This is a genomic window from Burkholderia ubonensis, from assembly GCF_902833085.1.
GTDB lineage: Bacteria > Pseudomonadota > Gammaproteobacteria > Burkholderiales > Burkholderiaceae > Burkholderia > Burkholderia ubonensis.
Map to the genome: position 1 here is coordinate 231742 of NZ_CADFEB010000001.1, position 57671 is coordinate 289412.

General features: G+C 65.1%; 54 protein-coding genes. 18 read left to right on the forward strand and 36 right to left on the reverse strand.

The features are described 5' to 3' along the window. From HWX31_RS01030 to HWX31_RS01070, 9 genes are all read right to left on the reverse strand, one after another. Positions 1-2479 (reverse strand): ImcF-related family protein (locus HWX31_RS01030; RefSeq protein ID WP_175933858.1); only part of this gene is annotated, 2479 nt, incomplete at its 3' end. Beyond that, a complete protein-coding gene (locus HWX31_RS01035; protein ID WP_174961160.1) occupies positions 2480-3805 on the reverse strand; it encodes a hypothetical protein in 1326 nt (441 codons plus the stop codon). Positions 3806-3947: 142 nt separating this feature from the next. Continuing rightward, on the reverse strand, positions 3948-5909 hold the full coding sequence (locus tag HWX31_RS01040; protein WP_244143608.1) for a T6SS effector phospholipase Tle3 domain-containing protein: 1962 nt from the start codon (positions 5907-5909) through the stop codon (positions 3948-3950). 51 nt (positions 5910-5960) lie between these two features. Next, positions 5961-6650, reverse strand: a complete 690-nt coding sequence (locus HWX31_RS01045; RefSeq protein WP_174961162.1) for a T6SS immunity protein Tli3 family protein — start codon at positions 6648-6650, stop codon at positions 5961-5963. Between the two features lie 104 nt (positions 6651-6754). Continuing rightward, positions 6755-7444, reverse strand: a complete 690-nt coding sequence (locus HWX31_RS01050; RefSeq protein WP_174961164.1) for a T6SS immunity protein Tli3 family protein — start codon at positions 7442-7444, stop codon at positions 6755-6757. 27 nt (positions 7445-7471) lie between these two features. Beyond that, positions 7472-7675, reverse strand: coding sequence for a T6SS effector phospholipase Tle3 domain-containing protein (locus HWX31_RS01055; RefSeq protein WP_244143609.1), 204 nt, complete (start codon positions 7673-7675; stop codon positions 7472-7474). A 166-nt stretch (positions 7676-7841) separates the two neighbouring features. Next, the gene (locus tag HWX31_RS01060) at positions 7842-8516 is read right to left on the reverse strand and encodes a T6SS immunity protein Tli3 family protein (RefSeq protein WP_174961166.1); all 675 of its coding nucleotides are present in this window, start codon (positions 8514-8516) and stop codon (positions 7842-7844) included. Between the two features lie 209 nt (positions 8517-8725). Continuing rightward, complete coding sequence (locus tag HWX31_RS01065; protein WP_174961168.1) at positions 8726-9436, reverse strand: T6SS immunity protein Tli3 family protein; 711 nt, start codon at positions 9434-9436, stop codon at positions 8726-8728. Between the two features lie 198 nt (positions 9437-9634). Then, positions 9635-12118, reverse strand: a complete 2484-nt coding sequence (locus HWX31_RS01070) for a type VI secretion system Vgr family protein (protein ID WP_174961170.1) — start codon at positions 12116-12118, stop codon at positions 9635-9637. Between the two features lie 261 nt (positions 12119-12379). Between HWX31_RS01070 and tssC the strand changes: the two genes are divergently transcribed. The 4 genes from tssC to tssE are packed head-to-tail and all read left to right on the forward strand — an operon-like array spanning position 12380 to position 16275. After that, positions 12380-13768, forward strand: a complete 1389-nt coding sequence (gene tssC / locus HWX31_RS01075) for a type VI secretion system contractile sheath large subunit (RefSeq protein WP_174961172.1) — start codon at positions 12380-12382, stop codon at positions 13766-13768. A 57-nt stretch (positions 13769-13825) separates the two neighbouring features. After that, on the forward strand, positions 13826-15172 hold the full coding sequence (tssK, locus tag HWX31_RS01080; protein WP_174961174.1) for a type VI secretion system baseplate subunit TssK: 1347 nt from the start codon (positions 13826-13828) through the stop codon (positions 15170-15172). Next, positions 15169-15831: a DotU/TssL family secretion system protein gene (locus tag HWX31_RS01085; protein ID WP_174961176.1), complete on the forward strand. Its 663-nt coding sequence runs from the start codon at positions 15169-15171 to the stop codon at positions 15829-15831. Before tssK ends, HWX31_RS01085 begins: the two co-directional genes overlap by 4 nt. A gap of 12 nt (positions 15832-15843) precedes the next feature. Continuing rightward, positions 15844-16275 carry a type VI secretion system baseplate subunit TssE gene (gene tssE, locus HWX31_RS01090; RefSeq protein ID WP_059651407.1) on the forward strand — a complete coding sequence of 144 codons (432 nt, stop codon included), beginning with the start codon at positions 15844-15846 and terminating at the stop codon, positions 16273-16275. Between the two features lie 412 nt (positions 16276-16687). On the opposite strand, the gene HWX31_RS01095 is transcribed toward tssE, so the two are convergent. Further along, positions 16688-16936, reverse strand: a complete 249-nt coding sequence (locus tag HWX31_RS01095; protein ID WP_010098575.1) for a hypothetical protein — start codon at positions 16934-16936, stop codon at positions 16688-16690. Between the two features lie 289 nt (positions 16937-17225). On the opposite strand from HWX31_RS01095, the gene fusA reads away from it, so the two are divergent. Then, a complete protein-coding gene (fusA, locus tag HWX31_RS01100) occupies positions 17226-19277 on the forward strand; it encodes an elongation factor G (protein ID WP_174961178.1) in 2052 nt (683 codons plus the stop codon). A gap of 31 nt (positions 19278-19308) precedes the next feature. Here fusA and HWX31_RS01105 read toward each other — a convergent pair whose 3' ends face one another. Continuing rightward, positions 19309-22782, reverse strand: coding sequence for an adenylate/guanylate cyclase domain-containing protein (locus HWX31_RS01105; protein ID WP_174961180.1), 3474 nt, complete (start codon positions 22780-22782; stop codon positions 19309-19311). A gap of 89 nt (positions 22783-22871) precedes the next feature. Beyond that, the gene (locus HWX31_RS01110) at positions 22872-23990 is read right to left on the reverse strand and encodes a branched-chain amino acid ABC transporter substrate-binding protein (RefSeq protein ID WP_174961328.1); all 1119 of its coding nucleotides are present in this window, start codon (positions 23988-23990) and stop codon (positions 22872-22874) included. 365 nt (positions 23991-24355) lie between these two features. On the opposite strand from HWX31_RS01110, the gene HWX31_RS01115 reads away from it, so the two are divergent. Together HWX31_RS01115 and HWX31_RS01120 are read left to right on the forward strand one after the other, a co-directional pair. Beyond that, positions 24356-25132 (forward strand): crotonase/enoyl-CoA hydratase family protein, encoded by a 777-nt coding sequence (locus HWX31_RS01115; protein ID WP_174961329.1) that lies wholly within the window; start codon positions 24356-24358, stop codon positions 25130-25132. Positions 25133-25215: 83 nt separating this feature from the next. Then, positions 25216-26259 (forward strand): Vgb family protein, encoded by a 1044-nt coding sequence (locus HWX31_RS01120; RefSeq protein WP_174961182.1) that lies wholly within the window; start codon positions 25216-25218, stop codon positions 26257-26259. Positions 26260-26316: 57 nt separating this feature from the next. Here the strand turns inward: HWX31_RS01120 and HWX31_RS01125 are convergent, their stop codons facing one another. Beyond that, positions 26317-26661 (reverse strand): hypothetical protein, encoded by a 345-nt coding sequence (locus HWX31_RS01125; protein WP_174961184.1) that lies wholly within the window; start codon positions 26659-26661, stop codon positions 26317-26319. Positions 26662-26664: 3 nt separating this feature from the next. After that, positions 26665-27462 (reverse strand): alpha/beta hydrolase, encoded by a 798-nt coding sequence (locus HWX31_RS01130; protein ID WP_174961186.1) that lies wholly within the window; start codon positions 27460-27462, stop codon positions 26665-26667. A gap of 180 nt (positions 27463-27642) precedes the next feature. Between HWX31_RS01130 and HWX31_RS01135 the strand changes: the two genes are divergently transcribed. Both HWX31_RS01135 and HWX31_RS01140 read left to right on the forward strand, forming a co-directional pair. Then, on the forward strand, positions 27643-28011 hold the full coding sequence (locus tag HWX31_RS01135) for a DUF2784 domain-containing protein (protein ID WP_174961188.1): 369 nt from the start codon (positions 27643-27645) through the stop codon (positions 28009-28011). A 128-nt stretch (positions 28012-28139) separates the two neighbouring features. Then, positions 28140-28634 (forward strand): hypothetical protein, encoded by a 495-nt coding sequence (locus tag HWX31_RS01140; protein WP_174961190.1) that lies wholly within the window; start codon positions 28140-28142, stop codon positions 28632-28634. Positions 28635-28642: 8 nt separating this feature from the next. Here HWX31_RS01140 and HWX31_RS01145 read toward each other — a convergent pair whose 3' ends face one another. The 7 genes from HWX31_RS01145 to HWX31_RS01175 form a co-directional block, all read right to left on the reverse strand. Further along, the gene (locus tag HWX31_RS01145) at positions 28643-29314 is read right to left on the reverse strand and encodes an OmpA/MotB family protein (RefSeq protein ID WP_174961192.1); all 672 of its coding nucleotides are present in this window, start codon (positions 29312-29314) and stop codon (positions 28643-28645) included. Between the two features lie 19 nt (positions 29315-29333). After that, the gene (locus HWX31_RS01150; RefSeq protein WP_042587227.1) at positions 29334-30098 is read right to left on the reverse strand and encodes a flagellar motor protein; all 765 of its coding nucleotides are present in this window, start codon (positions 30096-30098) and stop codon (positions 29334-29336) included. Positions 30099-30117: 19 nt separating this feature from the next. Further along, entirely contained in the window at positions 30118-31362 is a 1245-nt protein-coding gene (locus HWX31_RS01155) for a cyclic nucleotide-binding domain-containing protein (protein ID WP_174961194.1), read from the reverse strand. Positions 31363-31650: 288 nt separating this feature from the next. Beyond that, positions 31651-32079, reverse strand: coding sequence for a lytic transglycosylase domain-containing protein (locus HWX31_RS01160; RefSeq protein WP_232430706.1), 429 nt, complete (start codon positions 32077-32079; stop codon positions 31651-31653). A gap of 47 nt (positions 32080-32126) precedes the next feature. Next, positions 32127-32510 (reverse strand): hypothetical protein, encoded by a 384-nt coding sequence (locus tag HWX31_RS01165; RefSeq protein WP_174961196.1) that lies wholly within the window; start codon positions 32508-32510, stop codon positions 32127-32129. A gap of 14 nt (positions 32511-32524) precedes the next feature. Then, the gene (locus HWX31_RS01170; protein ID WP_174961198.1) at positions 32525-32911 is read right to left on the reverse strand and encodes a hypothetical protein; all 387 of its coding nucleotides are present in this window, start codon (positions 32909-32911) and stop codon (positions 32525-32527) included. Between the two features lie 210 nt (positions 32912-33121). Continuing rightward, positions 33122-33784, reverse strand: coding sequence for a glutathione S-transferase family protein (locus tag HWX31_RS01175; protein ID WP_174961200.1), 663 nt, complete (start codon positions 33782-33784; stop codon positions 33122-33124). A gap of 289 nt (positions 33785-34073) precedes the next feature. Between HWX31_RS01175 and HWX31_RS01180 the strand changes: the two genes are divergently transcribed. Further along, the gene (locus HWX31_RS01180; RefSeq protein WP_174961202.1) at positions 34074-35423 is read left to right on the forward strand and encodes a polyhydroxyalkanoate depolymerase; all 1350 of its coding nucleotides are present in this window, start codon (positions 34074-34076) and stop codon (positions 35421-35423) included. A gap of 98 nt (positions 35424-35521) precedes the next feature. On the opposite strand, the gene HWX31_RS01185 is transcribed toward HWX31_RS01180, so the two are convergent. Beyond that, complete coding sequence (locus HWX31_RS01185) at positions 35522-35659, reverse strand: HHHH-motif protein (protein ID WP_174961204.1); 138 nt, start codon at positions 35657-35659, stop codon at positions 35522-35524. Positions 35660-36073: 414 nt separating this feature from the next. Between HWX31_RS01185 and HWX31_RS01190 the strand changes: the two genes are divergently transcribed. Further along, a complete protein-coding gene (locus tag HWX31_RS01190; RefSeq protein WP_059634130.1) occupies positions 36074-36391 on the forward strand; it encodes a helix-turn-helix domain-containing protein in 318 nt (105 codons plus the stop codon). Continuing rightward, positions 36384-37643, forward strand: coding sequence for a type II toxin-antitoxin system HipA family toxin (locus HWX31_RS01195; RefSeq protein WP_174961206.1), 1260 nt, complete (start codon positions 36384-36386; stop codon positions 37641-37643). The genes HWX31_RS01190 and HWX31_RS01195 overlap by 8 nt, the downstream gene beginning before the upstream one ends. Positions 37644-37715: 72 nt before the next feature. Here the strand turns inward: HWX31_RS01195 and HWX31_RS01200 are convergent, their stop codons facing one another. From HWX31_RS01200 to kdpF, 10 genes are all read right to left on the reverse strand, one after another. Continuing rightward, a complete protein-coding gene (locus tag HWX31_RS01200; RefSeq protein WP_174961208.1) occupies positions 37716-38483 on the reverse strand; it encodes an ABC transporter ATP-binding protein in 768 nt (255 codons plus the stop codon). 31 nt (positions 38484-38514) lie between these two features. Continuing rightward, a complete protein-coding gene (locus tag HWX31_RS01205; RefSeq protein ID WP_174961210.1) occupies positions 38515-39228 on the reverse strand; it encodes an ABC transporter permease in 714 nt (237 codons plus the stop codon). Next, positions 39225-39914, reverse strand: coding sequence for an ABC transporter permease (locus tag HWX31_RS01210; protein WP_174961212.1), 690 nt, complete (start codon positions 39912-39914; stop codon positions 39225-39227). Before HWX31_RS01210 ends, HWX31_RS01205 begins: the two co-directional genes overlap by 4 nt. Before the next feature lie 57 nt (positions 39915-39971). Next, complete coding sequence (locus HWX31_RS01215) at positions 39972-40745, reverse strand: ABC transporter substrate-binding protein (RefSeq protein WP_059772132.1); 774 nt, start codon at positions 40743-40745, stop codon at positions 39972-39974. A gap of 335 nt (positions 40746-41080) precedes the next feature. Further along, positions 41081-41815, reverse strand: a complete 735-nt coding sequence (locus tag HWX31_RS01220) for a response regulator (RefSeq protein WP_174961214.1) — start codon at positions 41813-41815, stop codon at positions 41081-41083. Next, positions 41812-43515, reverse strand: a complete 1704-nt coding sequence (locus HWX31_RS01225; protein WP_174961216.1) for a DUF4118 domain-containing protein — start codon at positions 43513-43515, stop codon at positions 41812-41814. Before HWX31_RS01225 ends, HWX31_RS01220 begins: the two co-directional genes overlap by 4 nt. An 80-nt stretch (positions 43516-43595) precedes the next feature. Then, positions 43596-45620: a potassium-transporting ATPase subunit KdpB gene (gene kdpB / locus HWX31_RS01230; RefSeq protein WP_174961330.1), complete on the reverse strand. Its 2025-nt coding sequence runs from the start codon at positions 45618-45620 to the stop codon at positions 43596-43598. An 82-nt stretch (positions 45621-45702) separates the two neighbouring features. Next, the gene (kdpC, locus tag HWX31_RS01235; RefSeq protein WP_174961218.1) at positions 45703-46401 is read right to left on the reverse strand and encodes a potassium-transporting ATPase subunit KdpC; all 699 of its coding nucleotides are present in this window, start codon (positions 46399-46401) and stop codon (positions 45703-45705) included. 10 nt (positions 46402-46411) lie between these two features. Beyond that, positions 46412-48115 carry a potassium-transporting ATPase subunit KdpA gene (gene kdpA, locus HWX31_RS01240; protein ID WP_174961220.1) on the reverse strand — a complete coding sequence of 568 codons (1704 nt, stop codon included), beginning with the start codon at positions 48113-48115 and terminating at the stop codon, positions 46412-46414. Between the two features lie 139 nt (positions 48116-48254). Further along, positions 48255-48335 carry a K(+)-transporting ATPase subunit F gene (gene kdpF, locus HWX31_RS35295; RefSeq protein WP_010100205.1) on the reverse strand — a complete coding sequence of 27 codons (81 nt, stop codon included), beginning with the start codon at positions 48333-48335 and terminating at the stop codon, positions 48255-48257. A gap of 370 nt (positions 48336-48705) precedes the next feature. Between kdpF and HWX31_RS01250 the strand changes: the two genes are divergently transcribed. The 3 genes from HWX31_RS01250 to hutC all read left to right on the forward strand — a co-directional run bounded on the left by HWX31_RS01250 (position 48706) and on the right by hutC (position 51161). Next, positions 48706-49056, forward strand: a complete 351-nt coding sequence (locus tag HWX31_RS01250) for a hypothetical protein (RefSeq protein ID WP_232427379.1) — start codon at positions 48706-48708, stop codon at positions 49054-49056. A gap of 112 nt (positions 49057-49168) precedes the next feature. Then, positions 49169-50293: a porin gene (locus tag HWX31_RS01255; protein WP_059658582.1), complete on the forward strand. Its 1125-nt coding sequence runs from the start codon at positions 49169-49171 to the stop codon at positions 50291-50293. A gap of 172 nt (positions 50294-50465) precedes the next feature. Beyond that, a complete protein-coding gene (hutC, locus tag HWX31_RS01260; protein WP_174961222.1) occupies positions 50466-51161 on the forward strand; it encodes a histidine utilization repressor in 696 nt (231 codons plus the stop codon). Here the strand turns inward: hutC and HWX31_RS01265 are convergent. After that, the gene (locus tag HWX31_RS01265; RefSeq protein ID WP_174961224.1) at positions 51145-52410 is read right to left on the reverse strand and encodes a glycosyltransferase; all 1266 of its coding nucleotides are present in this window, start codon (positions 52408-52410) and stop codon (positions 51145-51147) included. The two genes, hutC and HWX31_RS01265, sit on opposite strands and share 17 nt — an antisense overlap. Positions 52411-52506: 96 nt before the next feature. Between HWX31_RS01265 and HWX31_RS01270 the strand changes: the two genes are divergently transcribed. Further along, positions 52507-53109: a TetR/AcrR family transcriptional regulator gene (locus tag HWX31_RS01270; protein ID WP_174961226.1), complete on the forward strand. Its 603-nt coding sequence runs from the start codon at positions 52507-52509 to the stop codon at positions 53107-53109. A 194-nt stretch (positions 53110-53303) separates the two neighbouring features. After that, on the forward strand, positions 53304-53651 hold the full coding sequence (locus HWX31_RS01275; protein WP_059617830.1) for a hypothetical protein: 348 nt from the start codon (positions 53304-53306) through the stop codon (positions 53649-53651). A 108-nt stretch (positions 53652-53759) separates the two neighbouring features. Here HWX31_RS01275 and HWX31_RS01280 read toward each other — a convergent pair whose 3' ends face one another. From HWX31_RS01280 to HWX31_RS01290, 3 genes are all read right to left on the reverse strand, one after another. Next, a complete protein-coding gene (locus HWX31_RS01280; protein ID WP_174961228.1) occupies positions 53760-54575 on the reverse strand; it encodes a hypothetical protein in 816 nt (271 codons plus the stop codon). A 106-nt stretch (positions 54576-54681) separates the two neighbouring features. Further along, complete coding sequence (locus tag HWX31_RS01285; protein ID WP_174961230.1) at positions 54682-55482, reverse strand: alpha/beta fold hydrolase; 801 nt, start codon at positions 55480-55482, stop codon at positions 54682-54684. Positions 55483-55576: 94 nt separating this feature from the next. After that, on the reverse strand, positions 55577-56494 hold the full coding sequence (locus HWX31_RS01290; protein ID WP_059617839.1) for a LysR family transcriptional regulator: 918 nt from the start codon (positions 56492-56494) through the stop codon (positions 55577-55579). Between the two features lie 202 nt (positions 56495-56696). Between HWX31_RS01290 and catA the strand changes: the two genes are divergently transcribed. Further along, positions 56697-57617 carry a catechol 1,2-dioxygenase gene (gene catA, locus HWX31_RS01295; RefSeq protein ID WP_174961232.1) on the forward strand — a complete coding sequence of 307 codons (921 nt, stop codon included), beginning with the start codon at positions 56697-56699 and terminating at the stop codon, positions 57615-57617. Positions 57618-57671: the final 54 nt, after the last annotated feature.

Here is a 57671-nt window from a genome sequence, read left to right on the forward strand (position 1 = left end):
CGAGCGTATCGGCCAGCTCCGAACTCCTGCCCTGAAACAGCGCCTGTGCGACCTGCCGGGCTTCGCTGTCGGCGTCCTGACTGTCGGCGATCTGCTGCAGCTTCAGGCGTAGCATCGTGATGCGCTCGGTGAAGCGCTGCAGGCTCAGATCACTGGCGACGCTGGCCGCGGCAGCATTGCCGGACGCAACCAGGCGCAGCACCGGCCCGAACGATGCCCCCAACGGCCCGGCCGGATCGGGGCTTGCCGCTTGCGGCGCGTCGTCCTTGCTGGCGAGCATGCTCTGCGCTTTGGTCACCAGCGTGTCGGACAGCGAGGTTCGCACTGCGCCGGCCCCGCCCTGGTATTCGACCGATTTCATCAGTGCGATCACGGGCGACTGCCGGGAATCGGCGATCAGCTTCAACTGCGCGATGGCCGCCGGCAGCGTTCGCGCCGGCTCGCACGCGATGCCGTTCATGAAGGTTTGCCAATGTTCCGCGTAATCCGCGAAGTACCGCGCGCGCAGCGCGGTTCGCAACGCGTCCGGCGTCATCGCCGACGCGTTGCGATTGGCGCCGCCCGTTCCGAGCACCCAGTCGGCCGTCACGCCATTGCGTTTGGCCGATGCATCGATTGCGGCCTCGATCGTGCCGTCCCACGCCTGACGCGTAAACGCACCGGGGACGCTCGCCGAGGTCCGCAGCAATCCTCGCGTGTCGGTTCCGGCGGTCAACGACGCGAGCGTCTGGTCGGGGTATTTGTGTCCGACCGAATCGAGAATCCCCTGGTAAATCGTGTCGTCCGAGTTCTTGACGCCGATTACCGCGAGCAGCGTCTGGCGAGCGCCGCCAACGAGCTCGTCACGCGGTGCGAGACGCCAATCGGGATGCGCGCTCAGGTGCCGCGCGTAGAACGACAGCAGCCGTTGGGACAGGTCGAGTTTTTCGCCCGGCGACAGTCCTGCACCACCGCTCCAGTATCGGACGAGCTGCGGCGTCAGGAACGCGGCATCGGCACGCGTCGGCTCGGCCAGCATGAGGTACGTCTTGAGTGCGGCGTGACCGTCGCGTGCGAGACGGCTGAGCTGATCGTCAAGCTCGGTGGTGGGCATCTGGGACAGATCGACCAGCTGAGCTTCGATGTTCTGCTGCACAGGGGCGACGAGCCGAGGACGCGCTTCGCGCGTGTAGTGTGCCCACAGGGCGGTAAGCGCGTCCTGATCATGATTCAGGCCGAAGCGAGAGAAGAGCGTCGGATGCTGTGTGCGCGCCTCGTAAAACTCGATACGTTGCTGGAGCGCGAGCAAGGCTCGCAGACGCGCAGGCGCATCGACGACACGCTTGAAAGTACGGAGCGCATCGTTCGTGAGCGCGAGTTCGCGCGCGTTGGTCAAGCCGGAGGTCAGCAGGCCTGCGCCCCACAAGCCGACGGCCGCCAGCGCAATCACCGATAGCACCGTGATCGGGTGCGCTCCTGTGCGGCGCCCCGGCGAGCGCTTCGCAGCTTCAGCGAGATAACGCCACAGTGGATACTGGGCGCCTTCGGTACCGGCAGCAGGCCACGGCGAGAAGAACGCACCGGCTACCGGTAAAGGTCGACGCTGCCAGTCCGACAGATTTGCGATCCAGCGCGCCAGCGGCCCGCTGCGCGTATCGAGCCGGGTCGACAGGTCTGCGGCGTAGCGGTCGTCGCCGTTGCGCGCCAGTTGTCCGACGCTGGTGTCGGCCAAGCGGTTGCGCAATTCGAGCAGCGCGGCCTCGATCGCCGGTGCATCGGCGGATCGGGAAAATTCGCAGCCGGTGACGGGTGTGGCGGTGTGGTGAAAGGGATCGTCACCGGCGAGATCGAGAACGAAGACCGGCGCGGACCAACACAACAGGTGCGTGATGCGCGCGAGGCGAAGGCCCCACGGACTCGTGCCGCGGACCGTGTCGGGCAGCAGTGCCGAGTCGTCGAGCATCAGCACGATCGCATCGAGCGGGCGCGCGCGGCGAAAGCGACGGATCTGCTTCAACCACGCTTCGTCGAGGCAACCGTCTGGCCCGTTGCGCCCCCATAGCAATACCGCGTCGTCCGTGAGGAGCCAGCCGCGCTCGGCGAGTTCGGGTAGCAGCCGGCCGATGGTCGTGTCATCGCCTGTCAGCAACAGCCACGGTTGGCGATAGCGCCACCGAAGGCCGTGCCTGGCACGGAGTGCCGATGGCAGCCCATCCAGGACGTCGACTCGAGCGCGTTGGTCTGCTCCACCACCCGTGCCGCCGCGATGGTCGTTCAGCCATTGCGACAAGCGCCGCTCCGCGACCCGGAAGCGCGTAACGGCCCTCCAGATCGCCACGATCAGCGCGATCCCGGAGGCCGATGCCAGGACGCGCCACGCGAACGCCTGAACATCGGGCGATGCAAAGACGCCCCATTGCCCGCCAATCCAGATGAGCAGGCCGGCAAGCAGGGCGACCAACCCGATCAGCAGTATGTCGAACCAGAATTTGCGATCCATTTACAGACTTGCCGGAAAAGAAGGACGATTCGTCGCCCGAACCACGCCCAGAATCGACTCGCGACCGCTTTGCCTTGCGACCAGTTGCGGTCCGCCGAACGTCTGCGCGAAGTCGCACGCGCATGCGAGCGCGAGCCAGTCGGCCACGATGCCGCTATCGCCGACGGTCCGGTCGAGATCGTGCTCCCCGGATATCCGCTGCTCTGCCATCAGCGTGATGCCGCTGGCACGCGTTGCACTCAGCAATGCCTGTTGGCCAACGCGGTCGAAACCCGAATGCCACAGATGCTGGATCGCGCCGGCATCCGTTTCCCCCCACTGCAACGCAAATCCCAACGTGTCGCGCAGCGTCGCAATGGCGCCTTGTCGCGGCCGATGAATCTGTGCTACCGGCTCGAGCCGACTGCGCCGGGCAACGTCTTCCGGCGCCATGAGCAGTGCGACACCCGCCTCTGCGCTGCCCTTCGGCGGTCGTCCTGCCATCAGGCTGTGCAATTCGATCACGACGAGCAGCGTCGCATGGTCCCGTGCGTCGCCAGCCGGTGCGTCGAGCCACGCGTCGAGCGACATGAGACCGGGGGCCTCGGGATCGTTGGCGACAGAGACGTCGCGCAGCTCTCGTTGGCGCCATGCCAGCAGAAAGCGCTCTTCGACGCTTTCCGTGAGCGCCGGGGCGGCGACGTGCAATCTCACAACGAGCGGCAATGCGGGAGGAAGCATCGCGATCGGCTCCACGACCGGATCGAGCAGTTTGGCAATCAGGTCGTCCAGCACGGCAAGCTGGCGACCCGCGTCGTAGTCCGCGGGCGTTTCACCCACCGTGTATGGCAACGCACCGAACCACCGCGCTTCGATCGCCGTGGTCTTGTCGGGTGTCGTTTGCGACTTCAGCAGCAGATCGCCGCCTGCAATGGCCGACGCCGTGTTCTCGGCGTCGTCATGCGAAAAACGGTGTGCGCCCGCCAGAAGCACGATCGGACGGCTCTCCACGCGAAAGACATCGGCAACGTGGGCGTCGCGCCTGGCATCCCATGACTTCGCCGCGCGCTCCAGTCCGGCGTAGGCGCGGAAACGGATCACGACAACCGTCGATGCGGCGACAAGCGACACGCCCACCACCGCGATCCAGAACAAGGGCGTTGCCGTCGGAAGATGCCGTGGCCATATCAGCAAGCCGATCGCCATGCCGGTCAACGCGCACGCAAGGAACACCACCGCCCAGCGCAGGCGCGAAGGCGGGGGTGGCAATGGAGCCGCCGGCGGCGGCAACGACGACATCTCGATAGCCATGGTGAACGTGGATAAATTGGATATGGCGCTGAACATCTCCTTGCTTCCTGTTGCGAAGCAACGGGAGAAGCGCGCGTGCAATGGAGCAGTTGTGGGATAGCCGCGACGCGCCTGCGGGCTTTTCGCTGCTATTCCGCCAATCGGCGGCGGTGTCCGGGGCCGTACCGCCGGATTCCGGTCAAGCCTCACGGTCGAATTCCGGCCGGTTCAATCCGTACAGTCTGCGCACGCGTTCGATATCTTCCTGGGCCACTTTTCGCGTTTCGGGATCGACGCCCGGGGGAGGAGGAGACTTGTCCTCGAAGTCGCCGCCCTGCTCGTATGCGGCATCGCTGCCCGGCTCCAGCCAGTCCGCTTGCTTGATCAACTGTTTCCAGAATGTACGGTTACTGAAGCTGTCGGCCCGGCCGATCGGCAGGTCGTAAGCGAGAATCCGCTTGGCCAATTCGCCTCGGCGATACGCAAAGATCGTGCTGTGATTGGTCGGAATTGCGTCCGTCGTATCCAGCTCGTGCTTGATCTCGGCATCGGTCTGGCGACGCCTGCGCGGACGCTTGTCGTATGGATTCGGTTCGTCGTCCACCCACTTGAGCTTCTCGTACAGCAACTCCTTGTAGTACTTAAAGTCCTTGGTCTCGGACAGCTTTTCCCGTTTGTTTGGATCAGGGTCGAGATCATCGTTGAAGTCGTACATCAAGTCGGCGGACATCGGATCAGGTACTCGGGGGCCGTTGACGTAAATCTTCTCGTCCTTGCCGATCGATGCCATCTCGTCAATCAGTCCCGCCACTTTCGGCGACGGAGGTATCCACAACGGTCTGCCATCGGTCGGATGACGCGGCGTTCCGGGGCCGTTTCCCTGATCGGGCGTGCCTCCGACCGGATACGCGCGCATGAATTGACGCTGGAACAGAACGCCTTCGTATTTCTTGAACGGCTCGACCTTCCCTTGCGGAGTGTTCGGATCGGGCAGCCAGTAGTCCACACCTTTCCAGCCGATACTTTTCAGAGGCGTGGAACCCATGACGCGATCATGCGGCGAGCAGTAGACAAACACTCGCCCATGGTTGCGGTGGTCTTCCTGGCCTGGCACCGGTTGCTCCGTGGAGACGGACGGACTCCACTTCATACGCGCTCCGGGCTCGCATTCGGTCGAGGAAGCAGGATCGTTTCCAGGGCCATCCGCTTCACCGGCCGTCGATACGGCCTGCGTCTCGATGTCCAGCCACCCGCCAACCCCTTCAAGCTGCTTCTCAGTCGTCTTCCGCGCGGAATCGCTTTGCGACGCCTTGAAAAGGTCGAGAATGTTGAAAAACGTCCTGACGCGCGAACGCGCCGTCGGTGCCTCGTTCCCCATCGTCACGCCATCGATGACTTTGTCCTCAAAGCAATAAGGCGAATTGCACAGAAACAGCGTATCCGGCACCCGATCGACGTAAAGCATGGCCAGCGCGGCCACCATCGTGCCCTGGCTGTGGCTTACCACCGCGACGGTGTCGTCCGGATACCATTCGTAGATCGTGTCGATCAGCTTTGCGAGCCGCTTCGACGCGTTCACGTAATATGTCCGCTTCGGGGCCTCGTTCAGCGGACGGTCCCGCTCGGGGTTGATATGAGGACTGCCGATATCGACTACGCCCAGGACCTTTGGATCGAACCCTTTGTGCCACGACATGTTCAATGCCGTCGTACCGTTCTGAAACGGTCCACCGCCCCAGTAGTAGGTGCCCTTCACGCACGTTCCGGGGCTCTTGAACGAATACGAAGGATAGGTATAGGACCCGGGAGAGCCTTCGCGCTTCATCAGCGGAATCTTGTATCGAAACGTACCGGTAATCGTCTCGGACTCGGGAGCGCGGTAGCCCCAGTAGAAGTGGATTACAGGGCTGTTTCGTAAAGACTTAATCGTCCGCCCATCACCGCTATATGTATTGGCTTTGAAATCCACCCTGCCGAGACGATCGTTCAGGCCTTCTATCAAGCCGTTTTCAGCATGTTCGTACCATTCGCCCTCGGAATTGACTCCATGCACGAAGATTACTACACATGGCATAGGTCGTTGCATTGGCACCAAGGTTGTGTTGCCGTCGCCCGGCACGCACATTGACTCCGCAATAAATGTCGGATTGACATCACCCATTTCTCCCCCTTAAATTCAATTCATCATGTTTTTACTACACACGTCAAAAATCTACTGCCCGTTTATAGCAGCAGGACACGTCCACGTGGTCAAGCCCGATGGTGACTTGAGTGCAAACGGAACCCGTTGATATTCGATTAACCGCCCATTAGGCGGCAACACATCCCGAAACTCGTCCACTGCAACATCCTGGCTAACGTCATAGAGTCTCGCGGTATAAACGTCGTTCGGCGGCCGACGATCCCTCCGAGTAAGATAAAGTGATTTACCATCCAAAACGACGACATTCTCGATACTGCTGTATTTTCCAGATACGTACATCTCCCACAAAAATGACTTAAATGTACGCCCACCATCATGTGAGTAATATATATATATAAACGACCCGCTCATCTGAGAAAAGACGATCGCCGGTATCACCACATACTCCGAGTTGATCGCGTAGTACCCGCCGAATTCGCCACCTCCCAAAGTCAGTCCTGTTGCCGCAACAGCGGTACGAATACCGAGACGCGTATCGTAGTACCAGATCACCCCATCACAGCTACGGTTGCCTTGAATCGTGATGTAACGGTGATCGTCGATTCGATAGACCAAGCGCTCCGGATAAGCAGACGTCGGCGTCCCGCGGGCAGCGGGATTGGTCATCCCCGACGGAATGCCGGGCGGAATCAACAAGGAACACGCGGTGAGCAACACGAGGCTCAACGCCGAGACAGCAAGCGAGAAATATCGAATCATATAAATACCTTTCCTATCGGCAAGCGCTTGCAAATAAATCAGATCGACCTTCCCTTGCGAGCATTCGGATCGGGTATGGCTTCCTTGGGAAATTTCTCAAAACACTATTTCAAATCCACCGACGCCGCGCAACTCCATGCGACTTTTCCGGATGGGGACTTTATGGTGAGCGGCACCAAATGAGAATCGATCCGATAATTCTTTGGATCGACTGGACTTCGATCATCACTGACGGGAATGTCTCGACTTACGTCATAAAGCGATGACGAATACACGCGGACTGGTTCGTCTCGACTTTTTCGCGCTATATATAGATCCTTCCCATTGAGAATAATCACATTTTCCTCTCGACTGTATCGCCCAGAAAAGTACCCACCCCACAGGAACGACTTAAAATTACGCCCGCCGTCACGTGAGTAATAGATATACATAATCGATCCACTCATCTGGGAAAACTCGATCACTGGTATCACCACATACTCCGAGTTAATCGCGTAGTAACCGCCGAATGCACCAGCGCCCAAAGTCAACCCTGTTGCCGCAACGTCGGCGCGTACACCAAGACGTGTGTCGTAGTACCAGATCATTCCTACACAGTTGCGGTTGCCTTGAATCGTGATGTAACGGTGATCATCGATTCGATAAACCAAGCGTTCCGGATAGGAGGAGATCGGCGTTCCTCTGGCAGCAGGATTGGTCATCCCCGACGGAATGCCGGGCGGAATCAGCAAGGAGCACGCGGTTAGCAACACGAGACTCAGCGCCGAGACAGCAAGCGAGAAATATCGATTCATTTGAATGTCTGTCCTGTTGGTGAGTGTTCACGAAAAAGCGACACGACCTTCCTTGCCGGTGTTCGGATCGGGTAGCCAGTAGTCCACACCTTTCCAGCCGATACTTTTCAGAGGCGTGAAACCCATGACGCGATCATGCGGCGAGCAGTAGACAAACAGCCGCCCGTGGTTGCGGTGGTCCTCCTGGCCCGGCACCGGTTGCTCCGTGGAGACGGACGGACTCCACTTCATACGCGCTCCGGGTTCGCATTCGGCGAAAGGAGCAGGATCGCTCCCGGTGCCACCAATGTGGTGGTGTTGTCACCCGAGGCGCACATTGATTCAGCAAGAAAGATCGCTGGCGATTCAGTCATTTTTCAATCCCGTTGAGTCAATAATTTATCGTTTTCCTGAAAAGTCATCTCGAATCCGTCGATGCCGGGCAGATCCATTTAGTCAACCCGGATGGCGACTTGATTGAGAGCGGAACCAGCCGTGGATCAATTCGCTGACCATCCGACTTAACCGCCCGCCGATCATCTCCGATCGCGATATCGCGACTTACGTCATATAGACGCGCCAGATACGCATTTTTCGGCGGATTTTCATCCATTCGACCAATATAAAGAGATTTCCCATCCAATATAATAAAATCACCGCCTGAAACATTTACACCCCACACGAACGACTTGAATGTACGTCCACCGTCATGTGAGTAATAGATGTAGAGTAGTGGGCCGCTCATCTGGGAAAATACAATCGCCGGAATTACCACGTACTCCGAGTTGATTGCGTAGTATCCATCGAACTCGCCACCGCCCAAGGTCAACCCTGTTGCCGCTACTGCGGTACGAACACCGAGGCGCGTGTCGTAGTACCAGATCACCCCATCACAGCTACGATTACCTTGAATCGTGATGTAACGATGATCATCGATTCGATAGACCAAGCGCTCCGGATAGGCAGAGGTTGGCGTTCCTCTGGCAGCAGGATTGGTCATTCCCGACGGAATGCCGGGCGGAATCAGCAAGGAGCACGCAGTGAGCAACACGAGGCTCAGCGCCGAGACAGCAAGCGAGAAATATCGATTCATCTGAATGCCAGTCCTGTTGGTAAGTGTTCACAAAAAAACGGCTCGACCTTCCCTTGCGGGGTGCTCGGATCAGGTAGCCAGTAGTCCCCCCCTTTCCAGCCGATACGTTGCAGAGGCGTGGAACCCATGACGCGATCATGCGGCGAACACACATTGATTCAGCGAGAAACCTTGGCTGCGCATTGCCCGATCTCATTAACTCAACAATGTTATTTGTTTGGAACACCACCACGAATCGATTGCGAATCCACCGATGCTTCACAAGTCCACTCGGTTACCCCGGAAGGAGATCTAATGGATAGGGGAACTTGACGCGGATCAATCCTCGCCTCTTCGGATTTGACTACAAGCCGATCATCACCAACTGATATATCGCGACTTAGATCGTAGCGGTATGCCAAGTACAGTGCTCCGCGCATTCCTTTAGGTGCACCTGACCTTCGGCCAACATATAGAGCCCTACCATTCAACACGACAACGTTTTTGTCTGCGCTATCTCCGCCCCACAGGAACGACTTGAATTTACGTCCACCATCACGTGAATAATAGATGTAGAGCAACGGACCGCTCATCTGGGAAAAGACGATCGCCGGTATTACCACGTATTCCGAGTTGATCGCGTAGTACCCGTGAAATGCACCGCTGCCCAAGGTCAACCCCGTTGCCGCAACGTCGGTGCGTACACCGAGACGCGTGTCGTAGTACCAGATCATCCCTACACAGCTACGGTTGCCTTGAATCGTGATGTAACGGTGATCATCGATTCGATAAACCAAGCGCTCCGGATAGTTGGAGATCGGCGTTCCTCTGGCAGCTGGATTGGTCATCCCCGACGGAATACCGGGCGGAATCAACAACGAGCACGCGGTGAGCAACCCGAGGCTCAGCGCCGAGACAACCCACAACAGATATCGATTCATTCGATCCTCCCGCCCTGTCGATGCCACGAATGAATAGCCGAGCCGCACGCGAACGCTACGACAGATTCTTGTAAACCCACTCTCTCTCGCGTACCGATGGCACACGCGGGGCCGAACGTCGCGCATAAGACAAACGCGGCGAGACAGTGCCACGCCTTCCTCAAGGCGACGATGCATCTCCATGTCTTGTCGAAGTATTTACGCATCGCCCTTACCCAGAATTTCGATCCGTACAAGCTCGGCGATTTCACTTTGCGCCATGCTCGTCTCGCCCTTGTCATTGGTTATGCCTTCGATCACGCTACCGTTCTCCTTGTGGAGCCGATACCGATAGCCGGACAGGCGATCATCCGGATGGCCGTCGTAATGCAGCGCGAACTTGCGCGTGTTCGGTCCCGCGTTGCTGAGCGGCGGATAGGCTTCGTGCAAACTTGCAGGCCCCTCCGCGAACGTACCGGCACGCTTGAAAATGATCGACCCCGGGCACCCCAGTTCGATATTCCCGCCTGAAAGCTTGATATAGGCGCCACCGGACGAGATGACGACCGCGTTGCGCGAGAACGCATGAAGTTCTCCATTGACGCTGGTCAACTTCATGTCCTTGGCGGACGTCATCAGCACCTGGCCTGAATGTGCGATGGTGTGAATATCGCTTTTCGCGGCAACAACCTTGACGCCTTCGTTTTGCGCGAAAATCGATGCCCCGTTGGCGGCCGACAGCGAAAGATTCCTCCCCGCGCCGATATCGACACTATCGAGCGCGGTTGCCGTGAGATTCGTCTTCGCGGACAACTGCAGGTGATCGCCGCTGGTGACGGCCACGCCGGCGGGCGCGGTCGCCAACAGAACGGCGCGCTGGAGGCGATCCAGTTTTTGGGAAAGCAACTGTCGCTGTTGCTCGACTGCATTGACCTGTGCCTGGGCGGCTTGCGCGGCTTTCTCGAGGCCCTGCATCAGTTGCAACGCCTCCTTCAACTGAGCCGAAGCCGCCTGCATATCGAGTTGCTTGCCTTCCGCATTGGGCTGATCATCCGCGGAAATCAGCAACCCCTTGCCCCCGCGGATCGCACCATAACCGGAACTACGGAGTTCGAAGCCTTCGCCTCGATATTCCAGCTTCCGATCGACCAGATAGCCAAGATTCAACTGCGACTTGCCCGAGTGCTCGGTGCTGAGCTTGATGCCCTCCTGCCCGACCCAGTCCTCCATCCGCAGCTTGTTGTTCGACTGTGTGCGGATCACGTTGCGCGACAGCCAGCGGCGATCGTTCGTCACCAGATCCCGCGCTTGACTGTGGTGATGGAAGCCGATGATCTCGGGCTTGTCCGGGTCCGCATCCCGGAACGAAACGACCGCTTCGTCGTGGTCCAGCGCCGGGAAGTGGAAGCCCGTCTGCAGCTTGCCCGCGAACGGCTTGGCCAGCCGCAGCGGCACGCTCTCCCCGCCCGACGGCCAGTCCGCAAAGTCGACGTCGAACCGCACCGTGTAGTATCCCGCCGCGGTCAGGTACGCGTATTTGTACTTGTCGGGACTCGTCACCCGCGCGCTCAACGTGCCGGCGATTTTCGGCCATTTCTCCGGTTCGAGCCGGAGCCGGAAGCGCCGGTTGGCGGGGATGGCCTTGTAACTGTTCGTGTAGGCCCGATCGCGTGCGCCGCTGTGCGTCACTTCGATCACGACTTGCCCGTCGGGCGCGTCGGGCAGCACGGTGTCCAGGTCCAGCACGCGGCCGGCCTGCAGCGCGAGCACGTTGCTCTCGCCGTCGTAAACGACCTGCCAGGCGATCGCCGCTTCGTGGCGCAACTGCGCTTCCCACTTCGCGCCGGCCTGGTCCAGATGGTGCGTGCCGTACACATATGGCTGGCCGTAGGTGGTCGGGTCCTGCGGCGCGACGTTGGCCTCGTCCTTGAAGCGCTCCCACGCCTGCTCGGGGTTGTAGTCGGCCACTCGGAACGCCTGCGGCACCGTCACCGTGTGCGTCTTGAGCGCCATCACCGCCTCGGCACCGGCCGCCTCGAGCCCTGCCACCTCGCGATAAGGAACCGTCAGATGCGGATCCCACAGATAGTGGTCGACGTCGTCGGCAAACACGACCTGGTCGCCGTGCTCGGTCTCGACGATATAGCTGTAGATGCCGGCCTTCTGCATCAGCATCTGCACGTACGACAGATCGTCGGTCTTGTACTGGAAACGGAACAGGTGCTGCGGATACTCGCGGCGCAGGCGAAACGCGAACTGGTGGCCTTCAAGGCCGTGACTGCGCAGCACCGCTTCGATGATCTGCGGCGTGCTCTGGTGCTGGTAGATCCGGCTGGTGGTGACGGCCTCGAGACGCGCGAAGTGCGACTTCAGGACGATCTCGTACTTGGTGAAATCGTGCGTGGTCTGCAGCGTCGAGAAGCGGGCGATGAAGCCGGAGAACCGGCGAGGCGCACCGTCGTCGGGGACGATCATGCAGGCCGCGTCGCGGTTCAGGTACTCGGTGCGTGCGAGCGGCAGCGGATGCGTGAGCACGACACGCACCTCGGTAGGCGCGCCCATCCGCTCGGTCGCGAAAACCGACACGACCGACAGCGCGGCCGCGGAGTCGGTGCCGGGCACGTCGAGGAAATACGTCTGACGCCCCGATACATCTCTCAGGTTCGACGCGAACTGCTTCGCATCGTCAAACAGGCTGGCCATTGTTGTTCACCCCGTGTCCAGATAGCACTGCTACGCACTGCCGTCATGGGCAGAATCGTTGCTTGCGTGCGATGCATGGATTGAGCGACAAACGATAGCCGCACGCACCCTGACTCGGGAAGCGCGGGCTCCTATTATTCGAGCGGATTGTTGTATTTGATCGAAACGTAACAGTTGTTCACGTATGCCCTGTTTTTGAGATGATTGCCGTGCTATACGTCGCTCTCCGCTGATGTCCGGCCATACCCAATACGACGTCCAATGAGTGCAGGATTTCAGAGCGATCAGACCATCAAAACCGCCGTAGATTCCGACACGCATGCAAGAACACGTTCGAATGCGATGAATTGCGCGGACCCGGATTTGCTTGATTGGTGTCTGGCAGACCTGGACGAGCGACTCGGCCGGCAGCTCGATGCCATCCTGCACCACCCCGCATTTCAGGCACTCGAATCGACTTGGCGCGGCCTGCAGTTCCTGGTCGATCGCACCGATTTCCGTCAAAACGTCAAGATCGAAGTGCTCGACGTTTCGAAGGAAGCACTCCATCAAGACTTCGAAGATACGCCCGATATCATCCAGAGCGGCTTGTTCAGACTGACCTACGTTGGCGAATACGACATGCCGGGCGGACAGCCCATCGCCGCGATTATTTCGGCATTCGAATTCGACCATCGCGCGCAGGACATCGCTCTGTTGCGCAATATCTCGAAAGTCGCGGCGGCCGCTCACATGCCATTCATCGGCGCGGCCTCATCGGCCTTCTTCGACAAGCCTTCGATGGAGGCGGTCGTGGGTATCCGCGACCTGCCGAGCTGGTTCGAGCGGGCCGAATACCTGAAATGGAAAGGCTTCCGTGAAACCGGGGATGCACGCTACGTCGCGCTGACGATGCCGCGCTTCCTCGCCCGATTGCCCTACGGACCCGATACGCTTTCCGTTCGCACGTTCAATTACACCGAGAATGTGCGGGATTCCGGGCGAAGCGCCTATCTGTGGACGAGCGCGGCATTCGCCTTCGCGGTCAACATCGTACGCAGCTTTTTACGCAACGGCTGGTGCGTGCAGATTCGCGGTCCACATGCAGGCGGTCTGATCGAGGATATCCCCGTGCATCAGTACGACCTTGGTGCAAGACAACTCGGCAAGATTTGCACCGAAGCCCTGATCTCCGAAACACGCGAGAACGAGTTTGCCGATATTGGCCTGATTCCCCTTTCGTACACCAGCAATCACGACCAGACTTGTTTTTTCTCCGCGCACTCGACACAGCGGCCGCGAACGTACGATGCGCGCGACGCATCGGCCAATAGCCGAATCAATGCGCGTCTGCCGTACATTTTCCTGCTGTCGCGCATCGCGCATTATCTGAAGCTGATCCAGCGCGAAAACATCGGCACGACGCGGGACCGCCGATTGCTCGAACTCGAGCTGAACACCTGGATCAAGTCGCTCGTCACGGAAATGACCGATCCGGGCGATGATCTTCAGGCCGCACATCCGCTGCGCGAGGCAAGAGTCACGGTCGAGGATATCGAGGACAACCCAGGCTTCTTCCGCATCAAGCTGTTCATCGTCCCGCATTTTCAGATCGAAGGCGTCGACATCAACCTTTCCCTGGTTTCGCAGATGCCGAAGGCGAAACAGTGACATGCGCACCAAATCACACTTTCGCACTGCTACTTTTATTCCAGACCAATCAATAAAATGAAGATAACCAGACCGCTGTGGGCCAAGGGGATTTTCATGACGCCGCAGCACTTCCAGCAGCAGGCGATATGGGAACAGTACGTCCACGACCGAGTTGCACGCATCGCGAGCCCCGACGCCTGGGGCGCGGTACATGTGGCACTCGACGACCAGGCGCTGAGCGTCAATCGCCTGCAATGCACGGCGCTCGCGCTGCGCCTGCCGGACGGTACGCTGATCGACAGCGAAACCGCCGACTGGCTTCCTGCGGCGCGCAGTCTTGACGACGTCCCTGCAACGATTGACACCGTGACCGTGCTGGCCGGCGTGGCCCTGATGGACGCTCAGGGCGGCAACTGCGTCGAACCGGGTGAAAAGCCGGCCCGCCCTCGCCGCGTGACCCGCGAATACAAGCATGTTGCCGATCTGAACGGCGACGGGCAGGAAGAAATCAGTGTCGAACGTAACGTGGTGGCGTTGCTGTTCGACTTCGAGCAGGACGGCGACTACGTGACGTGTCCGATCGCGCGACTCGTGCGCACTCCGCAAGGACGGTTCGAGCCTGACACGGCGTTTGTCCCGCCATGCCTGTTTCTGTCCGCGAGCGATCGCCTCATGCATCGCGCGCAGCGCCTGTCGGAGATTCTGTCCGCCAAGAGCGCCAGCCTTGCGGTGCGCCGCAAAGAGCGCTCGGACCAGATCGCCGATTTCGCCGTGTCCGACGTGACGCTGTTCTGGCTGCTCCACAGCGTCAACAGCACCTGGCCCGAGCTCGCACGCCTTGTACAGGCGCCGGATCAACATCCCGAGCGACTGTACGCGGTGCTCGCCCGGCTGGCGGGCTCGTTGCTGACGTTCTCCACGACCGAATCGCTTCAGGCGATTCCGCTGTACGATCACCACGCACCCGAGCCGATGTTTGCCGAGCTCGAATCGCTGATTCGCACGCTGCTCGATGCGGTCATTCCGTCCCGCGTCGTACCGATTGCACTGGAGCGCGTGCGCGCGACGACGTGGCTCGGCCGGATCAACGACGAACGGCTGGCCGAGGGCGCGGAGTACTATCTTTCGGTACAAGCGGCTATGCCGGCACACGCCCTCATCGACCATCTGCCGCGTCTGTGCAAAGTGGGCGCACCGGACGAGGTCGAGCAAATCGTCAATTCCGCGCTGCCGGGCATCGCGTTGCGGCCGATGTCGCGGCTGCCGGCCGCGATTCCCGTGCGAATCGAAAACCAGTACTTCGCGCTGGACAGCAATGACGCCGCGTTCAAGCGGATGATCGATGCGCACGCCTGCCAGATCTATGTGCCGGCATCGATTCCTGAAGCATCGCTCGAACTGTATGCGGTGCTGCCGTCATGAGCACGATGACCGTCGCAGACTCCCCTCTGCTCCCCGTCGCGCTACGTGACACGGCGCGCACGGTCACTGCATTGGAAAAGGAACCACTGTCGTATCAGACGCTGCGCGATCATTGCAACGCGCAGATCGCGCAGTTGCGCTCGGAGTTGAATTCGCGCGGCCTCCCGGATGACGCGATCAGCGATGCGATCTATGCGCAGTGCGCGCTGCTTGACGAGGCCGCGCTGAAGCACCTGACGGGGGAGGTACGCGACGACTGGGAGCACGAACCGCTACAGGTGGTACATTTTTCGAGCAACGATGCCGGCGAGGAACTGGTGCGGCGCATCGAGAAGCGCTTGCGTGAACCTCAACCGGTGCGGTTGCTGCTCGCGATATTCGCAGCGGTGCTGTCGCTCGGGTTCGTCGGCCGGTTCGCGGTCAACGGCGGGACGGCACGCGAAGCGCTCGTCCGCGCGATCGACGAGCGCCTGGGACGCACGAGCGCGGACGAAGGCAACCGCGCTTCTCTCGCTCCGATCGTGGTAAATCATGCCAACGCGCGTCCGCTCCGCATTTCGCCCCTGACCTGGGTGGCGATCTCGTGCTTCGCGGTCGGGCTCACCTGGTTTGCAGTCGATCGGTGGTTCATCGCCTCGATTGCCCAACTCGCGCGATAAAGGAGAAGGACGATGTGGGTGGGGCCTGGGTTATTCGAGCGGATCACCGGACACTTCGCGGACGGTTCGGCGGTGCACGATTTTGCCGCGGAGGTACAGGTTTTCCTCTCGGTCCGCGACAACATCGAGCGCATCCTGAACAGCCGGCGTGGATCACTCGCCCATCTCCCGGGCTATGGGCTCGACGACCTGTCGGAGATCTATCGACATCTGCCATCCTCGTCACACAAGCTGCAACGCGCCATCGAAGCGACCTTGCTCACCTACGAGCCGCGGCTGAAGAAGGTGGAAATCGAGATCCATCCGCCTGAACCGGGCATGCTGATCAGCTTCACGATGGCCTGCCATTTGCACCGGGAAGGGCTCGTGCGCTTCGGCACGAATTTCATGCCGGACGGCAAGACACGGCTACGGATGCTGCAGGCTGCGCATGATCGGTACTAGATGCGTTATCGAGGAACGGAGGATGCACGAATGCCGAAAATGATGGCACTGAAAGGAAATCTCACGACGACTGGCGGTCAGGTGCTGGATGGCGATCATTCGGATCTGGACAATGGGCAACCGTACACGTACCACATGGGATTGGCCTCCTGTGGGCATTGCGGTCAGACCGGGCCGATCTTTGGTACAGCCAATACGTGGAGCATAGGCAGTACGCACGGTGTACTCGACGGCGATGTCGTCATGTGCGCATGTCCCCATGGAAATAATCGTGTTATCGCGCGTTCCACGACGTACTACTGCGAATAGTCGAACGCCGCCCCAACGGACTGCCGCCCCGACAGTCCGTCAGCGGTTCCTCCCGACGTGAAGCGGTCGTGAGCGCGCCGGATCGCACCCCGCCAGCATCCCCTCACCCAAACGCCCCCCGCGTCAGATCCCTGTCGAATTCCGCGGTCCACGCCGTGCCGTGCCCGACCGTGTATCCCTTCTCCTTGTGCGTCGAGCAGCAAACGACGGTAACGTAACCCTGCAACGGATAGACCTCGTCCACGATCTCGGGCGCACCGGCCTCCTGAATCGTGAAATCGGACTCGACGAGGTGATGGCGCTGCAAGACGGCGACGAAAGCGGCCCTTTCGTCTGGAGCAATGACTGACATTTCGCGTCCCTCCTTGCGGAACGATCGATGCACGATCGACGCTTTCAAGCTAGCACACGTCGATCGGCGCTGCGGTGCGACAACGCGTGCGATCCGGGGCGGCGCACAACGGCATGGCCTCCGGAAGACTGATCCGTGGTCCGAATCATGTTCTGAATTCATCGGAATATTGCGCCGCAACGAACGCCAACCCGACATCGCGCCGCCCGCCTGCTCGCTTGCCGCAACTGGCAGACCACCTGATTTTCGCGAATAATGGCCGCACATCCACTACTGGACGATTGCGGTCATGGACTACTCTCCCGAAGCCATCCGCACCGTCGCTCTGGTCGGGCATGCCGGATGCGGAAAGACATCGCTTGCCGAGGCGCTGCTGCACCAGGGCGGCGCGCTTCATGCGCCCGGCAACGTGAACAACGGCACCGCCCTGTGCGATTTCGACCCGCTCGAACGCAAGTACCACCACTCGCTCAGTTCCGCCGTCGCCCAGCTCCACTATCAGGACACCCGCATCTACCTGCTCGATACGCCGGGCTATCCCGACTTCGCCGGCCAGGCGATCAGCGCGCTGCCGGCCGTCGAGACGGCGGCGATCGTGATCAACGCGCGCACCGGCATCGAAATGACCACCCGCCGGATGATGGCCTACGCGCAGCAGCGCAAGCTCTGCCGGATGATCGTCGTAAACGGCATCGATGGAGAGAAGGTCGACCTGCCGGCGCTGCTGGCGGAGATCCAGGAGCTGTTCGGCAAGACCTGCCTGCCCATCAACCTGCCCGCGCAGGGCGGCAGCGAAGTGGTGGACTGCTTCTTCAACCCGGCGGGCGAAGCCGACTTTCATTCGGTGGAAGCGGCGCACGACGCGCTCGTCGATCAGGTGATCGAACTGGATCCCGCGTTGATGGAACTGTATCTGGAACAGGGCGAAGCGATCCGCCCGGAACAGCTGCACGAGCCGTTCGAGCGCGCGTTGCGCGAAGGCCATCTGGTGCCGGTCTGCTTCACGTCGGCAGCCACCGGCGCGGGCATCGCGCAATTGCTCGACGTGTTCGTGCGCCTGCTGCCCAACGTCACCGAAGGCAATCCGCCGCTGTTCTATCGCGAAGTCGACGGACAGATGAAAACCGTGCATGCGGAGCCCGTCGCCGACAAGCACGTGCTCGCGCACGTATTCAAGATCGTGATGGATCCCTACATCGGCAAAATGGCCGTGTTCCGCATCCACCAGGGCACGGTCGCGCGCGACAGCCAGCTCTACATCGGCAACGGGCGCCAGCCGTTCAAGGTCGCGCGGCTGCTGATGCTGCACGGCAAAGAGCACACCGACGTGCTGCGGGCGGGCCCCGGCAATATCTGCGCGGTAACGAAAGCCGACGACATCGGCTTCGACGACGTGCTGCACGACGCCCCCGAAGACGGCAACGTGCACCTCACGCCGCTCGATTTCCCCACGCCGATCTACGGCCTCGCGATCGAGCCGGCGCGCCGCGGCAACGAACAGCGTCTGTGGGAGGTGCTGCAGAAGCTCGCGGCCGAAGACCCTTGCCTGCTGATCGGGCACCCGGTCGGCGCCAACGAGACCGTCGTGCGCGGGCTCGGCGAGCTGCACCTGCGCTTCATGCTGGAGCGCCTCACCGAGCAGTACAAGCTGGATGTCGTGACGCGGCCGCCGACCATCGCGTGGCGGGAAACCATCGGCAGCAAGGCGGAAGGCCACTACCGGCACAAGAAGCAGACCGGCGGCGCCGGCCAGTTCGGCGAAGTCATGCTGCGCGTGGAGCCGTTGCCGCGCGGCGCCGGGTTCGAGTTCGTCGACGTCGTCAAGGGCGGCGCCATTCCTTCGCAGTTCATTCCGGCGGTGGAGAAAGGCATCCTGCAGGTGATCGACAGCGGGCCGCTGGCCGGCTTCCCGATGCAGGATGTGCGCGTCACCGTGTTCGACGGCAAGAGCCATCCGGTCGACTCGAAGGAAGTGGCGTTCGTCACGGCCGGTCGCAAGGCCTTCATCGATGCGGTGCTGAAAGCGCAGCCGATGGTGCTGGAGCCGATCGTCGACATCGAGGTGATGACGCCGGAAGCGGCGATGGGCGACATCATCGGCGACCTGTCCGCGCGGCGCGGACAGGTGCACGGCACGCGCACGGCCGGCGGCCACGCGATGGTCGTCGCGGGGAAGGTGCCGCTTGCCGAACTCAACGAGTACCAGTCGCGGCTGAATGCGCTGGCGGGCGGGCATGGCAGCTACAGCATCGAACTGAGCCACTACGATCCCGTGCCGTCCGCCCAGCAGGAGCGGCTGGCGGCGCAGCACCGGAACCGGGGGGACAGCAGCGCCGAGTGAAGCCCGCAACGGGAGAAGCCGGCGCGCGGCGTCACCGGTTCGCCTGAGCGGGCGCGAGCGCCTCCAGCAATGCCTTGGCCTCTCGCAAGTCGGCGGTGTCGAATCCCTCCGTGAACTCGCCGTAGACTTCGGACAGCACTTGCCGGGCCTCGTCGATCCGGCCCTCGCTCTGCCACAGACGGGCCAGGCTCGACGCGGCGCGCAACGCCAGCGAGCGGGCGCCCTGCTCGCGCGCCACGGCGATTGCGTGATGGAAACAGGCTTCGGCTGCGCCGTTGGTCGCCGCGGCGCCGTCGTCGCCGCTCGGCTCGCCGAGCAGCATGATCCCCTTGAGCCGATGCAGCTCCGCCTCGAAGCAGCGCTCGCCGGCACGCTCCATGATCGCCAGCGCGTCGTCGATCATCCGCAGGCCGGTTTGGCGGTCGCCGGCGCGCCGGTGGCTGTCGGCAAGCAGGGCCAGAAAGTACGAGCGCTGATCCTCGCCGCCCGCGGCGCGGTCGGCGGCGAGACCCTCGCTCATCTGCGCGATCCCCGCCTGCAGGCTGTCCTGCTCGGTCAGCGACCAGCCCCGGAAAATCGTTCCCCATGCGAGCCAGTACGGCAAGCCGTGCTCGGTCGCGAGCGCGATGAGCGCGTCCGCATGCTCGCGGGCCAGCGACGACTCGCGCCGCAACTGATGCAATTCGGCCGCGTAAGCGAGCGTAAACGCGAGGGTCGGGCCGTATGCGAGCTTCTGCGCGAGGGCGAGCGCCTCGAGGCTGCGCTTGAGCGCCTTGTCCGGATAGCCCTGCAGCCACAAGGTCAGCGTCAGGAAGTTCAGCGCGCGGATGCCGGGGTCCACGCCGTGCGCAAAAACGTGGGCCTGATGCTGCTCGGGATCGTAGATCCCCAGCGCCTGTTCCTGATGGTGGCGAGCGGTGTCCAGATTCCCCTGCAGGAACAGGCACGCGCCCAGCGCGCCATGCGCCTCCATCAGCAGGCCCGGGTCCGCTGCCTGCCGCGCCACGTCGAGCATCTGCTTGCCCAGCTCGCGCGCGGTCGCGTACTCCGCGCGCGTCAGGTGGTGAATCCTCAGCCCGAGCTGCGCCGCGAAGCGCTGCGACGTGTCGCCGGTCTGCTCGCACAACGCCAGTGCGCGCGTATAGGTCGCGGCCACCTCCGGCGCGCCGTAGCCGCGCACGTCCATCAGGGCCGGCCCCAGCGCGAGCAGCAAGGTCAGCTCCCGACGCGCACGCGCCGGCGTGTCGGGCAGGCGCTCGAGCAGCTCCAGCGCCATGCCGAGGTGATGCATCGCATCCGGATGGGCAGCATGGCGCAGCGCCTGTTGCGCGGCCTGGTGCAGATACTCGACGGCCTTCGGGATATTGCCGCTCAGGCTGTAGTGATGCGCGAGCTCGCTGCAGTAGTCCGCGATGCGGGTCGGGAACAGCGCCTCGATCGCCTGCGCGGTGCGCTCGTGCAGCGCGCTGCGCCGCTGCGTGAGCAGCGAATGGCCGGCGACTTCCTGCGTCAGCGCGTGCTTGAACGAATATTCGACCTCCGGAAACGCCGGCCGCTCGTAGATGAATTCCGCCGCTGCGAGATGGGCGAGCAGTTCGCGCAGCGCGTCATCGGCATAGGCGACCCGGCCGTCGCAAATGCGCCGGATCAGGCTGTACGGAAACTCCTTGCCGATCACCGCGAGCATCTGCAGCAACTCCTTCTCCGCGACCGGGAGCCGGTCGATACGGGCGGCCAGCACGCCCTGCACGGTGGTCGGAATGTGCAGCGCGGCCGGGGTCCGTCCGAGCCGGTAGCGGCCCGGGTCGCCGAGCAGCGATTGCTCCTCGGCGAGCGTCTGCACGACCTCTTCCATGAAGAACGGATTACCCTCCGTCTTCTCCAGGATCAGCTGCTCCAGCGGCGCGAGGGTGGGATCGTCGCCGAGCAGCGCCGCGAGCAGCCCGCGGGCCTCGGTCGAGCCCAGCGGCTCCAGCCGCAGCTGGCTGCCGTGGGCCGCGTGCGTCCAGGCCGGCTGGTACTCCGGCCGGTAGTTCACGAGCAGCAGGATGCGGGTCGCCGGCACGCGTTCGCTCAGGTGCGCGAGGAACGCTTCGGTCTCGCGGTCCAGCCATTGCAGGTCCTCGAACAACAGTTCCACCGGCTGGTCGCGGCTCTCGCGCGCCAGCAGCTGCGTGATCGCGTCGAAGGTGCGCTCGCGGCGGATGCGCGGGTCCATCTCCGCGAGCGCCGCGCCGGGCTCGCCGATGCCGAGCAGGTAGAGCAGATAGGGCACGAGATCCTCGAAGCCGCGTTCGAGCGTCAGCACCTTGCCCATCACCTTTTCGCGGCAGCGGCGCTCATCGTCCTGCGCGGTGATCTGGAAATAGTTCTTCAGCAGCTCGATCAGCGGCAGATACGCGAAGGCCTTGCCGTGCGACACCGAGAAAGTCTCGAGCAGCAGGCAGCCGCGCCGCGTGCGTTCCTTGAATTCGTGGAACAGCCGCGATTTGCCGACGCCGGCCTCGCCGCGCACGCCGACGATCTGCCCGCGGCCCGCCCTGACCTCGTCCAGCGACCTGTTCAGGAGCGCCAGTTCGGCGTCGCGGCCGACGAAGCGCGCGAGGCCGCGATGCGCGGCCAGCTGCAGCCGCGTGCGCAGCGCGCCGAGCCCCAGCACCTCGTACACCGGCAGCGGCTCCGGAACACCCTTGACCCGGGTGGCGCCGAGCGCCTTGAACTCGAAATAGCCTTCGGCCAGCCGATGGGTCGACTCGCTGACGAGGATCGACGACGGCGTCGCGATGCCCTCCATCCGCGACGCGATGTGGATCGTGTGCCCGACCGGATCGTAGTCGGCGTGCAGGTCGTCGGTGCGGATCGAGCGCACGACGACTTCGCCGGTATGCACGCCGACGCGAATCTGCAGCGGAATGCCACTCTCCAGACGAATCCGGTCGCCATGGCTGCGCATCGCCTGCTGCATGCGCAGCGCCGCGAACAGCGCGCGCTGCGGATGATCCTCGTGGGCAATCGGTGCGCCGAACAGCGCGAGGATGCCGTCGCCGAGCGATTTCGCGACGTAGCCTTCGTAGTAGTGGACGGCTTCCATCATCAGCGCAACGACCGGCTCGATCAGCCGATGCGCTTCTTCCGGATCGAGGTCGTGGATCAATGCGGTGGAGCCGGCCATGTCCGCGAACAGCGCGGTGATGGTCTTGCGCTCGCCGGCGGTTTCGCCGCGCGCTTCCATTGCCGCCTGTTCGGCGCGGATGCGCTCGGCAAGATGGTGCGGCGTGTAATGGACCGGCGCCGGAGACGGCACGGCTTCCGGTCCGGGGCGCGGCAGCGGCGCTGCACGCACGTCGGGCGCATCGTCCAGCGACGCGCCGCACGCATTGCAGAAGCGGGCGGAAGGGCTCGCGTCGTGGCCGCAGCGCGGGCACGCGCGCGACAGCCCCGCGCCGCACGCTTCGCAGAATCTGGCCCCGGCGAGGTTCTCGAATCCGCAGTTTGCGCAGTGCATGCCACCCTTCTCCTGCCGAGCGCCGGCATGGGGTGATTATGCGCCTGCTCGCTGCTCACATAAAAACCCGAGGATGGCGTCACTCGGCATCACTCGGCGCCGATCGTCGTCACCGGCACCCAGCGTCCGCCCTTCACCTGATAGAGCGTCGACGTCGGATGCTCGAGATCGCCGTTGGCGTCGAATGCGATCTTCCCCGTGATGCCTTCGTAGCGCGTCGCGCGCAGCGCCGGCAGGTATTCGGCCGGCGTCGCCGAATTCGCCTGCCGCATCGCATGGACGATCACCCCTACGCAGTCGTACGCGAACGGAGAGTACGTAAGCATGTCGACGCCGAAGCGATTCTTGAACTTGCGCGCGAACGCCTTGCCTTGCGGCAGCGAGTCGATCGGCCGCCCGTATTCCCACGCCATCGCGCCTTCGGCCGCCGAGCCGGCCACGTTGATGAAGATGCTGTCCGCGATGCCGCCGCTGCCGACGAACTGGACGCGCATCCCGAGCTGCCGCATCCGCTTGGTGATGAGCGCCGCCTGGTTGTCCAGGCCGCCGAAGTACAGCAGGTCCGCGTTCGCCGCCTTGATGTTGGTGAGCTGCGCATTGAACTCGACGGCCTTGTCGTTCGTGAATTCGGCCGCGACGATCTTCCCGCCGGCGGCCGTAACGGCCTTCTTGAACTCTTCGACGGCCCCCTGGCCGAACGCGGTCCGGTCGTCCATCACGGCAATGCGTTGCGCCTTCGTGACGTTGACCGCGTAGGTGCCGGCAACGCCGGAATTCTGCGCGTCGGTCGCGATGATGCGGAACACCGTCTTCAAGCCCTGGCGGGTGATGGCCGGATTGGTTGCCGCCGGGTCGATCAGCGGGATGCCGGCCTTCGCGAAGATCGGCGCGGACGGCAGCGCGACCCCGGAGTTGTAGTACCCGACGACCGCGGCGACGCCGTCGTCGACCAGTTTCTGCGCGACCTGGACGCCGATGCGCGGGTCGCCCTGGTCGTCGACCGAATCGAGCTCGAAACGAACCTCCTGTCCGCCAAGCTTGATGTGCTGCGCATTCGCCTCCTCGACAGCCAGCCGGACGCCGTTCTCGAGATCCTTGCCGTTGGAGGCGCTGATCCCGGTGAGCGGGCTGGACGCGCCGATCCTGACGACCTGCTGCCCATATGACGGGCCGCAAGCGAAACACAGCGCAACGGCACTCAGGCCCATAGCGAGCCAGCTTCGACGAAATCCGCGCATGGTGGCACTCCCGATGACCAAGCGAGGCGCCCACGAACCGGAAACGGCGTCCGGCGCCAACCTGCGCCGCTGCCGTTCACAACCGATTTCCGGACGCATCCGTGACGCCCCGATGCGGGGCCCATCACTACACTCCATCGAACAATCTCGTCTCGTGCTGCGCTGCCGGTGTTTACCCTCGCAAGCGACGCCGACTCGAAAAAAGCTCGATCAATACGCGATGTCGAGCATCGCGCCCGCCGTTACGTCACAATGAAGCGCGCATGGATCTCGCCCGATATCAGCAGGCACGCCGCCACCGTGATGCGCGCAAGCCTGCTTTCCAGGGGGAAGCAATGGACGACGTTATTTACGCGACGGATGGCGCAGTCTGCACGATCACCCTCAACCGGCCGGAGCGGCGCAACGCCGTCGACGGCCCGACCGCCCGGCAACTCGGCGAAGCGTTCGAACGGTTCGAAGCCGACGACGCACTCGGGGTGGCGATCCTGACGGGCGCCGGGGGCCACTTCTGTGCCGGCGCCGACCTGAAGGCGGCCGGCGATCCCGCGCTGCGCAACCGGGTCGACGACGCGGGAGACGGCCCCGGCCCGATGGGCCCGACCCGCATGGTCTTGTCGAAGCCGCTGATCGCGGCCGTATCCGGCTACGCGGTCGCGGGCGGGCTGGAGCTCGCGCTGCTGGCCGATATCCGCGTCGTCGAGGAGGACGCCGTGTTCGGCGTGTTCTGCCGGCGCTGGGGCGTGCCGCTGATCGACGGCGGGACGGTCCGGTTGCCGCGCATCGTCGGCATGGGGCATGCGATGGACATGATCCTGACCGGACGCCCCGTCGACGCGCCGGAAGCGATGCGCATGGGGCTCGCCAACTATGTCGCGCCGAGGGGCGAAGGGCTGGCGCATGCGACGCGCCTCGCACGGCAGATCGCGCAATTCCCGCGCCAGTGCCTGCTCGCGGACCGGCGTTCCGCATACGATCAATGGGATTTGCCACTGGCGGACGCGCTGCGCCGGGAGGGCGCCCGGGGCGCGCCGATCGTGTTTGCCGAGGGCGTGGCCGGCGCCGCGCGATTCAGCGCCGGTGACGGGCGTCATGGAACGTTTTCCGGTTGAAGCGCTTCGATCGTCATCGGTCATTCATTCGGAAACCGTAGCAAGTTCCGCAATGAAACGCGTCACGGTACATGGAGGCGGACATGCTGAAAATCGCAAAGGGAAACCTCGCGGCTGCGGTGAATCGCATTCCCGCATCGCGGCTCGCGTCGTACTTCGTCGCCGCGTTGGCAAGCGCCGTGCTCGCCGCGGGTTCCTCGCATGCGCAGCCGACGTCGTTCGACTCGTTCGCCGTTCCCGCCGGCACCGCACCGCACGACGTCGCCCCGGCGCCCGACGGCAGCGTCTGGTTCACCGCGCAAGCGCAAGGCTCGGTCGGACGGCTGGCCCCGCGCGTCGGCAAGACCGACTGGGTGCCGCTCGGCGACGGCTCGGCGCCGCACGGCGTGATCGTCGGCCCCGATCGGGCCGCATGGATCACCGACGGCGGCCTGAACGCGATCGTGCGCGTCGATCCGAAGACGCTTGCCGTCACGCGCTTTCCGTTGCCGAAGGACCGGGCGGACGCCAATCTGAACACCGCGGTCTTCGACAAGCGCGGACATCTGTGGTTTACCGGGCAGAGCGGCGTGTACGGCGAACTCGACCCGGCGAGCGCCACCATGCGCGTCTTCGATGCGCCGCGCGGGCGCGGCCCCTACGGCATCTGCGTGACGCCCGACGGCAGCCTGTACTTTGCGTCGCTGGCCGGCAACTATCTCGGCCGCATCGATCCCGCGAGCGGCAAGGCGCAGGTCATCGAGCCGCCGACGCCGAATCAGGGCGCACGCCGCGTCTGGTCCGACTCGAAGGGGCGCGTGTGGGTCAGCGAGTGGCATGCCGGCAAGGTCGGCAGGTTCGACCCGGCAACGCATCGCTGGCGCGAATGGCGGCTGCCCGGCCACGATCCGCATGCGTACGCGATCTTCGTCGACGACCGGGACATCGTCTGGCTCAGCGAATGGAACGCCAACGCGCTCGTGCGCTTCGACCCGCGCGCCGAACGGTTCGATGTCCTGACGCTGCCGCGCGCGCATGCGAACGTGCGGCAGATGATGGGGCGTCCGGGAGAGGTCTGGCTGTCGGAGTCGGGCACCGATCATCTGCTGCGGTATCGGTCGCGTGAGGTCGGTGGCGGTGGCAACTGACGGCGCACTGCCATGCATTGAATGCCGCGTGATCACGCAAGCCGATCGCAACGATGCTCACCGCCCGGTCAGTTTCCGGAAAATATCCTGCAACAGGCGCTCATGCTGCTCCAGCGCGGCGTCGAGCGTACTCGCCGCATAGCCCTGATTGTCCTGCGCGTCTTCCATGCCGGCGACGCGCGTCACGAACAGCAGCGCCTCCCCGCTCCTTGCATCCGACACCCCTCGGAAGCGGGTCGTGATCGTCACCCCGGATTCGTCCAGCACGGTGCGACGGAACACCAGCTCGTTCTCGCACATCCAGCGCGACCACGCGTCGTGGTCGAACACTTCGACCGGCGTGTCCTTCGCATCGAGGATATAGAGGCGTCGCCCTTTGGGCGGGATGGATCGGGACGTCATCGTTCAATGCGGCGGCGCGATCAGCAGGCCCATCGCGTCTCGCCACCACGTATCGTCGACCCGGCCGATCCAGTCGTTATGCTCGGCCGATTTCACGACGATCAGTTGCTTCGGATCGGCGAGCGCGTCGTAGAGCGCCTCGCCGAAACGCGCGGGAACGATGCTGTCGCGCTCCGCCACCACGACCAGCACCGGACGGCCGAACGACGCCAGATGGGCGACGCTGTCATACCGGTCGCGCAGCAGCCACTTCACGGGCACCCACGGATAATGATGCGCCGCCACATGCTCGAGCGTATCCCACGGCGTGATGAGCATCAGGCCGGCAATCCTGTCGCGCTCGCGCGAGCCCGCCGCTGCGGCCACGCCGGCCCCCAGCGATTCGCCGACGGCCAGCAGCGGCGAACCGTACAGGCGATGCGCGAGCACGATCGTCTGCTGCGCGTCGGCGACCAGCGTCTCTTCGCTTGGCGTGCCAGCGCGCGGCCCGTAGCCCGGATACTCGGCGAGGATCACGCGCCATCCCATTCGGGTGAGCGCAGCGGCGTAGTACGAACGGTGCCCGGCGTGCCCGGCGTTGCCATGAAAGACGACGACCGTGCCGCGCACGGCTGCCGCCGGCTCGGCCACCAGTCCGCGAAATTCCTCCGCCGACGGCCATGCGCGCAGTCCGTCGGATACGACGTCGTCGATGGCGGCTTTCTCGGGGAAATAGATCAGGCGATCCTGCATCAGCACGACTCCCGCGAAGACGATCAGACACGCGACGGCGAGACGCAGCACGGTTCCGGTGAGTTTCATCGCATCGAGCCCAATCCACCCGTCGCCCGCCGGCGAATTCGCAATCCGCTCCACGCTTTTCCGCTACCCTGTGCGAAATTTCGTCATGGATGCCGTTGCGCCGCCGATCAAGCATACGCCAGCCGGCCGGTTGGCGTGCGGCGTGGGCGGCTGGCGTCGCCCCTCCCCGACAAGGTCATCATGATCTGGCTGGCCAATGCGGTTCTGGTGTTGCACGCGCTGCTCGTGCTGTTCATCGTCGGCGGGCTGGTCGCGATCTGGGTGGGCGCCGGATTCGAGCGCGCGTGGGTGCGCAACCGCACGTTCCGGATCGCGCATCTCGCGGCCATCGGCATCGTCGCGGCGCTGGCGGCGCTCAATGTGCCCTGCCCGCTCACCACCATCGAGGACTGGCTGCGCACAGGGCAGGCCGGCCAGCAGGGCTTCCTGCAGCACTGGGTGAGCGCGCTGATGTATTACGACCTGCCGGGCTGGATGTTCGCGCTCGCCTATGTCGCGTTTCTGGCGGTCGTCGTGGTCACCTGGCGGCGCATTCCGCCGCGTGCGTAATCCGGCGACGGCCCGGGCCATGCGCCCATGCCGTCAAGCCCATGACGTCGCATCGCACCTTCGGTCCATTTTCCGCCGCGCCTGCCGTCGATATCTTGCTCATGTCGATATCAACCCGGAGGGAAATCATGCAATTCGTTTATCGCGGCGAAGACAACGCACACGCAGGCAAGCCGGGCCGTACGCCCGCGGACGTCAGGAAGGCGGGCGGCTTCACGCCCTGGCAAGCCAGAACGCTCGCCGATGCAAGAAAGAACCTCGTCACGCTCGTTCAGGCCGGCACGCTCGCGCAACAGGCGCAAAGCTGGTGCCTCTACAAGAACAAGGAGAACGGGTGGTTCTTCAGCACGGGCACGGACACGCAAACCGCCTACGACCACTACGACTTCTTTTATCGCCTCACGACGACCGGTCTGCAGAAAGCCGAGTGGAGCGTGATGGGCGCCGGCGTCAACGTCAAGGGAATGAGCCTCTACCTGAACGGGACGTCGCTCGACAACTCGACGCTGATCGCGGTCATCTGGTCGGTGCGCCCGACGGAGCTGCTCGTGATGACGCCCGTGCCGGTATCGGCCATCGAGGTGAAGGCCGACGATCAGTGGAAACCGCTGTCGGGCTATTGAGCGCGCCGTCAATACTGCACGAGTATCGTCACCCGCCGATTCATCGCCCGCGCCGCCGCATCGTCCCCGGCCACCAGCGGCAGGTTGTCCGCGCGGCCGATCGCGGCGAGCCGATGCGGCTCGACGCCCCGCTCGACCAGATACCGCACGACGGCCCCCGCCCGCGCCGACGACAATTCCCAGTTGGATTCGTACTTCGCGGTCGAAATCGGCACGCTGTCCGTATGGCCTTCGACGAGGATGCTGGTCGACGGATGGGTCTTCAGCACGCCCGCGATGCGCGCCAGCACGCCGGACGCATCCGGCAGCAGCCGCGCATCGCCGACGTTGAACAGGATCTTCGCGTTGATGCCGATTTCGACGCCGTGCGCGGCGTTCACGACGGTCACCTGCCCCTGCTCCTTCAGCGACTTCAGCAGCGCGGACCATGCCTGCGCGGCGTCGGCCTGCGCCGGCGCATTCGTCTTCCCGGCCGCCTGCTGCGCCAGCGCCTGAAACCGCACGTCGAGCGCGTTGTACTTCGCGAGCTGCAGCACGTACAGCGCGAGAAACAGCACCATCAGCGTGGTGACGAGATCCGCATAGGAGATCAGCCAGCGGCCGGACTGCGCGCCTTCGCCGTCCGCGTCGTGATCGGCGGCGTCGGCCGCGAGGCGCTTGCTGCCGGATTGCGTGTACATAGGCTGGAATCCGTGTTCGTCACGCGAGCGATTCGGCCGCCCGGCCGCGAATATCGCCGGTCAGGCGCGTCTCGATCGTATGCGGCGACTCCTTGCGCGAGATCGCCAGCAGCCCGTCGAGATAGAGCTTGCGAAACCGCAGCTCGCTGTCCACCTGCGCGCGCAGCTTGCCGTACAGCGGCAGGAACACGAGATTCGCGAGCGCCAGCCCGTACAGCGTCGCGACGAACGCCACCGCGATCCCCGGGCCGAGCTGCGCGGGTTCGAGAATATGGCTCGTCACCTGGATCAGCCCCATCACCGAGCCGAGGATGCCGAACGTCGGCGCATAGCCGCCCGCCTGCTGCCAGACGCGCGCCGCCGCCATGTGGCTGCGCTCGTATGCATCGAGCTCGCGCTGCAGCGCGTCTTCGAGCACCGCGGTCGACACCCCGTTCGCCAGCAGTTCGAGCCCGCGCCGCGCGAACGGATGAATCCCGCTGACGTCCATCGATTCGAACGCGAGCAGGCCGTTCAGCTTCGCGCGGTCGCCCCACTCGAGCAGATCCGTCAGGCTCTGCCGATCGACCTGCCGCGCCTGCACGAACGCGAGCCGCAGCTGCTTCACCGCATCGAAAAAGCGCGCCCACGTGTTCTGGATCATCACCGCGCCGAGCGTGCCGCCGAGCACGATCACGAACGCCTCGAACTGGAACAGCGTCGCGAAATGCCCGCCTTCGAGCGAAAAACCGAACACGATGGCCGCGCCACCGAACACCACGCCGAACAGCGTCAACAGATCCATGTCTCTCTCCGGCCGGCGCTCACGCCGCCTGATCGGGATGGTTCGCCGCGACGGCGGCCGGCGCCTTGAGCGCGCGCACGGCATCCAGCAGGCGCTGCTCGATGTCGGCGACTTCGACCGGATCGATCTTGATGTCGCGACGCATGACCCACGACACCTCGTTGCGGCGCGTCTCGGTCATCACCGAGAACAGCCGGTCGACGACCGCCTGATCGTCCGCGCTCGCGAGCAGCTTCGCGAGGTCGTACGTATCGAACGCGCTGACGACCTCGAACAGCGTGCGCTGATCGACCCAGGCCAGATCCTCCAGCGCGTTGAGCTCGCCGCCGCGCCGGACGTTGCGCCGCGTAAAGTACGCGACGCCCTTCTGCTCGACGTAATTGAGCACCTTCGACTTGCGGAACGCGAACACTTCGTCCGCGATCTCGCCTTGAGACAGCTTGTTGAGCAGCAGCTTCTTCTCGACGCCGATCAGCGATTCGAGATCGGCGAGCTCGATCAGCTCGAGTTCGCTGCTGATCGACAGGTCGAGCTCGTGATCCGCGACCTGCTGCGCGCGGTCGGTAATGCGCGCGGCGTCGAAGGTCACGACCTGGCGCGCGTCGGCGGACGCCGCGTAATCGGCGGCCCCGCCGCTCAGTTGCTCGGCCTGCGCGGCCTCGATCGTGACGAGATTGAGCTTCTCCATGCGCTTGAGCATCGCCATCACGTGCGGACGCGAATGCCCGGCGACCGCGCGGCATTTCCTGATCACGTCGGCGAGCGGCACCGACGCCTGCTCGGCATACGCCTGCATCGGCCGGCGCGCCCACCCGTCATCGCCGCCGCGGCGCTCCCCGCCCGCCATCAGCGAGAGCACGTGCGCATAGGACAGCACGCCCGGCAGGAAATCCGCGTGCGTGTAGGTCGCGAGCTGGTCGTCCTTGCGCTTCACGCGGCGGATCATCGTGCGCACGATATGGCGAAGCAGCGCCGACACGCGCCCGATTTCGTCGTCCAGCACCTCCGCCGGCACGACGGTGAGCTGACAGAACGTGAGCGCCTTCGCGGTATTACCGCGCGGCTCGGCGGCGAGCAACACGCTCTCGCCGAAGAACTCGCCCCTTCCGAGCGTCGCGACGACGACCTTCTTCTCGTCGCAACGGGTCGACAGTTCGACCTTGCCCTCCGCGATCAGATAGATGACCGCCTCTCCCCCGAAACCTTCCGAATAGATGACTTCGCCGGGCGCCGCTGTGCGTGTCCACGACTGTTGACGATTCACGATGTTCCCCTGCTGCACTTACTTTGTTTTCGGCTGCGCGTCACGCTTCATGCGTGATCGTGGCTGCCGTTCCCCGTGCTCCCGTTTACGACACGGGATGCACGGTTCTTTAACGTCCTCGCAGGGGTTTCAGGGGGCGGGATTTGATACGAATCGTTTGCGCCGCGAATACGGGGGGCTTCATCCGGGAAAACGACAGGTCGCCGCGCGTCGCGCGAATCGACCGCGCCTGCTCCGTTCCTTACTCTTGGCCTTCAACGCACGCGATTGCGCGCCGTCGCACGCCGCTCATTCGTGCAATCCCCAGGACACGAGCACCGCGTGGATGTTTCGCGCGTATTCGTCACGCAAGTGCGGCGTTTCCGAGTGATACGCGCCGATCGCCTGCCATGTGTTCCCGTAGCGGACCATCTTGCGCTTCAGCATCCACGCCGCGACGTAGACGTTCACGCACGCGTCCTTCAGCGCGCCCGGCGGCACGCCGTAGCGGCGCAGCTCGCCGAAGTGCACCGAGTTGATCTGGGTCTGGCCGACGTCGATGCTGCCATCCGCATTGCGATGCACCGCGCCCGGGTTGCCCTTCGATTCGTACCACGCAATCGCGCGCAGGATCTTCGGGTTGACGCCCTGGTAGCCGGCCGCGCGCTCGAAGCAGGCGTCGGCGGACGCGGCATCGTCCGCGCGCGCCGGCGCGATGAAAAGCACGCTCGCCGACATCGCGAACGCGCCGATCATGACGCGCCGGCCGACTCGATTCAGCCGCTTCATTGCGCCATCGCCAGCGCAGCCGCGCCGGCCCCCGTCGTGCGCCGATCGCGCACGCTCTTCGCGATCGCGTCGTCGAGCTTCTTGTCCACGGCGGCAAGCGCCGCGCGCGACTCCTCGGTCACGACGAGATGCACCTGAAATTCCGGTGCTCGCTTCACGGGTGGCGCATGGCGCGGTTTCTTCGCGTGACGCCCGCCCGCCGGCGCTAACGCCGGCACCTCGTCATCGCCGCCCGTCCCCGGCGGCAGCGACGCGAATGGCGGCAGCGGCGGAAACACCTGGTTGGACGCGGCGGGCGCGGCTGGTGCGCCGTCAGTGGGTTGCGCGGCAAACGCGGCGCCGCACACGAACATGGCCGCGCAAATCGACAGTCGTAGCATCGCGAGATCTCCTGTCACTGCGTCGGACCGACCTGAACGCTGTACGGCCGGCAACTGCCGGCCGCCACGTTCTCGACGCGCACCGACCCCGCGTGCTGCGTCGCGATCCCACGCCGGATCGACTGGTTCAGGTAGCCGAAATCCTGTGGCAGCGCGGCCACGCGTATCGTCATCGGTTGCGGCTGCTTCGACGCGAGCGCGCCGACTTTCGCGAGCACGGCGGTCAATTGCGGATCGCGTGCGCCGAGCGCATCGGCGGGGATGACGAAATCGACGAGCGGCGTCGACGAAGCGGACGCGTCGTTGTGCGCATTCGCGTCCTGACGTCCGGGTTGAAACTGGGCGCAGCCGGTGAGCGCAGTGGCGGCAGCGGCAAAGGCAAGAATGACGAACGGCTTCACGTGTTTCTCATGCGGTCACTGGACCTGCGTTATCGGCAACGCGCCCGCGATGTTTACCCCTGTCGCGCGCGAGGCCCGCCGTGACGGGGGAACACGCCGTGCGTCGATTCTTCCGATTTAAGCGCGCTCTGGTCAGACGCCATTCATCCGATATTTGCGTGCGCCGCGCGCGTTTCCGTTTCCATTCGTGCGCCGCACGCGCTGCGGCACTCAGAACTCCATGTCCAGCTCGTCGATGTCGTCCTGCTCCGCCTTCGCCGCGTCGATCCATTCCGCGACGAACGGCTGCTCGAGCACGCGCATGCAGTACTCGGCGATGTCGGGTTCGAGCTTCACGTCGTAGGTCAGGAAACGCGTGACGACGGGCGCGTACATCGCGTCGGCCACGCCGATCTCGCCGCCGAACAGCCACGGCCCGTGATACCGCGCGAGGCATTCGCGCCAGATGGTCACGATCCGTTCGATGTCGTGCTGCGCGCGCGACCAGATGCGGAAATCCGGAAAGTGCGCGCGCAGGTTCATCGGCAGCGCGGAACGCAACGCGTTGAACCCCGAATGCATTTCGCCGCAGATCGAGCGGCAATGGGCGCGCGCCTGCCGCTCCTGCGGCAGCAGCCGCGCGTCGGGGCAGATCTCGTTCAGGTACTCCGCGATCGCGAGCGTGTCCCACACCTCGACGCCTTCATGCATCAGGCACGGCACCAGTATCGACGGCGACAGCAGCAGCAGTTCGGCGCGCGACGCGGCATCGATCGGCACCACCACGGTCTCGAACGGCAGGCCGCTCAGTTTCGCGAGCAGCCAGCCGCGCATCGACCACGACGAATAGTTCCGACTGCTGACGGTCAGCGTCGTTTCTCCTGCGGATTTCATTTCGCGTCCCCTGTGAATGCCTGTCGTGCACGTGCACCGAAAACGACTGGCGCCGCACCGGTGCCGCACCATCGCCGTGCGCCGGATTCGCCGGTCTGGCGCAACGTCGCGCCAACGCTGCCGCGCGTTGCATCGATGAAACGATTTGCGTTGCGCCGCATGCGACCTTCAGGCCGAGCGCCCGCCTGCACGCCGCTGTGCCCTGTCAGGACGTGCAACGTGCGTGCCAGCCGCCGACTGGCATATAGCTTGCCTCGTTCGACGGACATCGGCACGAGGCGCGACGCTCATGAACTTGCTTGCCTACCCTAGCTATCAGTGGTTCGCCGAATGCACGCGGCCCGCGCGCGCCTGGGCCGCGTGCATGCGCGTATCGATGTCGATGTGGCCCCTGTCGACATCGACTCCGTCCGGCCGCACGCTGGACGCGTGGTGCGAGCTGTTCGAATGCTGCGCGTTCTCGCACCGGCGCCCGCCGTTCGGCATCGACGCGGTGGACGTCGACGGCGCCACGGTGCCGATCATCGAGCACGCGGCGGCCGGCACGCCGTTCGGCACGCTGCTGCACTTTCGCAAGGCGTTGCCGGTCGCGCGGCAGCCGCGCGTGCTGATCGTCGCGCCGATGTCCGGGCATTTCGCGACGCTGCTGCGCGGCACGGTGCGCACGATGCTCGCCGATCACGACGTGTACATCACCGACTGGCACAACCCGCGCGATATCCCGCTGCGGGCCGGACGCTTCGGCTTCGACGAATACGTCCGGCACGTGATCGATTTCATCCGCCACATCGGCCCGGACGCGCACGTGCTGGCGATCTGCCAGCCGACCGTCGCCACGCTCGCGGCCGTCGCGCTGATGGCGGCCGGCGGCGATCCGGCCCAGCCCGCGAGCCTGACGCTGATGGCGGGCCCGATCGATTGCCGCGTGAATCCGACGAAGGTCAACGCGCTTGCAACGAGCCGCCCGATCGACTGGTTCGCGCGTCATCTGATCAGCGTCGTGCCGTCGGGTTTTCCAGGCGCGCAGCGGCGCGTGTATCCGGGGTTCGTGCAGGTCGGCGCGTTCATGTCGATGAACCCGGATCGCCACGCATCGTCGTTCTCCGATCTGTATTACGAACGCGCGAAGGGCGACCCCGCGAAGGCCGATGCGTTGCGGTTTTTTTACGACGAGTACTTCGCGACGGCCGATCTCACCGCGGAGTTCTATCTGGAAACCGTCGAGAAGGTGTTCCAGCAATACGCGCTCGCGCGCGGCGAGCTGACGATCGGCGGACAGCTCGTCGAGCCGGCCGCGATCCACCGCACCGCGTTGCTGACGATCGAGGGGGAGAAGGACGACATCTGCGCGGTCGGCCAGACGGTCGCCGCGCAGGAGCTGTGCTCGGGGCTGCCGCCGTACCTGAAGACGCATCACGTGCAGACGGGCGTCGGACACTACGGCGTGTTCAACGGCAGCCGCTGGGAATCGCAGATCTATCCGATCGTGCGCGCGACGATTCACGACAACGAGCCGTACGATCGCACGGCGGGCGAGACGGGCGCGGCCACGGGCGCACGCCATGTGACGCTGCACGCGCTGCTCGCGGCGCGGATGATGGGGGACTCTCGGGCGACGGGTGAACTGTCGCCGAACTGAGGTCACGCGCCGGCGACGTCCCCGCCGGCCGGCGCTTGTGCGGAAGCGCCGATCGACATGCACGCCGCGCCTCGGGCGTGCGCCGGGCCTGTTATTGCTTATCGCGCCCAGCGACACGCGCGATGGTGGTGATGGTCGAAATGACACACCCGGTGCGGATGCGCTTCGGCAATCGCCGGAGCAAGGACGGCACACGCAACGATCGTTGCAGTCAGAATCTTCGCGATGCGGCTCATGAACATCTCCTGGGTAGATCAGCCGGTGATCCGGCTGTTACGTGCTTAACGGAGATGGCCGATGCTGCGTGCACCGCTTTCGCGCGCAGTTGACTTTCTTTGACAGTGGGCGGCACCTGACATCGGATTGGCGCCTCGCCCTGTCAACTTATGCATCCGCCCCGCTGGCCGCCCCATAAACACCTACTCAATCGGCCAACGATCTTGCGCGAAAACCCATCAGTCACGAGGCTCGGACTCCCGGGCCGGGCCTTACGATCCGCGTCTCAACACGCTAAATCCATCAAATGGTGTGCTAGGTACGTTGTATGGACATAATCCCCCAGATAAGGGAATTACATTTCTTGACTGGGGTTTTTCGATAATTCTATAATTTTGTGTGTTAACAGGGTCCATCGCGACATAAGGGGCTATATGTTGGATTTAAGCCTGAGCAAGCCGAGTGAGATCGTCAAGCGACTTTGCGAACGCCTGCGCACGGAGCGCTTAGCCCAGCAGATGACGCAAGCCGACGTGGCCGGGCGCGCCGGCATCGGAATCAATACGGTGTCCAACCTGGAGGCTGGACGCAATGTGGGTTTCGAGAACGTGGTACGCGTGGCGATGGTGCTTGGGCGGAGCAAGGAACTCGAAGGGTTGTTCTTGCCCAAGCTGGACAGTCTGGACGACGTTCGCCGCTACGAAAACAGCGCCAAGCGCCAACGTGCCAAGAGGAAGTCCAATCATGCTTGAGCAAGTTGATGTCTACTACAACGGCTGGGGTGAACATTGGCGCTGGGGCACGCTGGTCTCGACGACGGCCATCACGGGTCGCCCACTGATCGTGTTCGAGTACAGCGACGAGGCGAGAGATAGAGGGCTGGAACTGTCGTCCTATACGCTAGCTCTGAACGGCCCCAAGTTGCGCAGGAACTTCCCGCCCCATCAGTTGGCACTACCCGGGCCCGTCTATGACTCGCTGCCCGACGGTTGGGGCATGCTGCTGATGGACCGCTTGTTCAAGCGCCGCGGTCTCAACCCTGCGCGTATCGGCCCGCTGGAGAGGCTGGCCTACATTGGCAACCATGCCATGGGAGCCATGTCGTTCGAGCCCGTGGCACCAGAAAGGCAAGCGCCGGAAGAGGACATCCCCCTTGACCGACTCGCGGCAGAGGTGCGGGAGGTGCTCCAGGGCGAAGGCGGGGAGTTCCTGCAGACATTGCTGCGGGTGGGGGGATCTCCGCAAGGCGCCAGGCCCAAGGTCCTCGTTTATCGTGATCCTCGAACCGGCGCCTTTACTACCGCCGCCATGCCGGGTTTCGAGGCTTGGTTGATCAAGTTCCCGGCCAAAGAAGAACATGCCGAGGTCTGCGCTATCGAAATGGTCTATGCCGAGTGTTTGCGTATGTGCGGCATCCAGACCCCGGACACGCTGCATTTCAGCTTGCCCAACGGCCTCGCGGCCTTTGCCACCCGACGCTTTGATCGACACGACGGTTTGCGCGTGCCCATGCAAAGCCTGGCCGCCTTCACCGGAGCCGACTACAAGACAGCGGGGACCCTGGACTACGTCAACTTCTTGCGCGCGACCCAGATATGTACCAATGACTTACGGGAGAAAGCGCTTGCATACGAGCGTGCGGTCTTCAATGTCACGTTCAACAATCGAGACGACCATCCCAAGAATTTCGCCTACATCATGTCACCATCCGGTGAATGGAAATTGGCGCCGGCCTACGACGTGACGTTCTGCGAGGGACCGGGCGGGTACCACCAGATGGACGTGATGGGCGAAGCTCTGGCGATCGACCGACAGGCCATGCTGAGCCTTGCCGATGAAGCGGAGATCTCGGCCGACGTTGCCGGCGGGATCATCGACAGATTCTGCGACGTGGCCAGCCAGTTTGCGGCCATGACCGAAAACCTGTTCCCAAGGGGAGTGACGCAAGACACCTTGCACGCCATTCAAGCTCGAATCGACGACAACATCGATCGACTTCGCTGAAGCCGCGCAGCCACGCCTAAGGGGCAGTGGCTTGCGGCATGGCTTATATATGTCGCCGCGAGCCGCCCGCCCTTACTTCAACCGCCCCGACAGAAACTGCCCCAGCCGCTCGCTCTTCGGATTGACGAGGATCTCCTGCGGATGCCCTTCTTCCTCGATCTTCCCCTGATGCAGGAAGATCACGTGATTCGACACGTTCCGCGCAAACCCCATCTCGTGCGTGACGACGACCATCGTCCGCCCTTCCTCGGCGAGCGCCTGCATCACCTTCAGCACTTCGCCGACGAGTTCCGGATCGAGCGCCGACGTCGGCTCGTCGAACAGCATCACTTCCGGCTCCATCGCAAGCGCCCGCGCGATCGCCACGCGCTGCTGCTGCCCGCCCGACAGATGCGACGGATACATCCCTTCGACCCGCGCCGGCAGCCCGACCTTCTCCAGGTACTTGCGCGCCCGCGCGACGGCCTCGTCCCGGCCGAGCCCGAGCACGGCCATCGGCGCCTCGATCACGTTCTCCAGCACCGTCATGTGCGCCCACAGGTTGAAATGCTGGAACACCATCGACAGCTTCGTGCGCATCCGCTGCAGCTGCTTCTGGTCGGCGACGCGCAGCGAGCCGGCCTTGTCGCGCGCGGTCTGGATCGGCTCGCTGCCGATCGTGATCTGCCCCGAGCACGGCTGCTCGAGAAAGTTGATGCAGCGGAGAAACGTGCTCTTGCCCGAGCCGCTCGACCCGATGATGCTGATCACGTCGCCGGCCTTCGCCTTCATCGAGACGCCCTTCAACACCTCGTTGTCGCCGAACTTCTTGTGCAGGTCCTCAACGATGAGCTTGTACATGCGTGTGTTTCCTTTCGAATGCTTGAATGCGTCAATGGCCGCGGGGCGACAGGAATGCGAGCCAGCGCGCCTCGAGCTTGCGGAATGCCCAGATGAGCGCGAAGACCACCACCGCGTACAGCGCCGCCGCGATGCCGTATGCGTGGAACGACATGTACGTCGCCGAGTTGACGTCGCGCGTGACCTTCAGGATGTCCGGCACGGTCGCGGTAAACGCGAGCGTCGTCGCGTGCAGCATCAGGATCACTTCGTTGCTGTAGCTCGGCAGCGAGCGGCGCAGCGCGGACGGCAGGATGATGCGCGTATAGAGCTTGAAGCGCGACATCCCGTATGCGAGGCCGGCCTCGATCTCGCCCGCCGACGTCGCCTTGATCGCGCCCGCGAAGATCTCCGTCGCATATGCGCATTCGTTCAGCACGAACGCGAGCAGCGTGCAGTTCATCGCATTGCGAAAGAACGCGTCGAGCAGCACGTTGTCGTGCACGACCTGCAGGCTGTAGAGGCCCGTGTAGCACATCAGCAGCTGCACGTAGAGCGGCGTGCCGCGGAACACGTACGTATAGAGCCACACCGGCCCCGATACCCAGCGGTTGCTCGACGCGCGCGCGATCGCGAGCGGCACCGCGAGCAGGAAGCCGAGCACGATCGACACGACGAGCAGCCACAGCGTGATCGCGAGCCCGCTGAAGCGGTAGCCGTCGGTGTACAGATAGTTTTGCCAGTACTGGCTGATGAGTGCGATCACAGTGCGAGCCTCCGGACGCCGACCGAATAACGCTTCTCGAGGTGGTGCAGCACGACGTTCGACACCGTCGTGATCGCGAGGTAGATCGCGCCCGCCGCAAGCGTGAAGAAAAAGAAGTTCAGCGTGCTCTTGCCCGCATCCTGCGACGCCTTCACGACGTCGGCGAGCCCGATGATCGACACCAGCGCGGTCGCCTTCACGAGCACCTGCCAGTTGTTGCCGATGCCCGGCAGCGCGAAGCGCATCATCTGCGGGAACAGGATGCGGCGAAACACGCGCCAGCCGCTCATCCCGTACGCGAAGCCCGCTTCGAGCTGGCCGCGCGGCACCGCGAGGAACGCGCCGCGGAACGTCTCGGTGAAGTACGCGCCGTAGATGAAGCCGAGGGTCACGATGCCGGCCGCGAACGGGTCGATGTCGATCTGGTCCCAGCCGATCAGGTCGGTCACGTTGTTCAGCAGGATCTGCATCCCGTAGAACAGCAGCAGCATCAGCACGAGGTCGGGCACCGCGCGGATCAGCGTCGTGTAGAAGGTGCCGACCGCCGCGCACGCGCGGTTCGTCGACAGTTTCGCGGCCGCGCCGGCAAGCCCCAGCACGAGCGACGCGGCGAGCGACAGCACGGCGAGCTTCACGGTCTCGACCGTGCCGGCCCACAGCAGCGGGCCAAATCCTTGGAAAATCATATGAGCGTATCCGGAAAGGCGCGCGGCGCGGCTCTCGCGAGCCGCGCCGCAAGGCAATCAGCTGCCGTAGACGTCGAATGCGAAGTACTTCTTCTCGAGCTTCCTGTACGTGCCGTCCTTCAGCATGTCGGCGATCGCGTGGTCGATCTTCGCCTTCAGGTCGGCGTCTTCCTTGCGCATCCCGATGCCGGCGCCGTTGCCGAGCGTCTTCGGATCGTCGATGTCGCCGCCGGCGAACTGGAAGCCCGCGCCGCGCGGCGTCTTCAGGAAGCCGATGTCGGCCTGCACCGCATCCTGCAGCGCGGCGTCGAGGCGGCCGGAGATCAGGTCCTGGTACACGCCGTCCTGGTTCTGGTACGGCACGACCTGCACGCCCTTCGGCGCCCAGTGCGTCTTCGCGTAGGTTTCCTGGATCGTGCCCTGCTCGACGCCGACCGACTTGCCCTTCAGCGCTTCGGCGCTCGGCTGCACCGCCGAGCCCTTCTTCGCGACCAGACGGGTCGGTGTGTTGAACAGCTTGTCGGAGAACGCGATCTGCTCGGCGCGCGCCGGCGTCATCGACATCGACGACAGCACGCCGTCGAACTTCTTCGCCTTCAGCGCGGGAATCATCCCGTCGAAATCATTCTCGATCCATACGCACTTCGCCTTCAGGCGCGCGCAGATTTCATTGCCGAGATCGACGTCGAAGCCGACCACCTTGCCGTCGACGCCTTTCGATTCGAAAGGCGGGTAGCTGGCGTCGACGCCGAAGCGGATCGTCGACCAATCCTTGGCATGGGCCCCGACCGCGATGCACGCAAGGGCAACACTGAGCGCGAGTTTCTTCATGGCGTTCCTGTGAATGACGAACTGAACGACGGGCCCGCAGCCGGGCGGGCGACGCCCGCTCTGCCGGCGCGGCGCTGCCGCCGCGAACCCGACCCAACCGGCGCACCTCGAATGGCCGCCGAAGTTGTACATACAACTTTGCCGTTTACCGCATTCCGTCAGCAATCCGTGTTTATCTCTAATTGTCGGGGGATTGTTTTTCGCGAGCGGAATTTCCTTGTATTTCAATTAACTACGCATTACGGACGGCTTAACGACGGCGTTCATGAATGGCGTCGCCCGGGCGGGCGGCGGCAGCGCACTTGTCTATACCACACGCGACCGCGCGCGGCGGCTCAGGCCCCGGTTTCCGCGTGCGGCGCGGCGCCGACGGCCTCCAGCCCGACCAGCCGGTAGCCGAACTGCAATTCGGTGAGCAGGTAACGCGGCGTCGCCGGCGTCTCCTCGAGCTTCTGCCGCAGGTTCGTCATGTAGACCCGCACGTAGTGCGCGCGGTCCGCATCGTGAACGCCCCAGACCTCCGCGAGCAGCTGCCGCGCGGCGATCACGCCGCCGCGCCCGCGAATCAGCGCGGCGAGCAGCCGGAACTCGAGGCGGGTCAGGTGCACCGGCTCGCCGTCGCGGGCGACTTCATGCTTGCCGAGGTCGACGACCACGCCGCCGAATCGCACGATCGACGACGCCTGCCCGTCGGTGGACACGACCGCCGCGCGGCGCAGCTGCGCGCGGGCGCGCGCCAGCAGCTCGGGCACGCCGAACGGCTTCGCGAGGTAATCGTCCGCGCCCGCATCGAGCGCGGCGACCTTTTCCACTTCCTGCTGCCGCGCGGACAGCACGATCACCGGCACCGTCGACCAGCCGCGCAGCTCGCGGATGAACGCCTTGCCGTCGTCGTCGGGCAGCCCGAGGTCGACGATCACGAGGTCGGGCTTGCTGCTCGCCGCATACATGCGCGCCTCCCTGGCCGTCGACGCCTCGCAGGCGTCCATGCCTTCCTGTTCCAGCGCCATCCTGACGAAGCGGCGGATGTCGGCCTCGTCCTCGACGACGAGCACGCGTGATCTGATCATGTTCGACTCTCATGTTCGATATCGGGCGGCACGCCCAACGGCAGGCGAATCTCGAAACGCGCGCCGTGCGGTTCGAGCGGCACCGCGCGGATCGACCCGCCGTGCGCATTGACGATGCTCCGGCACAGCGCGAGCCCGAGGCCCACGCCGGCGATCGACGAGGCCTCGCGGCCGCGCTCGAACGGCTCGAACAGCCGCTCGGCGTCGCGTGCGGCGAAGCCGGGGCCGTCGTCGTCGACGCACACGACCATCGCATCGCCGGACACGCACGCGCGCACCGCCACCGACGCGTCGGCGCCCGCGTGCTTCGCGGCGTTGTCGAGCAGGTTCATCAGCACGCGCTCGACCAGCAGCGCATCGACGTCGATCAGCGGCAGGTCGGCCGGCAGGTCCGCCTTCACGTCGCGGCCGCCCGGCACGCAGGCCGAATGCGCGAGCGCGCTGCCGACGATCTCGTCGAGCATGTGCCATTCGCGGTTCAGCCGCACGCCTTCGCTCTGCATGCGCGCGAGATCGAGCAGGTTCACGACGAGGCCGCGCAACGCCTCGGCCTGATCGCGGATGGCCCGCGCGAGCCCGGCCGGCTGCCCCGGCGCGAGCCGCTCCGGCTGCTCGAGCGTCTCGGCCAGCCCGCGGATCGCGGTCAGCGGCGTCTTCAGGTCGTGCGACACGGCGGCCAGCAGCGCGTTGCGCAGCCGCTCGCCTTCCATCCTGACCATCGTGTGCTGCGCGACGCCGACATAATGCACGCGCTCCAGCGCCATCGCGATCGACGAGCACAGCGCATCGAGCAGGCGCCGGTCGTCCGGGGCAGTCGGGACCGGCTGCGCGTCGGCGAGCAGCGCGAGCACGCCGCGCACCCGCATCGGCGCCTTCAGCGGCAGGTAGAGCGCCACCGCTGCGTCGAGCGTCGGCGTGCCGCGTCCGGCGGCCTGCGCGTGGTCGTAGGTCCAGCGGGCCGCCGACGGGTCGACGAACCACGCGTCGCGCGCGATCTGCAGCCGGTCGTCCGCGTCGGGCAGCACGAGCGCGACGTGCACGCCGAGCAGCGGCGCGATCGTGCCGGTGCACACCGACACGATCTGCTCGGTCTCGATCGCCGCGGAAAGGTCGCGCGCCACGCGCGCGAGCGTCGCCGAGCGCTTCTCGTTCGCCCGTGCGGCGCGCGCCTCCGCGCGCAGGCGCGCCGCGAGCTGGCCGATCGCCAGCGCCACCGCGAGCATCAGCGCGAACGTGAACACGTATTGCGTATCGGACACCGCGAACGACCATCTCGGCTCGACGAAGAAGAAGTCGAAGCAGCCGACGCACAGGAACGCCGCCCACGCGCCCGCCACGCGGCCCAGCCGCAGCGAGACGAACACGACCGTCATCAGGAACAGCATCACGACGTTCGACAGGTCGAACACGCGCAGCAGCACGCTCGCCACGATGGTCGCCAGTCCGCAGATGACGGTGGCCCACGCGAGCGGCGCGTAATAGGGCGATGCCCGATCGTGCAGGCGCGTTCGCACGTGCGCGCGCGTGCCGCTGTCGGGCCGGGCCGGCCCGCCGCCCGGGTCGGCCCACGCGAGCCGGGCGGCGCCGCCTGCGCACGCGTCGACGATGGCCCGCCATCGGCCGGGGCCCTGTCGCGCCGGCTCCCGGGCGGCGATCTCGCGCAGGTGGTTCGTGTGTCGTTGCGTTTCGTTCACGTTCATACGCGGTTCCCGCAAGTCGAATGCCGTCCGGCCCCGCGCGCCGGAACAGGCGCGCGGGGCCGGACGGCGTGCCGCGCCGGTCAGACGAACGGCGTCAGCAGCATGTCGATGAGCTTGATGCCGATGAAGGGCGCGACGACGCCCCCCACGCCATAGATCATCAGGTTGCGCCACAGCAGCTTCTCCGCCGGCTCGGCGCGGTACTTCACGCCCTTCAGCGCGAGCGGGATCAGCGCGACGATGATCAGCGCATTGAAGATCACCGCCGACAGGATCGCCGACGTCGGGCTGTGCAGCCGCATCACGTTCAGCGCGCCGAGTGCCGGATAGGTGGCGACGAACGCGGCCGGAATGATCGCGAAGTACTTCGCGAGATCGTTCGCCACGCTGAACGTCGTCAGCGCGCCGCGCGTCATGATCATCTGCTTGCCGACCTCGACCACCTGCATCAGCTTCGTCGGGCTGCTGTCCAGATCGACCATGTTGGCCGCTTCCTTGGCCGCCTGCGTGCCGCTGTGCATCGCCACCGCCACGTCGGCCTGGGCCAGCGCCGGCGCGTCGTTGGTGCCGTCGCCCGTCATCGCGACGAGGTGGCCCTTCGCCTGATGCTCGCGAATCAGGCGCAGCTTGTCCTCCGGCGTCGCTTCCGCGAGATAGTCGTCGACGCCCGCTTCCGCCGCGATCGCCGCCGCCGTCAGCCGGTTGTCGCCGGTGATCATCACGGTCTTCACGCCGACCTTGCGCAGCTCGGCGAAGCGCGCCTTGATGCCGTGCTTGACGATGTCCTTCAGCTCGATCGTGCCCAGCACCCGGCTGCCGTCGGCGACCACGAGCGGCGTGCCGCCGCGCCGCGCGATGTCGCTGACCGACGCTTCGACCTCGCCCGGAAACACGCCGCCGAGCGCGTCGACGTGCGCGCGGATCGCGGACGCCGCGCCCTTGCGCACCTGGCGATCGCCGATGTCGAGCCCGCTCATCCGGGTGCGCGCGCTGAACGGCACCGTGATGCTGCCGTCGACCCCGCGCACGTGCAGGCCGAACCGCTGCTTCGCGAGCACGACGATCGAGCGCCCTTCCGGCGTTTCGTCCGCGAGCGACGACAGCTGCGCGGCTTCCGCGAGCGTGCGCTCGTCCACGCCGGACGCCGGGCGGAACTGCACCGCCTCGCGGTTGCCGAGCGTGATCGTGCCGGTCTTGTCGAGCAGCAGCACGTCGACGTCGCCCGCCGCCTCGATCGCGCGGCCCGACGTGGCCAGCACGTTCGCGCGCATCATGCGGCTCATCCCCGCGATGCCGATCGCCGACAGCAGCGCGCCGATCGTCGTCGGAATCAGGCAGACCAGCAGCGCGATCAGCACGGTCAGGCTCACGGCCGAGCCGGACGCATTGAGCAGCACGCTGAACTGCGAGAACGGCAGCAGCGTCACGCACACGAGCAGGAAGATGATCGTCAGCGCGACCAGCAGGATCGACAGCGCGATCTCGTTCGGCGTCTTGCCGCGCTTCGCACCCTCGACCATCGCGATCATGCGGTCGAGGAACGCCTCGCCCGGATTCGCGGTGATCTTCACGATGATCCAGTCGGACAGCACGCGGGTGCCGCCCGTCACCGACGAGAAATCGCCGCCCGACTCGCGGATCACCGGCGCCGATTCGCCGGTGATCGCCGATTCGTCGACCGACGCGACGCCGTCGATCACTTCGCCGTCGGCCGGAATCGTGTCGCCGGCCTCGACGAGCACGATGCTGCCCGCGGCCAGCTCGTCGCTCGGCACGCGATGGGTCGTACTGCCATAGCGCTTCGGCTCGTCGAGCACCTTCGCATAGACGCGCTTGCGCGCCGCACGCAGCGCCTCGGCCTGCGCCTTGCCGCGTCCTTCGGCCAGCGCCTCGGCCGCGTTCGCGAACAGCACCGTGAACCACAGCCAGCACGCGACGCCGAAAATGAAGCCGGCCGGCGCGTCGCCGGAACCCGTCAGCGCCTGCAGCCACAGCAGCGTCGTGACGATGCTGCCGAGGTAGACGACGAACATCACGGGGTTCTTCCACTGCACCTGCGGCGCGAGCTTCCGGAACGCCTCGCGCAGCACCAAGGTCCAGCGCATCGGCGCAATGCCGCCGATCGGGGCGGCCGCCTGGTTGATCGAGGTTTCGATATGAGACATGAGTTGACTCCTTTGCCTTCCCTTAGCGCGCGCCGGCCGCTTTGCCGAGCGCGCGGTCGAGCGCCATGTTCAGCTCGAGCACGCGGACGCGCGGCTCGCCGAGCACCGCGAGCTGGCGCGGCGCGGCGACACGGTCGACGAGCGCCGTCACCTGGTCGGGCGCGATGCCGCGCGCTTTCGCGACCCGCGCCGCCTGCAGCCGCGCATTCGCGATCGAGATTTCCGGATCGAGCCCGGACGCGGACGCCGTCACCGCATCGACCGGCACCGGCGCGTCGGGCGCGAGCCCGTTCTCCTGCCGGTACGCCCGCACGCGCGCGGCGATGTCCGCGAGCAGCTTCTTGCTGGCCGCGCCCTGGTTGCTCGCGCCGCTGCCGGCCGCGTTGTACGGCTGGTCGACGGTCTTCGCCGGATCGGCGGGATCGGTGCCGACCGTGGCGCTCGGGCGCGGATGGAAGTACTCGGCCCGCGCGAACGACTGCCCGATCACCGCCGAGCCGACGGTGACGCCGTCGCGCACGACCAGGCTGCCGCGCGCCTGCGACGGAAACAGCACGTTCGCGACGCCGGTCGTGACCAGCGGATACGCGAGGCCCGTGACGAGCATGAACAGCACCGACGATGCGATCACCGGCCTGACGAGGCCGCCGGCGGCGGCCATGAACGACGACCCGGAGGCCGGCGCGGCGGCCGGCGCCGCGTGGCGATTGCTTTGAGACATGATGATTTCCTCAGAACAGTTGGCCGCTCGTCATCAGCAGATGCTCGACGATCGGGCCCAGCGCGAGCGCCGGCAGGAACGTGAGGCCGCCGACGACGAGGATCACGAAGATCAGCAGGCCGGCGAACAGGCCCGTCGACGTGGACAGCGTGCCGGCGCTCTCCGGAATGCTCTTCTTGGCGGCGAGGCAGCCGGCGACGGCCAGCATCGGCAGCAGCGTCAGATAGCGGCCGATCAGCATCGCGAAGCCGATCGTCGTGTTGAAGAACGGCGTGTTCGCGTTCAGGCCCGCGAACGCGGAGCCGTTGTTGGCGGTGCCCGACGTGTACGCGTACAGCACCTCGCTGAAGCCGTGCGGCCCGAGGTTGGCGAGACTGTCCATCGTCGAGTGCATCATCGCGGCGATCGCGGTGAAGCCGAGGATGCTGAACGGATGCGCGAGCACCGCGAGCATCACGAGCTTCATTTCGCGGGCCTCGATCTTCTTGCCGAGAAACTCCGGCGTGCGCCCGATCATCATGCCGACCAGGAACACCGTCAGGATTGCGAACGTGAACAGGTTGATCAGCCCGACGCCGTCGCCGCCGAACACGTTGTTCAGCATCATCTGCGCGAGCGGCACGAGCCCCCCGAGCGGCGTCAGCGAGTCGTGCATCGCATCGACCGAACCCGTCGTCGCGGCCGTCGTGACGGTCGCGAACAGGCTCGTCTGCGCGATGCCGAAGCGCATCTCCTTGCCTTCCATGTTGCCGCCCGGCTGGTCGGCGCTCATGACCTGATCGACGCCCAGCCCCGTGAGCAGCGGGTTGCCGTGCTGCTCGGCCTGGTAGATCACCGCCAGGAAGCCGACGAACATCACGACGAACGCGCCGAGGATCACCCAGCCCTGGCGACGCCGGCCGATCATGCTGCCGAGCGCATAGGTCAGCGCCGACGGAATCAGCAGCATGCTCAGCATGTGCAGCGTGTTGGTGAGCGGCGTCGGGTTCTCGAACGGATGCGCGGCGTTCATGCTGAAGAAGCCGCCGCCGTTGGTGCCGATGTGCTTGATCGACTCGAGGCTCGCGACCGGACCCGTCACGATCTGCTGGCGCGCCCCTTCGAGCGTGGTCGCCCACGCGTCCGACGCCAGCGTCTGCGGCATGCCCTGCCATACGTACACCAGCGCCATCACGAAGCACAGCGGCAGCAGCACGCGATAGATCACACGGGTGAAGTCCACCCAGTAGTTGCCGATGTCCGCCGCGTCCTTGCGGCTCAGGCCGCGAATGAAGCCGCCCGCGGCGGCGACGCCGGTCGCCGCGCTGACCGTCATCAGGAACGTGATGACCGCCATCTGCGAGAAGTTCGACAGGCTGCTTTCGCCTGCGTAGGCCTGCCAGTTGGTGTTCGTGATGAACGACGCGGCCGTGTTGAACGCGAGATCGGGGCTCTGCGACGCACGCTGCAGCGAATCGAACGGCAGCATGTCCTGCACGCGCAGCAGCAGATACCCGAGCAGCATCATGCCCGCGTTGCTGAGCAGCAGCACCATCCCATAGCGCTTCCACGACATCGTCTCGGCCGGGTCGACGCCCAGCAGCGCGTAAGTGCGCTGCTCGGCCCACGCGTGGCGCGGGCTGGTGAACGCGTGCGCCAGCCATTTCCCGACGACGGGCACCAGCGCCAGCATGATCGCCAGCACGATCACGAATTGAATAAGGTTATTGAACATGTCGACGCTCGCTCAAATCCTGTCCAGGCCGTTGATGAAACCGGCCGTCAACACGAAGAACACGAGCGTGAACAGCACGAAAAGCAGATCGCTCATAAGGTTCACCGATATTTTTCCAAGTTCCGTTGCAATGCGCGAATCAATACCGTTCCGGCTTGATCAACGCATGGAACAGATAGATGAAGAGCGCGACCGAAATGCCCCCCGAAATCCACAACATCGCTTTCCCCTTTTGTTTTGCTTGCCCGGATAACCCGCGGCACTATCGATATCGCCGGCCCGCACCGCTGCGGCGGCGCATCGGGCCGGACGACGGCCACCCCACGCTCGACTGGAGAATGGGATGCGACAGTGTAGGAATCCGCGTATCAAAGCGGTGTTCAATTTCCTTTCGCGAAGTAAAAAACCTGTAAAGACGCGAGGCGTGCATTTCATATTCTCCACAGGCCGATGCGCGCCGCTTTTATGTGATTTTTTCAAGCGCGCCGTCAGTCTATACACCGTATCTTCAGCGCCGTTCCTAGAATGAGCACCATGTTCCAGACGGGATCTCCGTAACGCGGGCAGTGATGCGGCGCGGGGATGAATGCATGAAATCGCCCAGATCCGAAGCCGTTTCGATCACGCTTCCGCACGTTCTCCCATCGCGGCCGGCCGTATCCGGCCCGCGCGTCGCGGCGCGGCCGCGCAGGCGCATCTCGGACTACCCGGTGCTGCTGTCGATCCGGGTCGAGACCGGGAACCTGGCCGCGGCGCGCCGCATGCTGCACGATGCGCTCGGCCCCGCGCTGAGCATCTACACGGCGGAGATCAATCGCCAGACGGGCCGCGCGTGCCTGCAAATCGAGCTTGCGAAGTCGCTCGTGTCGCAGGTGATGTCGTCGATCATCCGGCTGCTGCCCGAGGCCGAACTGGGCGCGATCCGCCCGTCGCGGCGCTGAACGGCACGCGTCGCCCCCCTCTTTTACCGATTCAGACGCGCGCCATCGACGCCGATCGCGCGCGTCATTCGTAGCACGCCCGTCGAAACGGGTCTTTCCAGGAAGTCAAACAATGAAAAAAGAAGTCGTCGGCGCCCTCTCGGTCGCCGTGCTCAGCGTCACCGCACACGCACAAAGCAGCGTCACCCTCTACGGGATGCTGGATGCCGGAATCGCGTACGTGAACAACCAGTCGGGCAAGAGCGTCTGGCAGCAAGGCAGCGGGCTGCTGTCGAACACGGTGTTCGGCCTGAACGGCGCGGAAGATCTCGGCGGCGGCCTGCACGCGATCTTCCGGCTCGAGAGCGGATTCAACCTGAACAACGGCACGCAGTCCTACAAGGATTCGATGTTCGGCCGCCGCGCGTACGTCGGCCTGCAGGACGACCGCTACGGCACGCTGACCCTCGGCCGGCAATACGACGCCGTCGTCGATTATCTCGGCCCGATCGCGATGTCGAACAACGGCGACGGCAACAACCTTGCCGCGCACCCGTTCGACAACGACAACGTCGACGATTCGTTCTACATCAACAATGCGGTCAAGTACGCGAGCCCGACGATCGCCGGGTTTCAGTTCGCCGGCCTGTACGGCTTCAGCAACCAGCCCGGCTTTGCGAACAACCGCGCATACAGCGCCGGCCTGTCGTATGCGAACGGCCCGGTCAACTTCGGCGCCGCGTACCTGCAGCTCAATCGCGGCGGCCTGACCACGGGCGGCGCGCTGTCGACCAACGACAACGCGAACTTTCCGTCGGCCCGCCAGCGCGTGATGGGCGCGGGCGGCAGCTACACGTTCGAGCGGCTGACGGTCGGCGCACTGTGGACGCATTCGATGTTCGACCGGACGAGCGCCTCGTCGCTGCCGGGCGCGCTGAACGCGCTGCGCTTCGACAACTACGAAGTCAACGCCCGTTATGCGCTGAATTCGGCGGTGTCGTTCGCCGGCGCCTATACGTTCACCGACGGCCGCTTCGACGACGCCGCCGGCAGCCATCGCCCGAAATGGCATCAGGTCACGCTGATGGCCGACTACGCGCTGAGCAAGCGCACCGACGTGTACGCGGAAACGGTGTACCAGCACCAGTCCGGCGCGGCATCGGGCACGACGCTCGGCTTCGCGAGCATCAACGGGCTGGGCGCGTCGTCGACGAACACGCAGGTCGCGGCGACCGTCGGCATGCGGCACCGGTTCTGACGGGCCGCGGACGCGCGGCTCTGTGCAATCCCGCATGGACGCGCGTCGCGCAAACAGGGATCATTCAAGGAAATCGGACCGGTGCGTCCGCGAAACCGGTACACTCGGCGCCGGGCGCGCGCCGGGCCGGCATTCGGCGGCGGGCGGCCACCGCTTCTTGAACTGCGATCCCATGACCACACCGATCTATCAGGAAATCAAGGATTTCATCCTGGCGCGGATCCACGCCGGCGAATGGGCGGAAGGCGACCAGGTGCCGTCGGAGAACGAACTCGCGCGCGAATTCAACGTCGCGCGGATGACCGTCAACCGCGCGCTGCGCGAGCTGACGGCCGAGCAGGTGCTGACGCGCACCCGCGGCTCCGGCACGTTCGTCGCGACGCCGAAGTACGAGTCGACGCTCGTCGCAATCCGCAGCATCTCGGACGAAGTCGGCGCGCGCGGCCACGGCTATCGCGCGCAGGTGCTGCAGGTCGGCGCGACGATCGCCGACGCGAAGCTCGCCGACGAGATGCAGCTCGACGCCGGCAAGCCGATCTTCCATTCGCGCGTGCTGCACTTCGAGAACGACACGCCCGTGCAGCTCGAGGAGCGCTGGGTCAATCCGGCCTGCGCGCCCGACTACGCGCTGCAGGACTTCACGACGACGACGCCGAACCAGTACCTGACGCGCGTCGCGCCGCTGCAGCGCGTCGAATACCGGATCGAGGCCGCGATGCCCGATGCGGAAACGCGCCGCCTGCTGATGATGGACGAGCGCGAGCCGTGCCTGATGCTGCATCGGCGCACGTGGTCGCAAGGCGTCGTCGCGTCGACGGTCAATCTGTGGCATCCGGGCAGCCGCTACCGCTTCACCGGGCATTTCTGACGCGGGCCTGCGCCTGCCCGCTCACGCCCCATCGCTCGATCGCGGCGACCGCCCGCCGCAACCCGTGCTCTTGCGCGATGCGCCGCCCCAGTTCGGCGGCGCGCGCCTTCACGTCGTCGCGCTGCGCAAACGCGATGCCGTGCGCGAGCTCGGCGGCCCGCAACCGCTTGCCCGCCACCGGCGCGCCGGCCACGCCGAGCCGCTGAAGCCGGTTCGCCCAGAAGAACTGGTCGCCCGCGAACGGCACCACCACCGACGGCACGCCCGCGCGCGCCGCCGAGTGCGTGGTGCCCGATCCGCCGTGATGAATCACCATCGACGTGCGCGGAAACAGCCAGCGATGCGGCGTGTCGCCGACGACGAACACGTGCTTCGGCAGCGCGGACGTGTCGATCCCGCTCCATCCCGGATAGAACAGCGCGCGGCGGCCGTCGAGCGCCGTCACCAGCGCATCCGTCAGCGACGCGCGATCGAAACCCGCCATGCTGCCGAAGCCGACGTAGACCGGCGGCTCGCCCGCGGCGAGAAACGCGTCGAGCGCCGGCGGCGGCGTCCACGCCGGATCGTCGACGCTCCATTGCCCGCACGCGCATGCGTTGTCCGGCCAGTCGGCGGGGCCGGACAGCAGCGCCGGCGACACGCCGTACAGCATCGGATGTTCGGTCCAGACGCGCTTGCGCGGCGGCAACCCGCAGACGCTCGCGCGCGCCGCGTTGGTCGAGCGCCGGAACGCCTGCCACAGCAGCGCATTCACGAGCCGGTGGCTCGCGCGGTTGAGCCAGCGCGGCAGCTTGTCCGGCGGCAGGAACGGCGACGGGAAGCCGGCGGTGGGCGTGATCGGGATCAGCCCCGCGCCGATCGCGGGAACGCCGCGATACTCGGCGACCGACAGGCCGACGAACGCCGCGAGCCCCGACACGACGATCGCGTTGCAGCCCGCGGACGCATCGGCGACTTCGCGCATCCATGCGGCGGTGTTGGCATTCGCGATCGCCGCGAGCGCCTTCGACGTATCGGTGAAGCCGCCCCGCCCGCTCACCGCGTCCGACAACGCTTCGCCCGGTGCGAGCGCGCGGCGGATGTCGCCCGACAGCGCGGCCGACGGCACACAGAGCGCGGCGGCCGAACCGAGCGTCGCGGCATCGGCCAGCAGCCGCACCTCGTGGCCGGCGTCGAGCAGCGCACGGCCGAGCGCCGCGAGCGGGCGCGTATCGCCTTCGGTGCCGTAGGTGACGATGACGAGCTTCATGCGAGAATCCCTTGTTCACGGCGCGCCGGATTGGCGCCATAAAATTACACGCCGTATACTAATGCAATTCGTACACTTTCCGTGAAGACCTTCGCCATGACCTCCATCGCCGACGATCCGGGCCGCCGCGCGCGCAAGCGCATCCAGATGCTCGCGCATCTCGCCGAGACCGCCGCGCGCCTGTTCGACGCGCACGGCTACGAAGCGGTCACGATGGAGCAGATCGCCGCGCAGGCCGACGTCGCGAAGCGCACGCTGTACAACCACTTTCCGACGAAGGAAGCGGTGCTCGCGCACTGGCTCGAAGGCGAGCTGGAACGCGATCTCGCGCATCTGCAACGCGACGTCGCGCGACGCAAGACCTTCGCGTCGCGAATCGCGTGCGTGCTCGACGCGTCGGCCGCATGGTGCGAGCAGCATCCGGTCTATCTGCTCGCGTACCTGCGGCATCGCTTCCTGAGCATCGGCGTAGCGGAAGCGGAAAGCGGCAGCGACATCGCGCTCGTCTGGAAACAGCTGATCGTCGCCGGCCAGCAAGCCGGCGAACTGAACGGCGCGCTCTGCGCCGATCAGCTCGCGACGTGGTTCCATCACCTGTATCTCGCGGCGATGCTGCGCTGGCTGAATGTGCCGGAGCTGTCGCTGAAGCGCGAATTCCAGGCGGTCGCCCGGCTGTTTGTCGAAGGGGCGAAGGCGTAAGCAGCGCGGCGTCGCCGCCGATGTATGGCAACCGTAAGCCCGCGTAGCCGTTGCGACACACCACCATGCCAAATTCGCCGCGCAGCAGTATGCTGATGACGTACGGCTGCGCACAATGCTCCGGGCAAACCCTGCATGCGCGTGGTGCGCGTCGCCGTCGCGATCGCAAACCCGTTTGCAAGGAGGAATTCGTGATGGCCGCCACGCATCATTTCCACCTCGAACTGCGGCACGCCAGCGTGCCGACCTATTTCGTCAGCTACCTGTTCCCCGCGCTGCTGTTCGTCTACGAGCTGCTGCGCGTCGGCCAGTGGATCCGCGATCACGGGATGCACTTCGCCGGCTTCAAGGAGATGGGCTACGAATACCTGCTGATGCTGCTGTTCGTCGGCCTGCAGATCGTCATCGAAGCGCTGTACCTGCTCGGCGCGGCGATGCGCAAGGACCGCGATTTCGAGCACCGGCTGCCGAACGTGGTCCTCGGCATCGGGTGTTCGATCGCGCTGCTCGCGATCGACCTCGCGATTCAGCTCGCGTTCTGAGCGCCCGCTGCCCGCCGCCGGCTCGGGCGCTCAGGCGCCCGAGCGGTGCGGCACGCGCCCGCGTTCCTTCAGCGCCGTGATGGTTGACGGTCCGGCCATGGGTCGTCGCTAACGGGCCGGGCTCGAAATCACCAGGATCGACAACGCCGCATCCGCATCGTCGATCACGCCGGTCGCGGGAAGCGCCGCGCCGTCGCGCGGGGTCAGGCCGCACACCAGCGACAGCAACGGTCGTCCGCCCATCCAGTCGGGGCTCGGCTGCGACAGGCTCACCTTGACCGGTGACCGGTTCATGAAGGAAACGGGCACGACGTATCGCTGCACCAGGATCTGTCCGGATCCCGCCTCCATCGCGCGCAGCCTTTGCGTCACGCGCGCTGCGTCGCCGCAGTGCTGCTCGACCAGACGGGCAAAGCGCGCACTCGTCACCTCTTCCAGGCTGAACTGCGGCAGCGCCTGATAGCGGATCGTCACGACGCCCGTCGAATCAGGCGGCGCCGGAACGACCCAGGAGTACGACACGAACCCTTCCCAATCGCGGCCATCGTTCAGCTTCATGCCCAGTTGCGGCTTGATTCGGGCGACCTGCGCGGGATCGTGCTCTTCGCTCGGCAGCGTATCCAGGCCCGCGGCCCGGACCTCGCCGGTCACGTCCTTGCCGAGAAAGAAAGCACGCCGCTCGGCGACAAGCGGAATCGCCGTTCCGTCGAAGGCCACCTTCAACCCGGAAAAACGCTTGTCGTCATGCTCCTCGCCAGCGCCGAGGCGGTGAAACAACGGCGTGTACGCGTAATACCCGCTCTTCACCCACGCATGCGTTTCATTGCGCAAGCGCGCGGCCACCGTGACCGTTTGTCCGTCCAGCGACACATCGATATCGGACGGCCGGGCATTGCGCTGCATCGCGCCGATCGTCAGCGGCACCGCATCCTCGAACTCGAATGCATGTGCGCAAGCGGCCGCCATCATCGCGACCGCCCCGATGAGGATTCGTTTCGCATTCTTCATCATTCGGCACACCGCCCGGCGCTCACACGCCATGCCGCGTGAGGAAATCCTTCACCGCGTCGAGCACGTCGGCCGTGCGCTCGCGGTGCGGCACGTGCCCGCATTCCTTCAGCATCATCACGGACGACGGTCCGGCCACGCGCGACGCGATGCGGTTCGGGTGCACGGACGAGCCGTATTCGTCCTGCGAACCGTGGATCGCCAGCGTCGGGCAGCGCACGTGCGGCAGCACGTCGTCCAGGCTCCAGTCGCGAAACGTCGCCGACAGCCACGTATCGACCCACGCGCGCAGCACCCATTCGGCCTTGTCGCCGTGATAGCGCGCGAGACGGTCGAACTGGCCGGGCTCCGCGAACTGGCGTTCGCTCTCGCGAATGCCCGCCAGCGTGCGTTCCTCGACGAACGCCTGCGCCGCGACGGTCACGAGCGCGCGGCATCGGTCGGGATCAGCCGCCGCGCATCCCACCGCCATCCCGCCGCCGACGCTGTGGCCGAACGCGACGAACGACTCGAAACCGAGCTGCTCGCGCAGCGCGCGAAAGGCGTGGTCCGCCTCGTCGCGCACGAACGTCACGGTCAAACGCGCCGGATGCGGATCGGAGCGGCCGAAGCCGAGCCGGTCGTACGCGATCACGTCGCGCTGCGTCGCCTGCGCAAGCTGCTCCGGAAAGTCCCGCCACAGCCCGACGCTGCCGAGCGAATCGTGCAGCAGCACGATCGGGCCGGCGGCCGCATCGGCCGCCGGCACGCCGCGCCAGCGTTTCGCGAAGAGACGCCCTTGCGGCGTCTCGATCCAGGTCTCGTCGTGTGCGGTATGCGTCATGTCGATTGTCGTTTGCGTAAAAGCGGCCGACATTATCCGGCCGCGTCGGGCGCCGGCCATGTTGGCGCGGCGCCGCGCATCGCGTCAAGCCTGCCTACTCCTGCTGCGGCGGCAGGTACGCCATCTTCGCCTCGTCGTACAGCCGGTAGATCAGCGCCTGCATCGCGCGGATGTCCTCCGATTCGTCGAGCATCCGCATGCTCATGATGATCGGCGACACGAGGTTCGGATCGTCGAGCGGCTTGTAGCTGACGTCGTCGCGCTTCAGCCCATACACGCTGTGCGGCACGACCGATACGCCCTCGCCCATCGCGACGAGCCCGAGCGCGATCTGCAGCTCGCGGGTCTCGTAGATCCTGCGCGGCTTCAGCGCGCGGTCGTGGAACGCGGCGAGCACCTGGTCGGCGTAGCTCGGCCGCGGCGCCTTCGGAAAAATGATCAGCGTGTCGTTGACGAGGTCGTGCAGCGACAGCACCTCCTTCGCGCCGTCGAGCGCATGGCCGACCGGCAGCGCGACGATCATCCGCTCCTCGCGCAGCACGACGCGCCGCACGCTCGGGTCCTCGTGGCGGATGCGCCCGAACCCGACGTCGATGCGCCCTTCCTTCAGCGCCTTGATCTGGTCCATCGTCGACAGCTCCTGCAGGCTCAGCTCGACCGCCGGGAATTCGTCGCGATAGCGCCGGATGATCTTCGGCAGCATCCCGTACAGCGTCGAGCCGACGAAGCCGATCGACAGGCTGCGCTCGATCTTGCCGACGCGCTTGGTCATCGATTCCAGCTCGGCCGTCTGCGCGAGCAGCTGCACCGCATGCGAATGGAAGAAGCGCCCCGCGTCGGTCAGCTTCAGCGGCCGCGCGTTGCGCTCGAACAGCGGCACGCCGAGCAGTTCCTCGAGCTGCTGGATCTGGCGGCTCAGCGGCGGCTGCGCGATGTGCAGCCGCTCCGCCGCGCGCGTGAAATTCCGCTCCTCGGCCACCGCGACGAAATAACGAAGGTGTCGCAACTCCATTTCAATACCTCTCGGATATGAAACTGATACTAAATCAGTGTTGGACGACGCATTTCGCGCGCAACTATCCTTCAACTGCCTGCTCGGAACCCCACAACTATACCCTCAGGGCATCAACGCTCCAACCGGTCCGGGCCTGCGAAGATCAGAGGAAATGCGCGCATCCCGCCGGATCGCGGCCCATCAGAGTCAGGAGAAGACAATGACCCACAGTGACATCGAAGCCCTCGTCGAAGGGTTCATCGTCGGCGCCGCGCACGGCGAAGCCGATCCCCGCATCCGGCAGGTCGTGGTCCGCCTGACCGCCGACCTGTTCAAGGCGATCGAGGATCTCGACCTGACCCCGTCCGAGGTGTGGAAAGGCATCGAATACCTGTCCGAGGCCGGCGCGACGCAGGAGCTCGGCCTGCTCGCCGCGGGCCTCGGCCTCGAGCGCTTCCTCGACATCCGCATGGACGAGGCCGAAGCGCGGGCCGGCCTCACGGGCGGCACGCCGCGCACGATCGAAGGCCCGCTGTACGTGGCCGGCGCGCCGGCGAGCATCGGCTTCGCGCGCCTCGACGACGGCGCGGACGAGGCGAACGGCGACCTGCTGTTCATGCAGGGCACCGTGTACGGCGACGACGGCGCGCCGCTCGCGGGCGCGAAGGTCGAGGTCTGGCACGCGAACCTGCTGGGCAACTACTCGTTCTTCGACAACACGCAAAGCGCGTTCAACCTGCGCCGCACGATCGTCACCGACGCGCATGGCCGCTACCAGTTTCGCAGCATCGTGCCGGTCGGCTACGGCTGCCCGCCGGACGGCACCACGCAGCGCCTGCTCGACAAGCTCGGCCGCCATGGCCGCCGCCCTGCGCACATCCATTTCTTCGTGTCCGCGCCGGGCCACCGCAAGCTGACCACGCAGATCAACATCGACGGCGACGCGTACCTGTGGGACGACTTCGCGTTCGCGAGCCGCGAGGGCCTCGTGCCCGCGATCGAGTGCGTGAGCGCGCCCGCGGTGCTCGACGGCCACGGCGTCGACCGGCCGTTCGCGTCGATCGATTTCGATTTCCGGCTGCACGGCGAGCACGCCGCGGCGCCGGACGCGGAAGTGGCGCGCATCCGCGCCGCCGCCTGAACCGCGTCGGTGGTGCGCGCCGGGAGCACGCGCCGCCGTCGACCGCCTTACGTG

Coding starts and splice junctions, on each gene's coding strand:
- HWX31_RS01035 (WP_174961160.1), bottom strand. CDS start 3,805: ATGTTCAGCGCCATATCCAATTTATCCACGTTCACCATGGCTATCGAG.
- HWX31_RS01040 (WP_244143608.1), bottom strand. CDS start 5,909: ATGGGTGATGTCAATCCGACATTTATTGCGGAGTCAATGTGCGTGCCG.
- HWX31_RS01045 (WP_174961162.1), bottom strand. CDS start 6,650: ATGATTCGATATTTCTCGCTTGCTGTCTCGGCGTTGAGCCTCGTGTTG.
- HWX31_RS01050 (WP_174961164.1), bottom strand. CDS start 7,444: ATGAATCGATATTTCTCGCTTGCTGTCTCGGCGCTGAGTCTCGTGTTG.
- HWX31_RS01055 (WP_244143609.1), bottom strand. CDS start 7,675: ATGAAGTGGAGTCCGTCCGTCTCCACGGAGCAACCGGTGCCGGGCCAG.
- HWX31_RS01060 (WP_174961166.1), bottom strand. CDS start 8,516: ATGAATCGATATTTCTCGCTTGCTGTCTCGGCGCTGAGCCTCGTGTTG.
- HWX31_RS01065 (WP_174961168.1), bottom strand. CDS start 9,436: ATGAATCGATATCTGTTGTGGGTTGTCTCGGCGCTGAGCCTCGGGTTG.
- HWX31_RS01070 (WP_174961170.1), bottom strand. CDS start 12,118: ATGGCCAGCCTGTTTGACGATGCGAAGCAGTTCGCGTCGAACCTGAGA.
- tssC (WP_174961172.1), top strand. CDS start 12,380: ATGAGTGCAGGATTTCAGAGCGATCAGACCATCAAAACCGCCGTAGAT.
- tssK (WP_174961174.1), top strand. CDS start 13,826: ATGAAGATAACCAGACCGCTGTGGGCCAAGGGGATTTTCATGACGCCG.
- HWX31_RS01085 (WP_174961176.1), top strand. CDS start 15,169: ATGAGCACGATGACCGTCGCAGACTCCCCTCTGCTCCCCGTCGCGCTA.
- tssE (WP_059651407.1), top strand. CDS start 15,844: ATGTGGGTGGGGCCTGGGTTATTCGAGCGGATCACCGGACACTTCGCG.
- HWX31_RS01095 (WP_010098575.1), bottom strand. CDS start 16,936: ATGTCAGTCATTGCTCCAGACGAAAGGGCCGCTTTCGTCGCCGTCTTG.
- fusA (WP_174961178.1), top strand. CDS start 17,226: ATGGACTACTCTCCCGAAGCCATCCGCACCGTCGCTCTGGTCGGGCAT.
- HWX31_RS01105 (WP_174961180.1), bottom strand. CDS start 22,782: ATGCACTGCGCAAACTGCGGATTCGAGAACCTCGCCGGGGCCAGATTC.
- HWX31_RS01110 (WP_174961328.1), bottom strand. CDS start 23,990: ATGGGCCTGAGTGCCGTTGCGCTGTGTTTCGCTTGCGGCCCGTCATAT.
- HWX31_RS01115 (WP_174961329.1), top strand. CDS start 24,356: ATGGACGACGTTATTTACGCGACGGATGGCGCAGTCTGCACGATCACC.
- HWX31_RS01120 (WP_174961182.1), top strand. CDS start 25,216: ATGCTGAAAATCGCAAAGGGAAACCTCGCGGCTGCGGTGAATCGCATT.
- HWX31_RS01125 (WP_174961184.1), bottom strand. CDS start 26,661: ATGACGTCCCGATCCATCCCGCCCAAAGGGCGACGCCTCTATATCCTC.
- HWX31_RS01130 (WP_174961186.1), bottom strand. CDS start 27,462: ATGAAACTCACCGGAACCGTGCTGCGTCTCGCCGTCGCGTGTCTGATC.
- HWX31_RS01135 (WP_174961188.1), top strand. CDS start 27,643: ATGATCTGGCTGGCCAATGCGGTTCTGGTGTTGCACGCGCTGCTCGTG.
- HWX31_RS01140 (WP_174961190.1), top strand. CDS start 28,140: ATGCAATTCGTTTATCGCGGCGAAGACAACGCACACGCAGGCAAGCCG.
- HWX31_RS01145 (WP_174961192.1), bottom strand. CDS start 29,314: ATGTACACGCAATCCGGCAGCAAGCGCCTCGCGGCCGACGCCGCCGAT.
- HWX31_RS01150 (WP_042587227.1), bottom strand. CDS start 30,098: ATGGATCTGTTGACGCTGTTCGGCGTGGTGTTCGGTGGCGCGGCCATC.
- HWX31_RS01160 (WP_232430706.1), bottom strand. CDS start 32,079: ATGTCGGCGAGCGTGCTTTTCATCGCGCCGGCGCGCGCGGACGATGCC.
- HWX31_RS01165 (WP_174961196.1), bottom strand. CDS start 32,510: ATGCTACGACTGTCGATTTGCGCGGCCATGTTCGTGTGCGGCGCCGCG.
- HWX31_RS01175 (WP_174961200.1), bottom strand. CDS start 33,784: ATGAAATCCGCAGGAGAAACGACGCTGACCGTCAGCAGTCGGAACTAT.
- HWX31_RS01180 (WP_174961202.1), top strand. CDS start 34,074: ATGAACTTGCTTGCCTACCCTAGCTATCAGTGGTTCGCCGAATGCACG.
- HWX31_RS01185 (WP_174961204.1), bottom strand. CDS start 35,659: ATGAGCCGCATCGCGAAGATTCTGACTGCAACGATCGTTGCGTGTGCC.
- HWX31_RS01190 (WP_059634130.1), top strand. CDS start 36,074: ATGTTGGATTTAAGCCTGAGCAAGCCGAGTGAGATCGTCAAGCGACTT.
- HWX31_RS01195 (WP_174961206.1), top strand. CDS start 36,384: ATGCTTGAGCAAGTTGATGTCTACTACAACGGCTGGGGTGAACATTGG.
- HWX31_RS01200 (WP_174961208.1), bottom strand. CDS start 38,483: ATGTACAAGCTCATCGTTGAGGACCTGCACAAGAAGTTCGGCGACAAC.
- HWX31_RS01210 (WP_174961212.1), bottom strand. CDS start 39,914: ATGATTTTCCAAGGATTTGGCCCGCTGCTGTGGGCCGGCACGGTCGAG.
- HWX31_RS01215 (WP_059772132.1), bottom strand. CDS start 40,745: ATGAAGAAACTCGCGCTCAGTGTTGCCCTTGCGTGCATCGCGGTCGGG.
- HWX31_RS01220 (WP_174961214.1), bottom strand. CDS start 41,815: ATGATCAGATCACGCGTGCTCGTCGTCGAGGACGAGGCCGACATCCGC.
- HWX31_RS01225 (WP_174961216.1), bottom strand. CDS start 43,515: ATGAACGTGAACGAAACGCAACGACACACGAACCACCTGCGCGAGATC.
- kdpB (WP_174961330.1), bottom strand. CDS start 45,620: ATGCGCTGGACCTTGGTGCTGCGCGAGGCGTTCCGGAAGCTCGCGCCG.
- kdpC (WP_174961218.1), bottom strand. CDS start 46,401: ATGTCTCAAAGCAATCGCCACGCGGCGCCGGCCGCCGCGCCGGCCTCC.
- kdpA (WP_174961220.1), bottom strand. CDS start 48,115: ATGTTCAATAACCTTATTCAATTCGTGATCGTGCTGGCGATCATGCTG.
- kdpF (WP_010100205.1), bottom strand. CDS start 48,335: ATGTTGTGGATTTCGGGGGGCATTTCGGTCGCGCTCTTCATCTATCTG.
- HWX31_RS01250 (WP_232427379.1), top strand. CDS start 48,706: ATGAAATCGCCCAGATCCGAAGCCGTTTCGATCACGCTTCCGCACGTT.
- HWX31_RS01255 (WP_059658582.1), top strand. CDS start 49,169: ATGAAAAAAGAAGTCGTCGGCGCCCTCTCGGTCGCCGTGCTCAGCGTC.
- hutC (WP_174961222.1), top strand. CDS start 50,466: ATGACCACACCGATCTATCAGGAAATCAAGGATTTCATCCTGGCGCGG.
- HWX31_RS01265 (WP_174961224.1), bottom strand. CDS start 52,410: ATGAAGCTCGTCATCGTCACCTACGGCACCGAAGGCGATACGCGCCCG.
- HWX31_RS01270 (WP_174961226.1), top strand. CDS start 52,507: ATGACCTCCATCGCCGACGATCCGGGCCGCCGCGCGCGCAAGCGCATC.
- HWX31_RS01275 (WP_059617830.1), top strand. CDS start 53,304: ATGGCCGCCACGCATCATTTCCACCTCGAACTGCGGCACGCCAGCGTG.
- HWX31_RS01285 (WP_174961230.1), bottom strand. CDS start 55,482: ATGACGCATACCGCACACGACGAGACCTGGATCGAGACGCCGCAAGGG.
- HWX31_RS01290 (WP_059617839.1), bottom strand. CDS start 56,494: ATGGAGTTGCGACACCTTCGTTATTTCGTCGCGGTGGCCGAGGAGCGG.
- catA (WP_174961232.1), top strand. CDS start 56,697: ATGACCCACAGTGACATCGAAGCCCTCGTCGAAGGGTTCATCGTCGGC.